Raw genomic sequence first — 57405 nt, 5'->3', positions numbered from 1 at the left:
ACCCTCGAACTCACCGCCTACGGCACGGTGCTGGGCTTCGTGCTGGGCACCGCGGTGGCCGCGATGCGGCTGTCCCGCAGCGCGATCCTGCGCTCCATCGCCTGGGCCTACGTGTGGGTGTTCCGCTCGATCCCGCTGATCGTCCAGCTGGTGTTCTGGTTCAACCTCTCCTACCTGTACAAGCGGTTCGGGATCGGCATCCCGTTCGGCCCGACCTTCGGCGAGGTCGAGACGGTCGGGGTGCTCGGCGCGCTCGGCGCGGCGGTGCTCGGCCTGGGGCTGCACCAGGCCGCGTTCGCCGCCGAGATCATCCGCGGCGGCATCATCGCGGTGGACGCCGGCCAGCGGGAGGCCGCCGCCGCGCTCGGCATCCCGCGCTGGCGGCAGGGCCGGCGGATCGTGCTGCCGCAGGCGATGCGCGGCATCCTCCCGGCCGCCGCCAACGAGGTGATCTCCCTGCTCAAGGGCACCTCGGTGGTCTACGTGATGGCGATCGGCGAACTCTTCTACCAGGCCCAGGTGGTCTACGGCCGAACCGGCCGGGTGGTGCCGCTGCTGATGGTCGCCACCGTCTGGTACGTGCTGCTGACCACCGCCCTCTCGATCGGCCAGTACTACGTCGAGCGCCACTTCGCCCGCGGCGCCGAGCGCACCCCGCCGCCCACCCCGTGGCAGCGCGTCCGGGCCTTCGCCCGGAACCTGCCGGACCGCACCCGGCCCGCCGCCGCCCGTACCCCCGGAGGACAGTCGTGACCACGCTGACGAAGCCCGATCCGAACCCTCCCGGCCCGGCCCCGGCCGCCCCGATGGTGCGGGTCCGCGGCCTGCACAAGAGCTTCGGCCGGCTGGAGGTGCTGCGCGGGGTCGACCTGGACGTCCCGGCCGGCTCGGTGACCGTGGTGCTCGGCCCGTCCGGCTCCGGCAAGTCCACCCTGCTGCGGGCGATCAACCACCTGGAGAAGCTGGACCGCGGCCACGTCGCCATCGACGGCGAGCTGATCGGCTACCGCCGCTCCGGCGACCGGCTGTACGAGCTCAAGGAGCGCGAGGTGCTGCGCCAGCGCACCGGCATCGGCTTCGTGTTCCAGAACTTCAACCTGTTCCCGCACCTCACCGTGCTGGAGAACCTGGTCGAGGCGCCGGTCGCCGCGCTGCGCCGCCCGAAGGCCGGGGCCCAGGCGGCGGCGCTGGCGCTGCTGGAGCGGGTCGGGCTGGCCGACAAGGCCGCCGCCTACCCCCGGCAGCTGTCCGGCGGGCAGCAGCAGCGGGTGGCGATCGCCCGGGCGCTGGCGCTGGAGCCCAAGGTGCTGCTGTTCGACGAGCCCACCTCGGCACTCGACCCGGAGCTGGTCGGCGAGGTGCTGGACGTCATCAAGGACCTCGCCCGCAGCGGCACCACGATGATCGTGGTCACCCACGAGATCGGCTTCGCCCGCGAGGTCGCCGACACCGTGGTCTTCATGGACGGCGGCGTGGTGGTCGAGCAGGGCCCGCCCGCCGAGGTCCTGGACCGGCCCCGGCACGAGCGCACCCGGGCCTTCCTGGCCAAGGTCCTCTGACCCTCCCTACCCCCCAACCCCCCTTCACCGAGCAGGAGTTCCGCCATGTCCCTACCCCGTCGCGCCCTCGTGACCGCCGCCGGCGCGCTCGCCGCCGCCCTCGCCCTGGCCGGCTGCGGCGGCTCCGCCACGGGCGCGTCGGCGGAACTCGCCCCGGCCAGGGGCAGCACCGCGCCGGACGGCACGGTGGTGAACCTCTCGCCGGACCAGAACCGGGTCACCACGCCCAAAGTCGACGCGATCGCCGCGCTGGTCCCGGAGGAGATCAGGAAGAAGGGGACGCTGACCGTCGTCGACTCGATCGGCACCACCCCGCCGCTGGACTTCTACGCCAACGACGACAGGACGATCATCGGCGTCGAGCCGGACCTCGCCTCCCTGATCGGCAACGTGCTGGGCCTCAAGGTCGAGTTCAACCCGGTCTCCTGGGAGAACATCTTCGTCGGTCTGGACAGCGGCAAGTACGACGTCGGCGTCTCCAACATCACCGTCACCGAGGCGCGCAAGGAGAAGTACGACTTCGCCACCTACCGGCTGGACGTCCTGGGCTTCGAGGCGAAGAAGGGCGGCGGCCTCAAGGTCACCGGCCCCAAGGACCTCGCGGGCAGGGCGGTCGGCGTCGCCACCGGCACCAACCAGGAGAAGCTGCTGGTCTCCTGGAGCGAGGAGAACGTCAGGAACGGGCTCAAGCCGATCGACATCAAGTACTTCCAGGGCACCGAGTACTACCTGGCGCTCGCCTCCGGCCGGATCGAGGTCTACACCGGCCCCAACCCCAGCCTGGCCTTCCACGCCGTGCAGACCGGTGAGACCGAGGTCGTCGGCACCTACTCGGGCGGCGGCGCGGACGTCCTCGGCAAGATCGCGGCGACCACCCGGAAGGACAACGGGCTGGTCAAGGCGCTGAACGGGGCGATCGACGAACTGATCCGCAACGGCACGTACGGGCAGGTGCTCAAGCGCTGGGGCCTGGACAACGAGGCCGTGCCGAAGTCGGAGATCAACCCGCCCGGGCTGCCCAGGCCCAAGCCGTAGGAGGGCCGGCCGGGGACGTTCACCCGTTCTTTCCCGCCCGCCGCTATGGTGACCCCCTCCCGACGGCGAATGCCGGGCGGGCGCGGTCGAGTTGGGGGAGGGCATGGAGAAGGGCGAGGTGCTCGGCGGTCGCTTCCGGCTGGAGCAGAAGCTGGGCAGGGGCGGGTTCGGCGTGGTCTGGCGGGCCACCGACACGACCATCGACCGGGAGGTCGCGGTCAAGGTGCTGCTCGCCGAGCACGCCACCGACCGGGAGGCGGTCAGCCGGTTCGTCCGCGAGGCCCGGACGGCCGGCGGCCTCAACAACCCACACATCGTGACCGTCTACGACTACGGGTGGACGGAGACCGCCTCCGGGAAGATCCCGTACCTGGTGATGGAGCTGGTCCGCGGCCGGGCGCTGTCCGAGGTGCTCAAGGACGGCCGGCCGGACCACAAGCAGGCGCTGCGCTGGATACGGCACGTGTGCAAGGCGCTGGACGCCGCGCACCGCTCGGGGATCGTCCACCGGGACATCAAGCCCGAGAACGTGATGATCGCGCAGGACGGGGAGCGGGCCAAGGTCCTGGACTTCGGCATCGCCCGACTGGTCACCCAGACCGTCCGGCTCACCTCCACCGGCAACGTGGTCGGCACCGTCCCGTACCTGGCGCCCGAGTGCTGGTCCGGCGGCGTGGTGGACGGCCGGGCCGACCTCTACGCGCTCGGCATCATGCTGTACGAGGTCTGCACCGGCGCGCGCCCGTTCCGCGCCGCCTCGGCCGCCGAGTACATGTACCGGCACCTGGAGGAGGTCCCGTCCCGGGTCCGCAGCAAGGACCCCGCGCTGGGCGCGCTGATCGCCGAACTGCTCGCCAAGCGGCCCGAGCAGCGGCCCGCCGGAGCCGCCGAGGTGCTGGAGCGGCTGCGCGTCGTCCGGCCCGGGATGCTGCGCCCGGACGACCCCAGCCCGGAGCAGCTGCGCCGGCGGGCCGACCGGGCCTGGCGGCACGGCGAGGCCGGCGAGTCGGCGGAGGCGGTCGAGATCCTCACCGCGCTCGTGCCCGACTTCGCCCGGATCTGCGGACCGGACGACCCGCGCACCCTGCGCACCTGCCACGACCTGGCCCTCTGGCTGGCCCGGGACGGCAGCCCGGGCGCCGCCGTCGCGCTGCTGGACGAGCTGGCCCAGGTGCCCGGCGCCACCCCGGAGGCCCGGGCGGACGCGCGGCGCGACCTCGCGCACTGGCAGCGGGAAGCCGCCCGGCTCGGCCCGGGCCGAGCGCGGGCGCTGAGCCTGGGGGTGCTGCTCGGCGATGCGCCGGGCGACTGAGGCGTCCCGCGCGGCCCGGAGCCACCGCCGGCCCGCACCGCCGGCCCGCACCGCCCGCCCGCGCCGCCGGCCCGCACCGCCCGCCCGCGCCGCCGGCCCGTGGGCCGGACGCCCGCCGGATGTCAACCGTGCGGGTCGCCGAGCCCGGGCCGCGGCCCGGGCGGGAACCGGGAGGATTTCGCCCATCGGGACGGTCTGGTCCGCGACCCGTACGCGTTGGTATACCTCGTTGCCGGACACGGGAGCGGCGTCCGCGCCGCCCCGGTGAGCTGCGACGAAAGGCTGGTGACGGATCGATGAAGCTCCTGCGCGTCGGACCCGCGGGCGCCGAGCGCCCGGTCGTCCTGGGCGAGGACGGCACCGCGTACGACCTCTCGGGGCGGGCCCGCGACCTCGACGGGGCCTTCCTGGCCGGGCTGGACCCGGCCGCGCTGGCCCGGGAGGCGGCCTCCGGCCTCCTGCCGGTGGTGGACCTCGACGGCCTGCGGGTGGGCGCCCCGGTGGCCCGGCCGGGCAAGGTGGTCGGCATCGGGCTCAACTACCGCGACCACGCGGCCGAGGCCGGGGCCGCGATCCCGGCCGAGCCGGTGATCTTCCTCAAGCCGAGCTCCACCGTGGTCGGCCCGTACGACGAGGTGCTGGTGCCGCGCGGCGGCGAGAAGACCGACTACGAGGCCGAACTGGCCGTCGTGATCGGCCGCACCGCCCGCTACCTGGACTCGCACGCCGAGGCGGCCGGGGTGATCGCCGGCTACACGATCGCCAACGACGTCACCGAGCGGGCCTTCCAGTTCGAGCGCGGCGGCCAGTGGGACAAGGGCAAGTCGGCGGAGACCTTCACCCCGCTCGGGCCCTGGCTGGTCACCGCCGACGAGGTGGCCGACCCGCAGGCGCTGACCCTGCGGCTCTGGGTCAACGGTGAGCAGCGGCAGCACGGCAGCACCGCGGAGATGGTCTTCCCGGTGCTCGAACTGGTCCGCTACGCGAGCCGGTTCATGGTGCTGGAGCCCGGCGACGTGATCATCACCGGCACCCCGGCCGGGGTCACCCTGGGCCGACCCGGCACGCCGTTCCTCGCCCCGGGCGACGTGGTCGAGATCGAGATCGACGGGCTCGGCCGCCAGCGCCAGGTGCTCGGCAAGGCCTAGGCGTGGCCGCCCGGCCCTTGGCACGGGGGTCGGGAGGGCCACCGCGACCCGCGGCCGCGAAGTCGTGCGGCCCCGAAGCCGTGCGGCCCTGGAGCGGAGAGGGCGCCCGGCCCCGGAACCGCGAGCTACGAAGCGCCGCCCAGGACCGCCCGCAGCCGCTCCGCCGCCCGCTGCGGCCGCGGCCCCTCCAGCGCGAGCACCCCCGCCAGCACCTCGGCCGTCTGCGGGTCGTGCAGCGCCGTCGCCGCGGCCATCGCGGTGAACTGGTCCACCAGCCAGTCGCGCAGCTCCGTCACCGGCAGCGCGCGCCCCTCGTCCAGCCAGCTCAGCGACGCGCCCTCGACCACCGCGATCCACGAGCGCACCAGCAGCGTCAGCCGCGGCCCGGCCTCCCGCACGCCCAGGTGCCGCAGCGTGCGCCGCAGCGCCGCCCGCCGGACGTCGTCCACGATCGCCGAGGTGCGGGCCGTCTCCACCACCGAACCGCCGCGCAGCAGCGCCGAGTAGCCCGCGTCGTGCTCGGCCACGAAGGCGAAGTAGCCGTCCAGCACCGCCGACAGCTGCTCGGACGGCGTCCCGCGGACCGGCACCGCGAAGCGGCTGGTCAGCTCGTCCGCCGCGGTGCGCAGCGCGGCCTCGTACAACTGCTGCTTGCCGCCCGCGAAGTAGCGGTACACCAGCGGGCGGGAGGCCTCGGCGGCCTCGGCGACGTCGTCCAGGCTCACCTCCTCGGGCGGCCGGGAGGCGAACAGCTCCAGGGCGACCGCGATCAGCTGCTCGCGCCGCTGCTGGACCGGCAGCCGTCGGTAGCCGGTGCGGCGCGGACGCGGCTCGGACGCGGCCGGGACGGGCGCCTGACCTGCCGAGGTGGGGCTGGCTTCCATGGCGGCCAAGCGTAATGGGCGCCGGGCCGATCCGGTCCTGTCGCGCCGAACGGATTTTCGCAGGCGAACCCCACTCGCAAAGGGGTTGCAAAGCGGCCGCGCCACGAAATGATGTCGGAATGCGTGAAGAACTGATCACCGCCGACGGCGCCACCCCTCGCCGCATCGCCGACGACCACGTCCGCGAACTGGCCGAGCTCGACCCGCTGACCGCGGTGTACCTCGGCCTCAACCTCGATGACGACCGGCTGCCCGACCTCTCCCCGGCCGGCCCCGAGGCCCTGGCCGACCTCGCCCGCCGCACCCTGGCGAAGCTCGACGAGGCCGAGCGGGCCGGCGCGGCCGAGGACGAGGCCGAGCGCCGCTGCGCCCGGCTGCTGCGCGAGCGGCTGTCCGCCGAACTCGCCGTCCACGAGGCCGGGGAGAGCTTCCGCTCGCTGCGCAACCTGGGCTCCCCGGTGCACGACCTGCGGGAGTCCTTCACCCTGATGGGGACCGACACCGAGGCCGAGTGGCAGGTGGTCGGCCGCCGCATGGCGAGGATCCCGGTGGCGTTCGAGCAGTACCGGCGGACGCTGGCCGAGGGCGTCGAGCGCGGCCTGCTGTCCGGCCCGCGCCAGGTGACCACGGTGCTCGGGCAGTTCACCGAGTGGCTGGGCGAGGACACGCCCGCCGACGAGCGGGTGCCCGGTGCCTGGTTCGGCCAGTTCGTCCAGGGGGCGCCGGAGGCCCTGCACCCCGAGCTGTCGAAGCACGCGGTGGCCGCCGCCGAGGCGCTGGCCGAGCTGCGCGACTGGCTGCGCGACGTGTACGGCCCGGCCGCGGCCGGTGCTCCGGACACCGCGGGCCGGGAGCGCTACGTCCGCTGGGTGCGCTACTGGACCGGTGCCGACCTGGACCTGGACGAGGCCTACGCCTGGGCGTGGAGCGAGTTCCACGACCTGCTGGCGCAGATGGAGGTCGAGGCCGAGAAGGTCCTGCCGGGCGCGGGCCCGCTGGTGGCGATGCAGTGGCTGGAGTCCGACGGCCCGGCCATCGAGGGCGCCGAGGTCGCCCGGGAGTACCTCCAGGGCCTGATGGACCAGGCCGTCCGGGACCTCCAGGGCACCCACTTCGACCTGGCCGAGCCGGTCACCCGGGTCGAGTCGAGGATCGCCCCGGCCGGCAGCGCCGCCGCGCCGTACTACACCGCGCCCTCGCTGGACTTCAGCCGCCCCGGGCGGACCTGGCTGCCGCTGGTCGGCCGGGACCGCTTCCCGGTCTGGGACCTGGTCTCCACCTGGTACCACGAGGGCGTGCCGGGCCACCACCTCCAGCTCGCGCAGTGGAACTACGTCGCCGACCGGCTCTCCACCTACCAGGTGAGCCTCGGCGGGGTCAGCGCCAACCTGGAGGGCTGGGCGCTGTACGCCGAGCGCCTGATGGACGAGCTCGGCTACCTCACCGACCCGGGCCACCGCCTGGGCTACCTCAACGCGCAGATGATGCGCGCGCTGCGGGTCATCGTCGACATCGGCATGCACGTGGGCCTGGACTTCCCGGCGGACTCCCCGTACAAGCCGGGCGAGCCGGTCGCCCCGGAGGACGCCCGGGAGTTCTTCGGCCTGTACTGCGGCCTGTCCGCCGAGTTCCTGGACAGCGAGCTGGTCCGCTACCTGGGCCTGCCCGGCCAGGCGATCGGCTACAAGCTCGGCGAGCGCGCCTGGCTGCGCGGGCGGGCGGCGGCGAAGGCGGCGCACGAGGCGCGCGGCGAGGAGTTCGACCTCAAGGCCTGGCACATGGCGGCGCTCTCGCAGGGCTCGCTGGGCCTGGACGACCTGGTGGAGGAGCTCTCGGCGCTCTGACGGTCGTGCTCCGTCGGGCGCGCGTCGGGTACGGCGCGGCGCCGGCGGTGGCCGCGGGGCCGGGAACCAGGCCCCCGGGACTCGGTCCGGAGTCCCGGGGGCCTGGTCCTTTTGTCCCCCGAGTCCGATTTGGTGAGGTTTTTCCTTGCCATCCGTCCGGAGCGGAGTTTGGCTGGAAGGCGACTGCGTGACCTCTCCGCCCCACTCCGGAAGGCTCGATCAGTGACTGCGCAAACCGTCACCGGTCATGAGGACGCGGACCGCCGCCGCTGGTGGGCGCTGGCCGTCATCGCCACCGCCCAGCTCATGATCGTGCTCGACATCACCATCGTGAACATCGCACTGCCGTCCGCCCAGCGGGACCTGGGCATCTCGGACGCCAACCGGCAGTGGGTGATCACCGCCTACACGCTCGCCTTCGGCGGCCTGCTGCTGCTCGGCGGCCGGCTGGGCGACCTCTTCGGCCGCAAGCGCGTCTTCACCGTCGGCCTGCTGGGCTTCGCCCTCGCCTCCGCGCTTGGCGGCGCGGCGGTCGGTCCGGCCATGCTCTTCGGCGCCCGTGCCCTCCAGGGGGCGTTCGGTGCCCTGCTCGCGCCCTCCGCGCTGGGGCTGCTCTCCACCACCTTCTCCGATCCGCGGGAACGCAGTACGGCCTTCGGCATCTTCGGTGCGATCGCCGCCGGCGGCTCCGCGATCGGCTTCATCGCCGGCGGACTGCTGACCGAGTACCTGAACTGGCGCTGGTGCCTGTTCGTCAACGTGCCGATCGCCGTCGCCACCGCCTTCGCGGCGTTCAACGTGCTGAAGCGCGACCACGTCGGGAAGGGCCGCCGGATGCCGCTGGACCTGCCCGGGGCGCTGCTCGGCTGCGGCGGCCTGCTGGCGATCGTCTACGGCACCTCCGAGGCCGTGAGTCGCGGCTGGGGCGACGGCCTGGTGATCGGCTCGCTGGTCCTGGGCGTGGCACTGCTCGCGGCGTTCGTGCTGGTCGAACGGCGCACCGCGCACCCGCTGCTGCCGCTGCACATCGTCGCGGACCGCAACCGCGGCGGCGGCGCGCTCTCGGTGGGCCTGGCGATGGTCGGCATGTTCGGCCTGTTCCTGTTCCTGACCTACTACCTGCAGGCCATCAAGCACTTCTCGCCGATCATGTCCGGCCTGTCCTTCCTGCCCATGACGGCCGCCATCGTGCTGAGTTCGACGGGCGTCGCGGCCCGGATGATGACCAGGGTGCCGTCCCGGAACCTGATCGGCCCGGGGCTGCTGCTCGCCGCGGCCGGGATGGCCTGGCTGACCCAGATGCGGGTGGACAGCCCGTGGGCCGGCATGGTGCTGCCCGCCGAGCTGCTGCTCGGCTTCGGCATGGGCCTGGTGTTCATGCCGGCGATGAGCCTGGCCACCCTCGGGGTCGCCCCGAACGAGACCGGCGCGGCCTCGGCCACCATCAACTCGGCCCAGCAGGTGGGCGGCTCGGTCGGCACGGCGCTGCTGAACACGATCGCCGCGAGTGCGACCGCGAGCTTCCTGGCCACCCGGATCGCCTCCGACCCGGCGGTGCGGGCCGAGGGCGCGGTGCACGGCTACGTGATCGCGACCTGGGTGGCGATGGGCGTCCTGCTGGCGGCCGCGCTGGTCGCGGTGCTGATGATCAACCACCGGCCGGCGCCCGGTGAGGCCACCGCCGTCGAGGGCGGCGCCTCCGCGGCGCAGGCACAGGCACAGGCTGCGGCCGTACCGGCCGTGGACGGCCGTCCGACGGACCTGCGGGCGGCGGCCGCGGCCGATGTCAGGGCCAACGTCCGCCCCGCGAGCGAGGGGCGGGCGGAGGCCGGGGCGGAGACCGGAGCGGAGCGGCCGTCGAGCGACTGAAATTTGCAGCAAAGTCTTGCAGCCAACCTCCGGCGCCTGCTTGACTCCTGGCCACCGTCCAGGGATCAAGGAGGCGCCGCCGTGCTGTCCGAGAACGTGCCGCCCGAGAACGTGCCGCCCGGGGCCGCGCGGCCCGAGTTCGACCTGCTCGTCGTCGGCGGCGCCGGCGTGGACACCATCGTCCGGGTCGAGCGGCTGGAAGTCCCGCCCGGCGACTCGCAGCTCGTCGAACCGGTGCGGGACTACGTCGGCCACACCGGCAACGGCGTCGCCCTCGGCGCCCACCACCTCGGTCTGCGCACCGCGTTCATCGACTTCCTCGGCGACGACGCCCAGGGCGACCTGATCCGCGCCCACTACGCGCGCCACGGCCTGCACTTCGCGCACCTGGTGAGCCCGCACGGCACCCCGCGCGGGGTCAACCTGGTGGACGTGGCCGGCCGCCGGTTCTCCTTCTTCGACGCCCGCCACCCCGCCGACCTGCGGCTGCCGCGCGACCTCTACCTGCCGTACGCCGAGCGCAGCCGGCACGTCCACCTGTCCATCACCGGCGTCAACCGGGACATGTACGGCGATCTCCACCGCCTCGGCCGCACCACCTCCACCGACCTGCACGACTGGGACGGCGTCGACCCGTACCGCCGTGGGTACGCGCTCGGCTCCGACCTGGTCTTCCTCTCCGCGGCCGGCTGCCCCGGCCGGCACGAGGAGGTGATGCGCGCGATCCTCGCGGAGGGGCGCGCGCGGGTGGTCGTCGCCACCGCCGGCGCCGAGGGCTGCCACCTGCTCACCCGGGACGACCCCGCGCCGCGCCACCTGCCGGCCGTCGACCCGGGCCGCCCGGTGGTGGACAGCAACGGCGCCGGGGACGCCTTCGTGTCGGGCTTCCTGTACGCCTGGTTCCAGGGCCGTTCGCCGCTGGACTGCGCCCGGGCCGGTACGGTGGCCGGGGCCTTCGCCTGCACCGCCGCCGGGACGCACACCGCCTTCGTCGGAGCCGCCGCACTGGATGCGGTGCTCGCCGGCCCGTGACGCCTGGGGGTGCGGCCGGGTGGCGGGTTTCTCATCGAGCTCCAAGGAGCCGGTCACGCCCCTACCAGGCTGAGGCGGCATAGTCGTTGACCGAACGCCGCCCCCGATCGCCCCGGCAGGAGAAACAGGCATGGGCAAGCACAGCCGCCAGAGGTCGCGCCGCCGCAGACTCCTGGCCCCGTCCCTGTTCACCGTGCTGTCCGCGGTGGCGGTCGCCGCCCTGCTGAGCGGGACGCACGGGCTGGACCTGTCGGAGGCGACGGCCGCCGGGAAGGCGGCCCGCAGCACCCGTGCCGCCGCCGTGCCCGCCCCGGCCACCGAACCGGCGGCGGCCACCCAGGTCGCGGCCCCCGCGTCCTCCGCGCCCGCGCCCGCGCCCGCGACCCCGACCGCCGCCCCGCCGCCGGTCGACCCGTCCACCGCGGCCGCCCCCGCCCACGCCGCCGCTCCCGCCGCCTCCGACGTCGCCCTCGGCACCACCGGCCCGTCCCCGGCCGGCGACCGTGAAGCCGGGACCGTCGGCGCGCTGTTCGGCGGCGCGTTGGCGGCCGGCAACCACTTCTGCACCGCCAGCGTGCTGCACAGCGCCACCGCCAACCTGCTGCTGACCGCCGCGCACTGCCTCGGCGGCACCGACGGCGTCACCTTCGCGCCCGGCTACCGCGACGGATCCGCCCCGTACGGCACCTGGCAGGTGACCGCGATCCACACCACCGCCGGCTGGGCCCAGAAGGGCGACGCGGACGAGGACTTCGCGATCCTGGAGACGGCCCCCAGCAACGGCCGCAACGTCGAGGACGTGGTCGGCGGCAACCGGCTGGGCGCCGACGAGCCGTTCGACGCCACCGTCCGGCTCTACGGCTACCCCGCCGACTCCGAGACGCCCCTGCTGTGCACCAACACCACCGGACAGCAGAGCGCCTACCAGCGGGTGGTGCACTGCCCGGCCTACCCGTCCGGCACCAGCGGCGGCCCCTGGATCAACACCGCCACCGGCGACGTGATCGGCGCGATCGGCGGCTACCAGCAGGGCGGCGACACCGACGACGTCTCCTACAGCGCCTACTTCGACCACACCATCGCGGACCTGTACGCCCAGGCGGAGGCGGCGGCCTCCTGAATCCGTCGGGCCCGGTTCCGCGCCGGGCCCGGCCCCGTCCGGTCCCACCGGGCCCGGAACACGACAAAGGCCCAGATCGTGGATCAACTCCACTGATCTGGGCCCTGATTACACTCTCGCAATCACTGCGTGAGTGCCCCCGGTAGGATTCGAACCTACGCACCCGCCTCCGGAGGGCGGTGCTCTATCCCCTGAGCTACGGGGGCCTGTTGGCCTGTCGGTCGCTCGCGCTTCCGACGTGGAGAACACTACCAGGCTTCGGACGCGGCCCGTGCACGGGTTTCCCCGAAGATCGTCGCGGCGGCCCCGGCGGGCGGGGGAGCGGAAGTGCCCAAAGGCCGGACGGGGCGGCGGGGCCGCCGATACCCTCGGTGAGGTGTCGGGAGTGTCCGGGCGGGTCCTCGTGGTGGACGACAGCGAGGTGATCCGCCAGCTGATCAGGATCAACCTGGAGCTCGAAGGCTTCGAGGTGGTGACCGCCGCCGACGGCGCCGAGTGCCTGGAGGTCATCCGCCGGGTGCAGCCGGACGTGGTGACGCTGGACGTGGTGATGCCGCGGCTGGACGGCCTGCGGACGGCGGCCCGGCTGCGCGCGACCCCGGACACCAGCCGGCTGCCGATCGCGATCGTGAGCGCCTGCACCCCGGCGGACCTCGACCTGGGGGAGACGGTCGGGGTGGACGGCTACCTCGGCAAGCCCTTCGACCCGGCCGACCTGGTGGCCCTGGTGCGACGCCTGATGCGGCTCACCGGGCACCCCGGCGGGCCGCCCGGCGAAGAGGGCGGCGGAGAGGCCGGCGAGCAGGCCGGCGGGCAGGCCGGCGAAGGGGCCGCCGCAGTTCGCCCTGAGCGAACAGAGCGCACCGAGCGCGGCTGAGACCCCGTAACGACGGCACTCCGGCGTCTCAACCGGTAAACCGAGTGGCGGGCGGGCACCCCGTCTCGCCTACGCTTGGCGTCGTGACCCCCGCAGACCTTTCCCAGGCAATCCAGGCCGCAGTGAGCTCCGCCGTCGAGGCGGGCGAGCTGGCCGTCGCCGTGCCCGAGCACGTGACGGTCGACCGGCCCAAGAACCGGGACCACGGCGACTACGCGACGAACGTGGCCCTCCAGCTCGCCAAGGCGGCCGGCAAGCCGCCGCGAGCCATTGCCGAGCTGCTGGTCGAGCGACTGCGAGGGATCACCGGCGTCGCCAAGGTCGACATCGCCGGTCCGGGCTTCCTGAACATCACCCTGGACACCGCCACCGCCGGTGCGCTGGCGCGCACCGTCGTCGAGGCGGGCGAGGCCTACGGCCGCAACGACGCCCTCGGCGGCCTGAAGATCAACCTGGAGTTCGTCTCCGCCAACCCGACCGGCCCGATCCACATCGGCGGCGTCCGCTGGGCCGCCGTCGGCGACTCGCTGGCGCGCGTGCTGCGGGCCTCCGGCGCCGACGTCACCACCGAGTACTACCTCAACGACGCCGGTGTGCAGATCGGCAAGTTCGCCGCCTCGCTGCAGGCCGCCGCGAACGGTCGCCCGGCGCCCGAGGACGGCTACGTCGGCGAGTACATCGTCGACATCGCCAAGGCGCTCACCGACGCGATCCCGGGCGTGCTCGACCTCTCCGAGGAGGAGCAGCTCCAGGTCTTCCGCACCGAGGGCCTCAAGCTCATGGTGTCCGAGATCAAGCGCTCGATGGACGAGTTCGGCACCCACTTCGACGTGTGGTTCTCGGAGAAGACGCTGCACGACTCCGGCGCGGTCGAGAAGGCCATCGACCGGCTGCGCGAGCAGGGCCACGTCTTCGAGCAGGACGACGCGGTCTTCCTGCGCACCACCGACTTCGGCGACGACAAGGACCGCGTCCTGGTCAAGGCCGACGGCGACAAGACCTACTTCGCCGCCGACGCCGCGTACTACCTGTCCAAGCGGGACCGCGGCGCCGAGGTCGCGCTCTACATGCTGGGCGCCGACCACCACGGCTACGTCAACCGCCTCAAGGCCATCTCGGCCTGCGCGGGCGACGACATGAACCGCAACATCGAGGTGAAGATCGGCCAGTTCGTGAAGATGCTTCGCGACGGCGAAGAGGTCCGCATGTCCAAGCGGGCCGGCAACATCATCACGATCGACGACGTGGTCGAGTGGATCGGCGTGGACGCCGCCCGCTACACCCTGGCGCGCTCCTCCACGGACTCGACGATCACGCTGGACATCAACCTGCTGACCAGCCAGACCAACGAGAACCCGGTCTTCTACGTCCAGTACGCGCACACCCGGATGTGCGGCGTGGCGCGCAAGGCCGCCGAGCTGGGCGTGGACAAGGGCACGGTCGAGCAGTTCAAGCCCGAGCTGCTCGCCACCGAGTGGGAGTCCGACGTGCTCGGCCACCTCGCGGAGTTCCCGCGGGTGCTGGCCACGGCCGGCGAGCTGCGCGAGCCGCACCGGGTCGCCGTGTACCTGGAGAAGCTCGCGGGCAAATACCACCGCCTGTACGAGAACTGCATGTTCCTGCCCAAGGGCGACGAGGAGCTCAACGACACGCACCGCGCCCGCCTCTGGCTGGTCGAGGCGACGCGCACCGTGCTCGCCAACGGCCTCACGCTCCTGGGCGTGACGGCGCCCGAGCGGATGTAGGCACCACCCCCAAGCGCACAGCGGGGGCGGCTGACGGTCAACGGGGACCGTCGCCGCCCCTCGCCATAGGTCTCGAAGGATCTACGAAGATGAGCCGCTCCGCACACCCGGCAGGCCCCCGCCACGGCGACGTCCTGCCCGAGGGCCACTACCAGGCCCCGCCCGCCGATCTGAACGCGCTCGACCCCAAGGTCTGGTCGCGCACCGTCGCCCGCGACGCCGAGGGCGTGGCCACCGTCGGCGGCGTCGACGTCAAGCGGCTGGCGGCCGAGTTCGGCACCCCCGCCTACGTGCTGGACGAGGAGGACTTCCGCTCCCGGGCGCGCGCCTGGCGGGACGCCTTCGGCACCGAGGCGGACGTCTACTACGCCGGCAAGGCGTTTCTCTCCAAGGCCGTCGTGCGCTGGCTGCACGAGGAGGGCCTCAACCTCGACGTGTGCAGCGCGGGCGAGCTGGCGGTCGCGCTGGCCGCCGGGATGCCGCCGCGGCGGATCGCGCTGCACGGCAACAACAAGTCGGCGGACGAGCTCGAGCACGCGGTGAAGACCGGCGTCGGGCACATCGTGGTCGACTCCTACGACGAGATCGAGCGCCTGGCCGCGATCGCCGCCCGCCAGGGCGTGCGCCAGCAGGTGCTGATCCGGATCACCGTCGGCGTTGAGGCGCACACCCACGAGTTCATCGCCACCGCGCACGAGGACCAGAAGTTCGGCCTGTCCCTCACCGGGGGCGCGGCCGCCGAGGCGGTGCGCCGGGTGCTCGGCCACGACAGCCTGGAGCTGCGCGGCATCCACTCGCACATCGGCTCGCAGATCTTTGACATGGCCGGCTTCGAGGTGGCCGCCCGCCGGGTGGTCGGCCTGCTGGCCGGGATCCGCGACGAGCACGGCGTCGAGCTGCCCGAGATCGACCTCGGCGGCGGCCTCGGCATCGCGTACACCAGCGATGACGACCCGCGCGAGCCGGCCGAGATCGCGGCCGCGCTGGCCGACATCGTCCGGCGCGAGTGTGCCGCCGCGAACCTGGACGCCCCCCGGCTGAGCGTGGAGCCGGGCCGGGCGATCGTGGGCCCGACGGCGTTCACGCTGTACGAGGTCGGCACCGTCAAGCCGCTGGAGGGCCTGCGCACCTACGTCAGCGTGGACGGCGGGATGTCCGACAACATCCGCACCGCGCTGTACGACGCCGAGTACTCGGTGGCCCTGGTGTCGCGCACCAGCGACGCCGAGCCGATGCTGGTGCGGGTGGTCGGCAAGCACTGCGAGTCCGGCGACATCGTCGTCCGGGACGCCTTCCTGCCGGCCGACCTGGCCGCCGGCGACCTGATCGCGGTCCCCGCCACCGGCGCCTACTGCCGTTCGATGGCGAGCAATTACAACCACGCCCTCAAGCCCCCCGTGCTCGCCGTCAAGGACGGTGCGGCGCGGGTGATCGTCCGGCGCGAGACGGAGGAGGATCTCCTGCGTCTGGATATCGGATGACGAAATCCTTGTCTCAGATCATGGAACGACCGTAGATCCGTACGGAAAGTCCCGGAGACTGGTACGGACCGAAGCTTCCGGCGGTCCAGGAAAACCCGCCGGAAATTACCGAAGCTGATGAATGCAGAGCGGAGTCGGATGATGCGTACGCGCCCGCTGAAGGTGGCGTTGCTGGGTTGTGGTGTGGTGGGCTCCGAGGTGGCGCGCATCATGACGACGACGGCCGACGACCTCGCCGCTCGCATCGGTGCTCCGGTCGAGCTGGCCGGGATCGCGGTCCGCCGTGCCGGGCGGACCCGCCCGGGCGTCCCCGAGCACCTGATCACCACCGACGCCGAGGCCCTGGTCAACCGGGGCGACATCGACGTGGTGGTCGAGGTGGTGGGCGGCATCGAGCCGTCCAAATCGCTGATCCTGTCCGCCTTCGGGCAGGGCGCCTCGGTGGTCAGCGCCAACAAGGCGCTGCTCGCCAAGGACGGCACCGAGCTGCACGCCGCGGCCGCCGGGGCCGGGGTGGACCTGTACTACGAGGCCGCGGTGGCGGGCGCGATCCCGCTGCTGCGTCCGCTGCGCGAGTCGCTCGCGGGCGACAAGGTCAACCGGGTGCTCGGCATCGTCAACGGCACCACCAACTTCATCCTCGACAAGATGGACACCACCGGCGCCGGTTACTCGGAGGCGCTGGAGGAGGCCACCGCGCTGGGCTACGCCGAGGCCGACCCGACGGCCGACGTCGAGGGCTTCGACGCCGCCGCCAAGGCCGCGATCCTGGCCGGCATCGCCTTCCACACCAAGGTCACCGCGGCGGACGTCTACCGCGAGGGCATCACCGAGGTGACCGCGGCCGACATCGCCTCCGCCAAGGAGATGGGCTGCGTGGTCAAGCTGCTCGCGATCTGCGAGCGGGCCGCGGACGGCGAGTCCGTCACCGCGCGGGTCCACCCGGCGATGATCCCGCTGTCGCACCCGCTGGCCTCCGTCCGCGAGGCGTACAACGCGGTGTTCGTCGAGGCCGAGGCGGCCGGCCGGCTGATGTTCTACGGCCCGGGCGCGGGCGGTTCGCCGACCGCCTCCGCGGTGCTCGGCGACCTGGTCGCGGTCTGTCGCAACAAGCTGGCCGGCGCCACCGGTCCCGGTGACTCGGTGTACACCCGGCTGCCGGCCAAGCCGATGGACGAGGTGGTCACCCGCTACCACGTCAGCCTGGACGTGGACGACCGCGCGGGCGTGCTCGCGCAGGTCGCGTCCGTCTTCGCCGAGCACGGCGTGTCCATCGACACCGTGCGCCAGCAGGGCCGCGACGGCGACGCCTCGCTCGTCGTGGTCACCCACCGTGCCACCGACGCCGCGCTGTCGGCGACGGTCGACAAGCTCCGCGCGCTGGACAGCGTGCGGGACGTGGCCAGCATCATGAGGGTCGAAGGGGAATAAGGAACCAGCCATGAACGCCGTTGCCGAGAACGTCGTCCGAGGCGCGCACACCCACCAGTGGCGCGGCCTGATCGAGGAGTACCGGGACCGCCTGCCGGTCACCGCGGCCACCCCGGTGGTCACCCTGCTGGAGGGCGGCACGCCCCTGGTCCCCGCCCAGGTGCTCTCCGAGCGCACGGGCTGCGAGGTCTACCTCAAGGTCGAGGGCGCCAACCCGACCGGTTCCTTCAAGGACCGCGGGATGACGATGGCCATCTCCAAGGCCAAGGAGGAGGGCGCGCAGGCGGTCATCTGCGCGTCCACCGGCAACACCTCGGCCTCCGCCGCCGCGTACGCGGTGCGGGCCGGGATGGTCTCCGCGGTGCTCGTCCCGCAGGGCAAGATCGCCCTCGGCAAGATGGGCCAGGCGCTGGTGCACGGCGCCAGGATCCTGCAGGTCGACGGGAACTTCGACGACTGCCTCACCCTCGCGCGCGAACTGTCCGAGAAGTACCCGGTGGCGCTGGTCAACTCGGTCAACCCGGTGCGGATCGAGGGCCAGAAGACCGCGGCCTTCGAGATCGTCGACATGCTCGGCGAGGCCCCGGACATCCACGTCCTGCCGGTCGGCAACGCGGGCAACATCACCGCGTACTGGAAGGGCTACCGCGAGTACGCCGCGGACGGCCTCGCCACCCGCACCCCGCGGATGTGGGGTTTCCAGGCCTCCGGCTCGGCCCCGATCGTGGACGGCGCGCCGGTGCTCAAGCCGCAGACCATCGCCACCGCGATCCGGATCGGCAACCCGGCCTCCTGGGACTTCGCGCTCGCCGCGCGGGACGAGTCCGGCGGCCTCATCGACAAGGTGACGGACCGTCAGATCCTGTCCGCCTACCGGCTGTTGGCCTCCCAGGAGGGCGTCTTCGTGGAGCCGGCCTCGGCCGCCTCGGTGGCCGGTCTGCTGGCCAAGGCGGAGGCCGGCCTGGTCGACCCGGGCCAGCGGATCGTCTGCACCGTGACCGGAAACGGCCTGAAGGACCCGGACTGGGCGGTGGCCGGCGCGCCGCAGCCGCAGATCGTCCCGATCGACCCGGAGGCGGCCGCCCGCAGCCTCGGACTGCTCGACCGGTAACGGGCACCGGCACGTCGACGGGCCGACCCTTTCGGGGGTCGGCCCGTCGGAGTTCCCGACTGACACTTTTGTGTCAATTGGGCTGCGCATTGCGATCCGTTTCCACCCCTCCCTTTGACGGAGGGGGGTGTGCATTCCGGCCAGAACCGGCAACACACCAGATCGAAGGCCCACGGGGTGTACCGCTGGGGAACCTCTCTTCGATACTCTGGCCTCGGCCGTGTGGCACATGCCCCGGGCCCGGCGGGTCCGGGCCGCGCCGACCGTCGCGACCGCCCGCCCCCCGAGGGGCCGCGGTCCGTTCCCCACCCTCGCACCGACGACGCGCTCCGCGCCGCCCGATTTCCCCAGGAGAGTCCACCGCATGGCCGGTCCTGCGTTCCGTGCCGCCGCCGTCCGGGTCAGGGTTCCCGCGACCAGCGCCAACCTCGGCCCGGGCTTCGACGCCTTCGGGCTCGCGCTGGGTCTGTACGACGACGTCGTCGTCCGGGTCGCCGACTCCGGCCTCTCCGTCGACATCGCCGGCGAGGGCTCCGACACGCTGCCGCGCGACGAGCGCCACCTGCTGGTCCGTTCGATGCGCGCCGCCTTCGACCGGCTCGGCGGCCAGCCGCGGGGCCTCGAAGTGGTCTGCGCCAACCGGATACCGCACGGCCGCGGCCTCGGTTCCTCCTCGGCCGCCATCTGCGCCGGCATCGTGGCCGCCCGCGCGGTGACCATCGGCGGCCCGTCCGCGCTGGACGACGACGCGCTGCTGGCCCTCGCCTCCGAGCTGGAGGGCCACCCGGACAACGTCGCGGCCTGCCTGCGCGGCAACTTCACCATCGCCTGGACCGACGAGGAGTCGGCCAAGGCGGTCGCGCTGGAGCCGTCCGAGCAGGTCGTCCCGGTGGTGTTCGTACCGGCCGGCGAAGTGCTCACCGAGACCGCGCGCGGGCTGCTGCCGAGGACCGTCCCGCTGGCCGACGCGGCCGTCAACGCCGGCCGCTCCGCGCTGCTGGTGGAGGCGCTGACCAGGCGCCCCGAGCTGCTCCTCGCCGCCACCGAGGACCGGCTGCACCAGGACTACCGCGCCTCCGCGATGCCGGACAGCGCCGCCCTGGTCGGCGCGCTGCGCGCCGAGGGCGTCCCCGCGGTCATCTCCGGGGCCGGCCCGACCGTCCTCGCGCTGACCGACGAGGCGGGCGCCGACAAGGTGCTCTCCTTCGCCGGGCACCACGGCCACGGCGGCGACCCGGCGTTCGCCGCGCACCGGCTGGACGTCGACCGCACCGGGGCCGTCGTGCTCCCGCTGGACGTCTGAGCAGCCCGAACGGGCCGCTCGGGACCCGGCGCCGGCACCCTGCCGAGCCGGGTCCGGCGGACACGATTGGCAAGCGCAAGGCTGGGGAATGTCTGAGGGGGTCGGTAGTGTTAACCTCATTGCTGCACCAGGTGCCCTCCGGGGCTAGGTGCGCCGCGTCCCGATCCCAGCACTCCACGGCAGTGGAGTCCCGGCGATGCACGGGGCGACGATTCTCCGGGAGCCCACCGCAGCGCGTACGCAGCCTGCCTGCGCGACACGCGGCCGCATCCCGAAGCCGTGACGGCACCTGATTCCCACCCGCGGCCTCCCACCTTGAGGCCAGGACGGGCGGAGCGCGGGCCACCGTCACGCGACGGGGGCCCGGGATTCGCAGGGAGCGTGGGGGTTACGCCCTCAGGGGAGGTCGACACACGACCGGCCCACGCGCCACTCAGCACCACCGTGCTTCAAGCACCGCACCTCGTACGTAGCTCTCCCTCGACGGGCTCCCGCCATTCGAGGGATCACCGCCTCGGACCGACGCAGTCGAGCGTTGGTCAGGACAGCACAACCGGTCGCCGAGCCAGACAGGCCGACGTCCGCTCCAGGGAAGGACCCTTAGTGAGCGACTCCACCGATCTGATGGGCGCGCGCCCGGACGCCGAGGCGTCGGACGCAGCCGCCGCCCCCGCTGCCCCGGCCCGGCGCCGCCGCAGCGCCGCCGCGGGCCTGGACGGCATGGTCCTGGCCGAGCTGCAGAAGCTCGCCGCGGACCTTGGCATCACCGGTACCGGACGCATGCGCAAGAGCCAGCTGATCGAGACCATCAAGGAGAAGAGCGGCGGGGACCCGCTGCTCGCCGCCGGTGGCACCGCCCCGGCCGCCAAGCGCACCGCCGCCAAGGCGGACGCCGAGGCCCCGGCCGAGAAGCCGGCCCGCCGCACCAAGGCCGCCGCCAAGGCGGCCGAGGCTCCGGCCGCCGCCGAGCCGCAGGCCCAGATCGAGATCCCGGTCCAGGCCGCCGCCGAGACCGCCGCGCCCGCCCGTACCGAGCGCACCCGCCGCCGGGCCACCTCGGCCGCCGGCGCGCCCACCGCCCCGGTCGCGGAGGCCCCGGCCGAGGCCGCCACCGTCGCGGTCGCCGAGCCGAAGCAGGCCGAGGCCCGCCCGGCCGAGACCCGCGGCTTCGAGGGCCGCGAGGACAGCCGCGAGAGCCGTCGCGACCGCCGTGAGCGGCGTGAGCGCCGCGAGGGCGGCGACCGTCCCGAGCGTACGGAGCGCACCGAGCGCCAGGAGGCCGGCGAGGCCCAGGACGCCGACGGCCGCGAGTCGCGCCGCGACCGCCGCAACCGCCGCGAGCGCACCGACCGCACCGACCGCACCGACCGCCAGTCCCAGCAGGGCGGCGGCCAGCAGCAGGGCGGCCAGGCCGAGCAGCAGGGCCGCCAGACCCAGCAGGCCCAGCAGCCGCAGGTCCAGCAGGGCGGCTACGACGACGACGAGTTCGGCGACGGCCGCCGTGGCCGGCGCGGGCGCTACCGCGACCGCCGTGGCCGCCGCGGCCGCGAGGGCTTCGAGGCCGGCCCCGCCGAGCCGCAGATCGGCGAGGACGACGTCCTGATCCCGGTCGCGGGCATCCTCGACATCCTCGACAACTACGCGTTCGTGCGCACCTCCGGCTACCTGCCGGGCCAGAACGACGTCTACGTCTCGCTCGCCCAGGTCCGCAAGAACGGCCTGCGCAAGGGCGACGCCATCACCGGCGCGGTGCGCCAGCCCAAGGACGGCGAGCGCCGCGAGAAGTTCAACGCCATGGTGCGGCTGGACTCCGTCAACGGCATGGACCCGGAGAGCGGTCGCGGCCGCCCCGAGTTCAACAAGCTCACCCCGCTCTACCCGCAGGAGCGGCTGCGCCTGGAGACCGACCCGGGCGTGCTGACCACCCGGATCATCGACCTGGTGTCGCCGATCGGCAAGGGCCAGCGCGGTCTGATCGTCGCGCCGCCGAAGACCGGCAAGACCATGGTGCTGCAGGCGGTCGCCAACGCGATCACCCACAACAACCCCGAGTGCCACCTGATGGTCGTCCTGGTCGACGAGCGTCCGGAAGAGGTCACCGACATGCAGCGGTCGGTGAAGGGCGAGGTCATCTCCTCGACCTTCGACCGCCCGGCCGAGGACCACACCACCGTCGCCGAGCTGGCCATCGAGCGCGCCAAGCGCCTGGTCGAGCTGGGCCACGACGTGGTCATCCTGCTGGACTCGATCACCCGTCTCGGCCGCGCCTACAACCTGGCCGCGCCGGCCTCCGGCCGCATCCTGTCCGGTGGTGTCGACTCGACCGCGCTGTACCCGCCGAAGAAGTTCTTCGGTGCCGCGCGCAACATCGAGAACGGCGGCTCGCTGACCATCCTGGCCACCGCGCTGGTCGAGACCGGCTCGCGCATGGACGAGGTGATCTTCGAGGAGTTCAAGGGCACCGGCAACATGGAGCTCAAGCTCGACCGGAAGCTCTCGGACAAGCGCATCTTCCCGGCCGTCGACGTGGACGCCTCCAGCACCCGCAAGGAGGAGATCCTGCTCGGCAGCGAGGAGTTGGCCATCGTCTGGAAGCTGCGCCGGGTGCTGCACGCGCTCGACTCGCAGCAGGCGATCGAGCTGCTCCTGGACAAGATGAAGCAGACCAAGAGCAACGCCGAGTTCCTGATGCAGATCGCCAAGACCACCCCCGGCTCCAACGACTGACCGTAGCCGGACGGTTGTCCGAGCACGGAACCCCGGATCGCGCGAGCGGTCCGGGGTTCCGTGCGTCCGGCCCGGTTTGTTCCAGAGTCGGGACAACTTGAGGGCGTTTGGATCATGTTGTCCGATTTACTCTGGACCGTATGGCCGAACACAAGAGGGTTCCAGGGCGCCGCCGCAGAGTCCTGCGGACGGCCGCCTGCGCGTTCGTCGCGCTCGTCGTCCTCGGCGCCGGCGCGGCCCTCTTCGCCTGGTTCAGGCTCAACGGCAACATCAAGAGCGTCGACATCGACGCCCGGCTCGGCGACGCCCGGCCGCCGGCCGCCACCGACGGCTCCTTCAACATCCTGGTGCTCGGCTCCGACTCGCGCGGCGGCGACAACGGCTCGATCGCGGGCGGGGACACCGGCGACACCGCCCGCTCGGACACCGCGATGGTGGTGCACATCAACCAGGACCACTCCCGCGCCCAGGTCGTCTCGATCCCGCGCGACACCCTGGTCACCCGCCCCGACTGCACCGACCCGAGCGGCCGGACCGTGCCCGGCGCCAAGCGCGCGATGTACAACAGCGCCTTCGAGAGCGGCGGCGCGGTCTGCGCCGTCAAGACCACCGAGCAGCTCACCGGGCTGCGGATGGACCACTACCTGCAGATCGACTTCGCCGGCTTCGCCCGGGTCGTGGACGCGATGGGCGGGGCCACCGTGACCACCGCGGTGGCCATCCACGACAAGGACAGCGGGCTCGACCTGCCGCCCGGCGAGCACCACCTGGACGGCCGGCAGGCACTGGCCTTCGTGCGCACCCGGCACGGCGTCGGCGACGGCAGCGACCTCGGCCGGATCGAGCTCCAGAAGCAGATGGTGAAGTCGCTGCTGCAGCAGGTCGGGGGGAACGGGATGCTCACCAACCCGGTCAAGCTGTGGTCGATCGGCGACACCGTGACCAGGAGCATCACCACCGACTCCGCGCTCGGCTCGGTGAACTCGCTGGTCGGGCTCACCCAGGAGCTCAAGGGGATAGGCCCGGACCAGCTGAGCATGGTCACCCTGCCGGTGGAGACGGCCCCCAGCGACCCGAACCGGGTGGTCGAGCAGCAGCCGCAGGCCGGGCAGGTCTGGGGGGCGCTCAAGGCCGACCAGGCGTTCCCTTCGGCGGTCGTCTCCGCGCAGCCGGAGAACCCCGCCCAGGCGGCTCCCACGGCGGCTCCCACGGCGGCCCCCTCGACGGCCGCACGGGACACGGGGAAGGCCACCCCGAAGGTCACCCCGAAGGCCGGGACGGCGCACTGAGGGGCGCCCGGAATATCCCGGAACGCGACCCGGTTTGGGAAGATGCGGCCGGTCCTGGCAGACTGGTCCGTCGGTCCCGGTTCACGTGCGGCGCTCCAGCCGCCGACCCGGTGCCCTCCCGAAACCTAGGAGAACCCCTTGAAGTCCAACGTTCACCCCGAGTACGTGGTCACGCGCGTGACCTGCACCTGCGGTGCTGAGTTCACCACCCGCTCGACCGAGACCAGTGGCGAGATCCGCGCCGAGGTCTGCTCGCAGTGCCACCCGTTCTACACCGGCAAGCAGAAGATCCTCGACACCGGTGGCCGCGTGGCCCGCTTCGAGGCCCGCTTCGGCAAGCAGCACAGCGCGAAGGCCTAGCGCTCCCTCGGCGCCGGTTCCCGGTGCCCCCGTACTCGTTGTCGGGGGCGCTGGGGGCCGGCGCCGTTCGCGTCCCCCCGCGAGTTCCCCACCCCCCACATGTTTCCGAGTCCCCGGGAAGAAGGCCACCCCATGTTCGAGGCAGTCGAAGAGCTCCTCGTCGAGCACGCCGACCTCGAAACGAGGCTGGCCGACCCGTCCGTCCACGCCGACCAGAACAACGCCCGCAAGCTGGCCAAGCGGTACGCCGAGCTGACCCCGATCACCCGGGTCTACCGGCAGTGGCGGCAGGCCGGCGAGGACATCGAGGCCGCGCGTGAACTCGCCGCCGAGGAGCCGGAGTTCCTCGCCGAGGTGAAGGACTCCGAGGCGCGCCGGGACGAGCTCACCGAGGAGCTGCGGCTGCTGCTGGTGCCGCGCGACCCGAGCGACGACAAGGACGTCATCCTGGAGATCAAGGCGGGCGAGGGCGGCGAGGAGTCCGCGCTGTTCGCCGGCGACCTGCTCCGGATGTACCTGCGCTTCGCGGAGCGGGTCGGCTGGAAGACCGAGCTCATCGACTCCAACGAGTCCGACCTCGGCGGCTACAAGGACGTCTCGGTGGCCGTGAAGACCAAGGGCAGCACCGAGCCCGGCCAGGGCGTCTGGGCCCGGCTGAAGTACGAGGGCGGCGTGCACCGCGTGCAGCGCGTCCCCGCCACCGAGTCGCAGGGCCGCATCCACACCTCCGCGGCGGGCGTGCTGGTCACCCCCGAGGCGGAGGAGGTCGAGGTCGAGATCGTCGCCAACGACCTGCGGATCGACGTCTACCGCTCCTCCGGCCCCGGCGGCCAGTCGGTCAACACCACCGACTCCGCGGTCCGGATCACCCACCTGCCGACCGGTATCGTGGCGTCCTGCCAGAACGAGAAGAGCCAGCTCCAGAACAAGGAGCAGGCGATGCGCATCCTGCGTTCGCGGCTGCTGGCCGCCGCGCAGGAGGAGGCCGAGCGGGAGGCCTCGGACGCGCGCCGCAGCCAGGTCCGCACCGTGGACCGCTCCGAGCGGATCCGCACGTACAACTACCCCGAGAACCGCATCTCGGACCACCGCACCGGATTCAAGGCGTACAACCTGGACCAGGTCCTGGACGGCGACCTGAACGCGGTGATCCAGTCCTGCGTCGACAAGGACGCGGCGGCCAAGCTCGCCGCGGCCCAAGAGAACTGAGACCGGCGCGCCCCAGCCCGCGTTTCGCCCGGAGCCGGAGAAACAAGAGGTCGTACGGATGAACCTGCTGCTCGCCGAGGTGGCCCAGGCCACCCAGCGGTTGGCCGCGGCCGGCGTGCCGTCGCCGCGCTTCGACGCGGAGGAGCTCGCCGCCTACGTCCACAACGTCAAGCGCAGCCAGCTGCACACGGTGAAGGACGCCGACTTCGACGCCCGCTACTGGGAGGCCGTCTCCCGCCGCGAGGCGCGCGAGCCGCTCCAGCACATCACCGGGCGGGCGTTCTTCCGCTACCTCGAACTGGAGGTCGGCCCCGGGGTGTTCGTGCCCCGGCCGGAGACCGAGACGGTCGTCGAGTGGGCGATAGACGCGGTGCGCGACATGGACGTGGCCGAGCCGCTGGTGGTGGACCTGTGCTCCGGCTCCGGCGCGATCGCCCTCGCCCTGGCCCAGGAGCTGCCGCGCTCGACCGTGCACGCCTTCGAACTGGACGAGGGCGCGCTGGAGTACACCCGGCGCAACATCGAGGCCAGCCCGGACCGCGCCCGGGTCACCCTGCACGCCGGTGACGCCACCAGGGCCTTCGAGGACGACCGCTCCTGGGACGGCCGCTTCGACCTGGTCATCTCCAACCCGCCGTACATCCCGCTCACCGAGTGGGAGTACGTCGCGCCGGAGGCCCGCGACCACGACCCGCAGATGTCGCTGTTCTCCGGCGAGGACGGCCTGGACACCATCCGCGGCATCGAGCGGGTCGCGGCCCGACTGCTGCGCCCGGGCGGCGCGGTGGTCATCGAGCACGCCGACCAGCAGGGCGGCCAGGTGCCGTGGATCTTCAACGAGGAACACGGCTGGACGGACACCGCCGACCACCGCGACCTGAACAACCGGCCGCGCTTCACGACCGCCCGGAGGGTCGGGTCGTGAAGAATCGGGCGCAGTACGACCGCCCGGAGGGTCGGGTCGTGAAGAATCGGGCGCAGTACGACCGCCCGGAGGGTCGGGTCGTGAACAGTCGGGCGCAGTACGACCGCCCGGAGGGTCGGGTCGTGAACACCAAGCGCTGTACGACAGCGTGCAAGGCCGCGCTGTGACCACAGTGGCGGCCGTAGTGACTGCCATGAGCCACTCCGGAAGGGGACCGCACCGATGAGCCGCCGCTACGACTGTGCCGATGCCGGGGACCGTGCCACCGGTCTGCGTGAGGCCGCCTCGGCCGTCCGCCGCGGCGAACTCGTCGTGCTGCCCACCGACACCCTGTACGGGGTCGGTGCGGACGCCTTCTCCCCGGAGGCCGTCGCCGAGCTGATGGCCGCCCGGGGCCGCGGCCGCAACACGCCCTCGCCGGTGCTGGTCGGCTCGCCGACCACCCTGCACGGCCTGGTCACCGACTTCTCCGAGCAGGCGTGGGAGCTGGTCGACGCCTTCTGGCCCGGCGGGCTCACCCTGGTCGCCCGGCATCAGCCCTCGCTGCGCTGGGACCTCGGCGACACCCGCGGCACCGTCGCGGTCCGGATGCCGCTGCACCCGGTCGCCATCGAGCTGCTGAACGCCACCGGCCCGCTGGCCGTCTCCAGCGCCAACCGGATCGGCGGGACGCCCCCGCTGACCTGCGACGAGGCCCAGGCCCAGCTCGGCGACGCGATCTCGGTCTACCTGGACGGCGGGGCGGCCGAGGACTCCGCCACCTCGTCGATCGTCGACGTCACGGGCAAGGTCCCGGTCCTGCTGCGGGCCGGCGCGATCAGCGTCGAGCAGCTGAGGGAGGTCGTCCCCGACCTGGAGGCCGGCAGTTGACGCCCACCGCCTCGCTCCACGCCGGGCCGGGCATAGCGCCGTACCTGAGCGTGGGCCCCAGGCCGCTGGACCACTTCCGGATCCTGTTCGTCTGCACCGGGAACATCTGCCGCTCGCCGATCGCCGAGCGGCTGACCCGGCGTGAGCTGGACACCCGGCTGAGCCCCCGGGTGGCCGGGCGGATCCTGGTCGAGAGCGCCGGCACCTGGGGCCACGAGGGCGCGCCGATGGAGGACCACGCCGCGACCGTGCTCGACGAGTACGGCGCCGACAGCGGGGGCTTCACCGGCCGCGAGCTGCTGGACGAGCACGTGGTCGAGGCCGACCTGGTGCTCACCGCGACGCTGGACCACCGCGCCCAGGTGATCTCGATGGGTCACGAGGCGGGGCTGCGCACCTTCACGCTGAAGGAGTTCACCCGCCTGGTGCGGACGATAGACCCGGGCACCCTGCCGGATCCCCGGCGCGGCGCCGACGTCACCGAGCGGGCCCGCGCGCTGGTCCGGGCGGCCGCCGCGCTGCGCGGTTGGCTGCTGGCCGCCACCCCGGAGTCGGACGAGCTGGACGACCCGTACGGGGCGCCGATCGGCATGTTCCGCAACTGCGGCGAGGAGATATTCCACGCGGTCGACCCGGTGGTCACCGCGCTCACCGGCGTCCCCGCGCCGCGCTGACGTCCTCGCGCCGCGCCGACGGCCCGCGGGCGGGCGCCGAGGCGCTGAATGGGGCCGTCCGGCCGTGGCTCGGCGGGCCGGGGGCGGTCGGCGGTCCTACGCTGGGTGACACAGTCCCCGCAGCGCCCGGGAGCCCCGCCATGACCGTCACCGATGCCGCGACCGACCCCACCACGACGACCGGGCGCCCCTGGGTGTCCGAGGCGCTGCACCGGGCCGATCCGCAGCTGGCCGACCTGCTGGCCGCGGAGGCCGAGCGGCGCGCCGAAACGATCCAGCTGCTGGCGGGGGAGAACCTGACCACCCCCGCCGTCCTGGCGGCGCTCACCGGCCCGCTGATCGACAAGTACGCCGAGGGCTACCCGGGCCGCCGGCACCACACCGGCTGCGCGCTGGCGGACGCCGCCGAGCTGCTGGCGATCGACCGGGCCCGTGAGCTGTTCGCCGCCCCGCACGCCAACGTCCAGCCGCGGTCGGTGACTTCGGCGATGCTGGCGGCGTACGCGGCGCTGCTGCGGCCCGGCGACGGCGTGCTGGCGATGTCGCTGGAGCACGGCGGCCACCTCAGCTGCGGCTCGCGCGCCAACTTCTCCGGGCGCTGGTTCGCCTTCACCGGCTACGGCGTGCGCGAGAGCGACGGGCTGATCGACCTCGACCAGGTCCGCGACCTGGCCCGGGAGCACCGCCCCAAGGCCATCGTGGCGGGCTCGATCTCGCACCCCCGGCACCCGGACTGGGCGGCGTTCCGGGAGATCGCCGACGAGGTGGACGCCTATCTGATCGCCTCCGCCGCGCAGACCACCGGGCTGATCGCGGCGGGGGTGGCGCCCTCCCCGGTGCCGTACGCGGACGTCACCGTGGCGGCCACCCACAAGCTCCTGCGCGGTCCGCGCGGCGGGCTGCTGCTGTGCACCGCGGAGCTGGCCGAGCGGATCGACCGGGCGGTGTTCCCGTTCAGCCAGGGCGGCGCGGCGATGAACGAGGTGGCCGGCAAGGCGGTGGCCCTCGCGGAGGCCTCCGGGCCCGCGTACCGGGCGTACGCGCAGCGGGCGGTGTCCGGGGCCCGGGCGCTCGCCGGCGGGCTCGCGGAGGCCGGGATGCGCCCGCTGACGGGCGGCACCGACACCCATCTGGTGACCGCCGACGTGAGCCCGCTCGGGGTGACCGGAGCGGAGGCCGAGCGGCGCTGCGCGGCGGCCGGGCTGCTGCTCGGCAAGTGCGCGCTGCCGTACGACCCGGCGCCGGCCGCCGAGGCCTCCGGCATCCGGCTGGGCACGGGCACGGTGACCAGCCAGGGGATGGGGGAGACCGAGCTGACGGAGATCGCCGGGCTGATCGCCCGGGTGCTCGCCGGGGGCGCGGTCGCCCCCGCCGCGGCGCGGGTCCGGGAGCTGGCGCTGGCCTTCGCCGACCGTGGCTGACGGAGGTTCTCCGCGGGTATCCGGATCTCCTACCCGGGAGGGCGAACCGCGATGCACGGTCCCGGCGTCCGACTCAATAAGGTGTGTGCCGTGGCGACGCACCTCGAACCCCGGGAAGGCAGGGGAGTACCTTCGGTACTTCCCCGTTCGACAGTGATGCAGGAGGCCAGTGGTGCGTGAGTATCTGCTGGTGCTGTTCTGCACCGCCGCCGTCACCTACCTGCTGACCGGCCCGGTCCGGAAGTTCGCCATAGCGGCCGGCGCCATGCCGCCGGTGCGCGCCCGCGACGTGCACCGCGAGCCCACGCCGCGGCTCGGCGGCATCGCGATGTTCGGCGGACTGTGCGCGGGCATCCTGGTCGCCTCCCAGCTCGACAACCTGAGCAAGGTGTTCTCCCAGGGCACGGACATCCGCGCGCTGCTGTCCGGCGCCGGGATCATGTTCCTGCTCGGGGTCCTCGACGACAAGTGGGGCGTGGACGCGCTGGTGAAGCTCGGCGGCCAGATGATCGCCGCCGGCGTGATGGTCTGGCAGGGCGTCACGGTGATCACCCTCCCGGTGCCCGGTGTCGGCCCGGTCGCGGTCAGTCCGACCCAGGGCATGGTCATCTCGGTCACCCTGGTCGTCGTCATGGTGAACGCGGTGAACTTCATCGACGGCCTGGACGGCCTGGCCGGCGGCATGGTCTGCATCGCCGCGATGGCCTTCTTCCTGTACAGCTACCGGCTCTGGTACGGCTACACGATCACCGACGCGGCCCCCGCCGTGCTGTTCAGCGTGCTGCTGATCGGCATGTGCCTGGGCTTCCTGGCGCACAACATGCACCCCGCGCGGATCTTCATGGGCGACTCCGGCTCGATGATGCTGGGCCTGATGCTGGCCGTCGCCGCGATCTCGATCACCGGCCGGGTCGACCCGGACCTGATCAGCAACGAGACCGGTTCGCAGACCGCCGCCGTGCACGCCCTGGTGCCGATCTACATCCCGCTGCTGCTGCCGCTGACGGTCATCGCGCTGCCGCTGGCCGACCTGCTGCTCGCCGTGGTGCGCCGCACCTGGGCCGGTCAGTCCCCGTTCGCCGCGGACAAGCGCCACCTCCACCACCGGCTGCTCCAGGTGGGTCACTCGCACAGCCGCGCCGTACTGATCATGTACTTCTGGGCCGCGCTGATCGCCTTCGGTTCGGTGGCCTTCTCGGTGACCAACACCGGCCGCACCGTCGTCCTGACGCTCGCCGGGCTCTGCCTGGTCGGCCTGGTGGTGCTGCTCACCCCGCGGTTCCGGCCGCGCGCCCCGCGGGCGGTGCAGTCCTTCGTCCCCCCGCGCTACCGGCGGCAGCAGAGCGGTCCGATGGCCGAACTGTCGGCGAAGGACAAGCAACTCCTGGGTGAAGCCGGCCGGGACTCCGGCGTGGGCTCCACCGCGGTCGGCCCCCACCACAAGGCCACCGGCCGCCACTGACAAGGGAGTTGAGGGTCCATCCGATGGCGTTCACTCGAATGGCGGATCCGTTGCGCCGTTGGTGTGACAGGTGCCACATATTCATGGTAAAGCTCTCATCAAATAGTTTGTGATACCGTTCACGAGTACCGAGAACACGCCGAAAGACCTGACAGGTGGATGACTTCCGTCCCTGTCGGTCTCCCTCACCGGGCCCGCCGTTCCGATGGGCGGCCCGCGGCGATGCCTCGGTCCGGTGTCACCCGCCACCGCTGTGCCCGTCCCCCGCCACATCGACATGCCGCCGGAGCTGCCGACATGCCGTCCACCGACGCCCGGATCCTCCGAGGCGCCGCGATTCCCACTGCGGCCGCCGGGATCATCGCCATGGCGATCTCCTTCGCCGTCGCCGGGGGGAAGGGCCTGCTCGGTGCCCTCTTCGGCGCGCTGCTCGTGATGGCCTTCTTCGCCTCCGGCCAGTTCGCGCTCGACCGGCTGACCAGGTCGAACCCGCAGATCATGATGGCCGCGGCGCTGCTGGTGTACACCACGCAGATCCTGCTGGTCGGCATCGTGCTCGCGGTCTTCAAGAACACCGATCTCTTCAACCGGCAGGCCTTCGCCTTCACCCTGCTCGGCTGCGCCCTGATCTGGACGGGCTTCCAGGTGCGTGGTGCGCTCAAGGCCAAGACCTTCTACGTCGACCCCGACGCCTCCGAAAAGAAGGGCGACAAGCCCTCCGACAAGGGGCGTCAACAGTGACGAGGCCCAGCTGTCCCCCCAATGAGGGGGGCGGTGTTTATGCCGCGCTGACGGGCTGCTATCGTCCGTCGCAACAACGGAGTACGGGAAGAGGCCAGGTCTGTCCGGACAGCGGACGGATCGCCCCCCGGATCCGCGCATTCTTCGATGATCCCGCTGTGGTGCAGTGCGCCGGCGCGCGGGGTCGGCGAGAAACCCATCAAGTTCCAGTGCCGTTCCGTGGCCGCAGGCCACGCCGACACACCGAGGTTGCCGTATCCATGCGTCACGACGAAGGAGTCCGCGGTGAGTGCTGAACTCACGTCCCTCGCCTCAGGCAGTTGCCACTTCGGGGACGCTGGCTGTGGCTTCCCGGCCCCGGGTCTGAACGAGTTCCAGTTCGAGCCGATCTTCTCGATCGGCAGCTTCGACTTCAACAAGCCGATGCTGCTGTCGATCATCGTCGCGCTCCTGGTCGTCGTGTTCTTCTGGGCCTCCTTCGCCAAGCCGCGCCTGGTCCCCGGCAAGCTGCAGCTGGTCGGTGAGATCGGCTACGACTTCGTCAAGCGCTCCATCGTCCTGGAGACGATCGGCAAAAAGGGCGAGAAGTACGTCCCGATGCTGGTCTCGATGTTCTTCTTCATCTGGTTGATGAACATCATGTCGATCATCCCGTTCGCACAGTTCCCCGTGACGGCGGCGATCGCGTTCCCGGCCGGCCTCGCGGCGGTCGTGTGGGTCACCTACATGACGCTGACCTTCAAGAAGCACGGCTTCGTCGGCGGTCTGAAGAACCTCTGCTGGCCCTCGGGCATCCCCGGCTGGGTCATGTTCATCCTGGTGCCGATCGAGTTCTTCTCGAACATCTTCGTGCGCCCGTTCACGCTCGCGGTCCGAGCCTTCGCGAACATGTTCGCCGGCCACCTGCTGGTCGTGATGTTCTCCGTCGCCTCCTGGTACCTGCTCAGCCCCTCCCTGGGCGCGCTGTACGGCTCGGCCTCGTTCATCGTCGCCGTCGGCCTGACCGCCTTCGAGCTGCTGGTCCAGTTCCTGCAGGCCTACATCTTCGTGATGCTGGCCAGCAGCTACATCGCCGGTGCCCTGGAAGAGGCGCACTGAGCCTGGGCCCTCGGCCCTCCTGAACCACCCCCGGAACGCCCGGTGGCCAATCACCACCGGTACACCATCCCCGCAAAGGACACATTGCAATGAGCATGCTCGCTGAGGTCGGCGTCTACGGTTCCGTCGCTTCGATCGGCTACGGCCTCGCCGCGATCGGCCCCGGCATCGGCGTCGGTCTGATCTTCGGCAACGGCGTCCAGGCGATGGCCCGTCAGCCCGAGGCCGCCGGCCTGATCCGTTCCAACATGTTCATCGGCTTCGCGCTGACCGAGGCGCTCGCCCTCATCGGCATCGTCATGCCGTTCGTCTTCGGCCAGGGCCCCAAGTAATCCCCGCCGTAGACCCTTCGAGGAAGGTCCAGATATGAGCATCGCGGCTCACCTCGCGGAGGAGGGGGAGATCATGAACCCCCTTCTGCCCGCATGGCCCGAGATCATCATCGGCCTGCTCTGCTTCTTCATCGTCTTCGGCATCCTTGGCAAGAAGCTCCTCCCCAGCATCGAGAAGGTGCTGTCGGAGCGCCGGGACGCCATCGAGGGCGGGATGGAGCGGGCCGAGGCCGCTCAGGTCGAGGCCCAGGCCCTGCTTGAGCAGTACCGTGGCGAGCTCGCCGAGGCGCGCCACGAGGCTGCCCGCATCGTCGAGCAGGCTCGCGAGCAGGGTGCCGCCCAGCTCGCCGAGATGCGCGAGGAGGGCCAGCGCCAGCGCGAGGCCATCGTCGCCGCCGGTCACGCCCAGATCGAGGCGGACAAGAAGCAGGCCACTTCCGCCCTGCGTCAGGACGTGGGCTCGCTGGCGACCCAGCTGGCGTCCCGCATCGTGGGCGAGTCCCTGGAGGACCACGCCCGGCAGAGCGGCGTCATCGACCGCTTCCTGGACGAGCTGGAGGCCAAGGCCGCCGTTGCTCAGGGTGCGGCCAAGTGATCGGCGCCAGCCGTGAGGCCCTCGCTGCCGGCCGGCAGAACCTGGAGAGCCTGACCGACTCCACCTCGGTGGACGCGGCCAAGCTCGCCGAGGAGCTCACCGCCGTCACGGCCGTGCTGGACCGTGAGGTGTCGCTGCGCCGAGTCCTGACGGACCCGTCCCGGTCCGGCCAGGACAAGGCCCAGCTGGTCACCTCGCTGCTGACCGGCCAGGTCTCCGGCGAGGCCGTCGACCTGGTCTCCGGCCTGGTCCGCTCCCGCTGGTCGGGCTCGCGCGACCTGGTGGACGCGACCGAGCAGCTCTCCGCGTACGCGGAGATCATCGCCGCGGACAAGGCCGGCGCCCTGGACGACGTCGAGGACGAGCTCTTCCGCTTCGGCCGGGTGGTGAGCGGCGCGCACGAGCTGCGCGCCGCGCTGACCGAGCCGAAGGCCGGAGCCGTCGCGAAGGCCGAGCTGATCAAGAAGCTGCTCGGCGGCCGCGCCAACGCCGGCACCGTCCGGCTGGTCACCGCCCTCGTCAACGCGCCGCGTGGCCGTAGCCTGGAGCAGGGCCTCGAGTCCTACTCGAAGCTCGCCGCCGCACGCCGTGGCCGCGTGGTGGCCCTGGTCACCACCGCGGTGCCGCTGTCGGACACCCAGAAGGAGCGCCTGTCCGGTGCTCTGGGCCGGATGTACGGCCGCCAGGTCCACCTGAACATCGACGTCGACCCCGAGGTCGTCGGCGGCGTCCAGGTGCAGATCGGCGACGAGATCATCAACGGCACCGTGTCGAGCCGCCTCGAAGGCGCTCGCCAGTCGCTCGAAGGCTGAGCACCGAAGCAGCACATCCGACCCTCGGTCGGGAAACCGGCTCCTCAAGGAGCCGGCACATCGTACGGCCGGTTCGGAAGACCCGGCCGAGAGTCGAATACTTGCGGCCCTCAATGGCGGGCCGAGGATCGCAAACTAGGAGAGCAGGGAAGCCTGATGGCGGAGCTTACGATCCGTCCGGAGGAGATCCGGGACGCGCTGGCCGACTTTGTCCAGTCGTACCAGCCGGACGCCGCTTCTGTGGAAGAGGTCGGCACGGTCACTGACGCGGCGGACGGCATCGCGCATGTCGAGGGCCTGCCCTCGGTCATGGCGAACGAGCTGCTGAAGTTCGAGGACGGCACGCTCGGCCTCGCGCTGAACCTCGACACCCGCGAGATCGGTGTCGTCGTCCTCGGTGAGTTCGGCGGCATCGAAGAGGGCCAGACCGTGCGCCGCACCGGCGAGGTCCTCTCGGTTCCGGTCGGCGACGGCTACCTCGGCCGCGTCGTGGACCCGCTGGGCAACCCGATCGACGGCCTGGGCGACATCGCCGCCACCGGTCGCCGCGCCCTTGAGCTGCAGGCCCCCGGTGTCATGGCCCGCAAGTCGGTCAAGCAGCCGCTGCAGACCGGCATCAAGGCCATCGACGCGATGACCCCGATCGGCCGCGGCCAGCGCCAGCTGATCATCGGCGACCGCCAGACCGGCAAGACCGCGGTGGCCGTCGACACGATCATCAACCAGCGCGACAACTGGCGCTCGGGCGACCCGGAGAAGCAGGTCCGCTGCATCTACGTCGCCGTGGGCCAGAAGGGCTCCACCATCGCGTCCGTCCGCGGCGCCCTGGAGGAGGCCGGCGCGCTGGAGTACACCACCATCGTGGCCGCTCCCGCCTCCGACCCGGCCGGCTTCAAGTACCTCGCCCCGTACACCGGTTCGGCCATCGGCCAGGAGTGGATGTACGACGGCAAGCACGTCCTGATCATCTTCGACGACCTGTCGAAGCAGGCCGAGGCCTACCGTTCCGTCTCCCTGCTGCTGCGCCGCCCGCCGGGCCGCGAGGCCTACCCGGGCGACGTCTTCTACCTGCACTCCCGCCTGCTGGAGCGCTGCGCGAAGCTGAACGACGCCCTGGGCGGCGGCTCGATGACCGGTCTGCCGATCATCGAGACCAAGGCCAACGACGTCTCGGCGTACATCCCGACCAACGTCATCTCCATCACCGACGGCCAGTGCTTCCTGGAGTCCGACCTGTTCAACGCCGGCATCCGCCCGGCCGTGAACGTCGGTATCTCGGTCTCCCGCGTCGGTGGCTCCGCCCAGATCAAGGCCATGCGTTCGGTCGCCGGCCGCCTGCGTCTGGACCTCGCCCAGTACCGTGAGCTGGAGGCCTTCGCCGCCTTCGGTTCCGACCTGGACGCGGCCTCCAAGGCCCAGCTGGAGCGCGGTGCGCGCATGGTCGAGCTGCTGAAGCAGGGCCAGTACCAGCCGTTCCCGGTCGAGGAGCAGGTCGTCTCCATCTGGGCCGGCACCAACGGCAAGCTGGACGACGTCCCGGTCGCCGAGATCCGCCGCTTCGAGCGCGAGTTCCTGGACCACGTGCGCCTGCAGCACAAGGACCTGCTCGCCGGCATCGTCGAGACCGGTCTGCTGGCCGACGGCACCGTCGACGCGCTGACCAGCGCGATCGAGGCCTTCAAGCAGGGGTACCAGACCGCTGACGGCAAGCTGCTCTCCGAGCAGGCCTGAGTCCGGTAGCGAGGGAAAGGACGTAACGACCCATGGGAGCACAGCTTCGGGTCTACAAGCGCCGGATCCGCTCTGTCACCGCGACGAAGAAGATCACCAAGGCGATGGAGATGATCTCCGCGTCGCGCATCGTCAAGGCGCAGCGCGCGGTGGCCGCCTCCACTCCGTACGCCGATGAGCTCACCCGGGCGGTGACGGCGGTGGCCACCCGGTCCAACGCCAAGCACCCGCTCACCACCGAGAACCCGAACGCCAAGCGCGCGGCGGTCCTGCTGATCACGGCGGACCGCGGCCTGGCCGGCGGCTACTCGACCAACGCCATCAAGGCTTCGCTGGTGCTCGCCGAGCGCCTGAAGTCCGAGGGCAAGGACGTGGTGGCGTACATCATCGGCCGCAAGGGCGTCTCGTACTACACGTTCCGCGGTCTGGCGATCGAGGGCTCGTGGACGGGATTCTCGGACAAGCCGACGTACGGTGACGCGAAGACCGTGGCGGCCGACCTGATCGAGGCCTTCACGGCCGAGACCGGCGGTGTGGACGAACTCCACCTGGTTTCCACCGAGTTCGTGTCGATGCTGACGCAGAACGCGGTCGAGGCGCGGCTGCTGCCGCTGAAGCTGGACGAGGTCCAGCTCAGCGACCAGACGCCGGCCAAGTCGGAGATCTTCCCGCTGTACGACTTCGAGCCGTCGGCGGAGGGCGTCCTGGACGCCCTGCTGCCGCGGTACGTCGAGAGCCGGATCTACAACGCGCTGCTGCAGTCGGCCGCTTCCGAGCACGCCGCCCGCCGCCGCGCGATGAAGAGCGCGACGGACAACGCCGGCGAGCTCATCAAGTCGCTCACGCGGCTTGCCAACTCGGCCCGTCAGGCCGAGATCACCCAGGAAATCAGCGAGATCGTCGGCGGTGCCAACGCCCTCGCCGACGCTAGCCGCGGGAGCGAATGAGTATGACCACCACTGTTGAGCCGACCACGGCGACGGGCCGCGTCGCGCGGGTCATCGGCCCGGTCGTCGACGTGGAGTTCCCCGTCGACGCGATTCCGGACATGTACAACGCCCTGCACGTCGAGGTGGACAACCCCGACGGCACGGGCAAGAAGACCCTGACCCTCGAGGTCGCCCAGCACCTCGGCGACGGCATGGTCCGCGGCATCTCGATGCAGCCGACCGACGGCCTGGTCCGTGGTTCGCAGGTCTCCGACACCGGTGCGGCGATCTCCGTCCCGGTCGGCCAGATCACCAAGGGCAAGGTGTTCAACGCCCTCGGTGACGTGCTGAACGTCGACAAGGACGAGTTCGAGTCGCAGGTCCAGGTCCGGTGGCCGATCCACCGCAAGGCCCCGGAGTTCAAGGACCTCGAGTCCAAGACCGAGATGTTCGAGACCGGCATCAAGGTCATCGACCTGCTCACCCCGTACGTCACGGGTGGCAAGATCGGTCTGTTCGGTGGTGCCGGTGTCGGCAAGACCGTTCTGATCCAGGAGATGATCTACCGCGTCGCCGAGAACTTCGGTGGTGTGTCGGTGTTCGCCGGTGTCGGCGAGCGCACCCGTGAGGGCAACGACCTCATCGACGAGATGGTCGACTCGGGCGTTCTGGACAAGACCGCGCTGGTCTTCGGCCAGATGGACGAGCCGCCGGGCACCCGTCTGCGCGTCGCGCTGTCCGCGCTGACCATGGCGGAGTACTTCCGTGACGTCGAGAAGCAGGACGTGCTCCTCTTCATCGACAACATCTTCCGGTTCACCCAGGCCGGTTCCGAGGTGTCGACCCTGCTCGGCCGCATGCCCTCCGCGGTGGGCTACCAGCCGAACCTGGCCGACGAGATGGGCCTCCTGCAGGAGCGCATCACCTCGACCCGCGGTCACTCGATCACCTCGATGCAGGCGATCTACGTCCCCGCGGACGACCTGACCGACCCGGCGCCGGCCACCACCTTCGCCCACCTGGACGCGACGACCGTTCTGTCGCGCCCGATCTCGGAGAAGGGCATCTACCCGGCCGTCGACCCGCTGGACTCCACGTCCCGCATCCTCGACCCGCGGTACATCGCGCAGACCCACTACGACACGGCCATCCGTATCAAGGGGATCCTGCAGAAGTACAAGGACCTCCAGGACATCATCGCGATCCTCGGTATCGACGAGCTGTCCGAGGAGGACAAGGTCACGGTGCACCGTGCCCGCCGCATCGAGCGCTTCCTCTCGCAGAACACCTACGTGGCGAAGCAGTTCACCGGTGTCGAGGGTTCGACCGTGCCGCTGTCCGAGACCATCGAGGCCTTCAACTCGATCGCGGACGGCAAGTACGACTCCGTCCCGGAGCAGGCCTTCTTCATGTGCGGTGGCATCGAGGACCTCGAGAAGAACGCCGCCGAGCTGGCGAAGAAGTAATCGCGGCCGGTAGCAGCTGTGCGTGACCGTGAGGGGTGGCCCCCGAGCCTGGGGACCACCCCTCGCGGCACATCGGCTGTGATTCCGGTCAAATCCGTGCCGCCGGTTTCATGCCGGAGGCGCGGGGCCGTTATTCTTACCGAAACTCCCGAGTAATCGGGCGTTGCATGAGCCTAGGAGCCCACGTTGGCTGAGCTGCACGTCGAGCTGGTCGCAGCCGACCGCAAGGTGTGGTCCGGTGCGGCCACCATCGTCGTCGCCCGTACGGCCTCCGGTGACACCGGCATCATGCCGGGCCACACCCCGGTGCTGAGCGTGCTGGAGACCGGTCCGGTTACCATCCGCACGGTGGACGGCGGCACCGTGATCGCCGCGGTGCACGGCGGCTTCATCTCCTTCGCCGACAACAAGCTGTCTCTGCTCGCGGAGATCGCCGAGCTGGCGGACGAGATCGATGTCGCGCGTGCCGAGCGCGCACTGGAGAAGGCCAAGTCGGGCCTGGACGAGCACGCCGAGCGGCGCGCCGAGGTCCGTCTGTTCGCGGCGCGCGGCCTCAAGGCCCACGCCTGAGTGCGCCGGACCCCGGCTTGGCGGGGTCGACCGACGGTCCCGGGGACGCGTGAGCGTGACCCCGGGACTGTCGTCGTAGTTGGTAGGTCAGCGCGGTCGCTTGATACGACCGCTACGGGGAACGCGGGTAGCGAGGAGGTGGGTGAGCATGGTCCTCGCGCTTGTGGTGTGTGCGGCGGTCGTGGCCCTGGGTGTGATCGGGCTGATGGCCTTCGCCGTCCGGCGCCGCCTGATCCAGCGGGTCGGCGGCACCTTCGACTGCAGTTACCGGCTCAAAATGCCGGCCGACGCCTCGACGCAGCCCGACCTCGACGAGAACGGCAAACCCACCTCAGCCCCGGTCCCCCCGACCGACGGCAAGGGGTGGGTTTTTGGTATCGGCCGGTACAGCGGTGACTCGATCGAGTGGTTCCGGGTCTTCTCGTACGCCCCGCGGCCGCGCAAGGTGCTGCCGCGCCGGGAGATCGAGGTGCTCGGCCGGCGCTACCCGGAGGGCCAGGAGGAGCTGGCGCTGCTGTCCGGCTCGGTGGTGCTGCGGTGCCTGCACAACGGGGCGCCGCTGGAGCTGGCGATGAGCGAGGACGCGCTGACCGGCTTCCTGGCCTGGCTGGAGGCCGCCCCGCCCGGCCAGAGGGTCAATGTCGCGTAGCGACGGGACCCTCGGATGGGGGTGCCCCCGGCCGGAGGCTGGGGGAGGGTCAACGTCGCGCAGCGGCCTGCCGACACGCCCGGGGACCTTCCGAGGCGGGGTTAACGGCGCCTAACCCGGCGGCTACTCTGGCCGCATGGTCAATCTGACGCGCATCTACACCCGTACCGGCGATGACGGCACCACCGCGCTCGGCGACATGAGCCGGACCAGCAAGACCGATCCGAGACTGGTCGCGTATGCGGACGCCAACGAGGCCAACGCCGCGATCGGCGTGGCCCTGGCCGTCGGCGAGCTGCCGCAGGACATGACGGCGGTGCTCGTCCGGGTCCAGAACGACCTGTTCGACGTCGGCGCCGACCTGTCCACCCCGGTGGTGGAGGACCCGAAGTACCCGCCGCTGCGGGTGCTGCAGTCCTACATCGACCGGCTGGAGACGGACTGCGACGAGTACCTGGCCCGGGTGGAGAAGCTGCGCAGCTTCATCCTGCCCGGCGGTACGCCCGGGGCGGCCCACCTGCACCTGGCCTGCACGGTGGTGCGGCGGGCCGAGCGCTCGACCTGGTCGGCGATCGCGGAGCACGGCGACAGCGTCAACCCGCTGACCGCGAAGTACCTCAACCGGCTGTCCGACCTGCTGTTCATCCTGGCCCGGGTGGCCAACAAGGAGCGCGGGGACGTGCTCTGGGTCCCGGGCGAGAACCGCTAGGAACATGCCGAAGTCCCGTCCTCGGACTGCTCCCCCGCGGGAGTCCGAGGACGGGCCCTCGACGGCTCAGGGCCGGTCGGCCGGGGTGCGGTCGGGGGCGCTGCCGGCGAGGGTCTTCCCGGTGACCACCCGGCCGTCCTCGACCACCACGCCGGCCGGCGGCTGCTTGGGCCAGAGCGAGTAGCAGCCGGCCACGATCACGTTGACCACGGCGGCGATGCCCAGCTTGAGGTACCACTGGAGGAAGGTGCCGAAGTGGGCGGAGCCCGCGGAGAGCGGGACGAGCAGGGTGATCAGGCTCAGCGTGACCGCGGCGGACACGACGGTCCGGCCGGCGATCTGCCACTCGTACCTGGTCCGCTCCGGCCCGTACTTGGGTGAGGGCAGCGGCTTGGGGCCGCCGGCGAAGCGGTGCAGGAAGTGCCGGTCGGCCCAGCGGACCAGCGAGGGGCCGTAGCCGATCGAGAAGCCCGCGTAGCTCGCGGCCAGGGCGTGCGTCCAGCTCGCGGTGGCGCCGCCGCGCAGGTCGAGGACGGTGAGGGCGTACAGGGTGAGGTCCACCACCGGCAGGCCGACCAGCAGCGCGGTGCTGGTGCGGCGCCACCGGAGCAGGTAGCGGGCGGTCAGTCCGAGGCCGAGCAGGATCCAGAAGGAGATCTCGGCCGCGATGATGAGGGTGACGATCACGTTCTGCTCCCGGACGTTTCGGTGGTGCTTCCAGCCTCGTGCGGGGGCGTGCGGCTGTCGTCGTCGCGCGGTGCCGTACCGGCCTGCACCTTTCGATGTAGCGGGCTCCTTCGTGGACCGGAGCCGGGCCGGCCGCCGGGGATGATGAGATGGGGACGTGCCGCTCCCGTTCCCCGCGCTCCCCCCACGCCGACAGGACCAGCTGATCGCCCTCGCCGGGCTGCTCGGCGGTGCGGTGCTGATCGCCTTCGGGGTGTACGACCGGGCCGACCGGGTGCCGCCGTGGGCGGTGGTGCCGACGCTGCTGGTGATGGCCGGGCTGGAGCTGGTCCGGCGGACCAGGCCGGTGCTCGCGGTGTCGCTCGGCGGGCTGGCCTTCGCGGCGAGCGTGTTCGCCGGCAACCTGGTGGCCACGCTGATCATGTACACCGACCTGCTGTACGCGGCGGTGATCTACGGCACCCCGCGGATGTCCCGGGTGCTGCACCTGTCCGGCGGGGCCACGGTGCTGGCGCTGTCCACCCTGGCGGCGGTCTACGGCGGCACCTCGTTGGCGCTGCTGATCGTGGTGGTCAGCACACTGGTCTTCCTGGGGCCGGTGTGGAGCGGCGACGTGGTGCGCAAGCACCGGCAGGAGGCGGAGGCCGAGCGGCTGCGGGCGGAACAGACCGCGCTGCTCTCGGAGATGGACCGGCGGGAGGCGATCGGCGCCGAACGGGCCAGGATGGCAAGGGAGTTGCACGACGTGGTGGCCAACCACCTGTCGGCGATCGCGATCCACGCCACCGGTGCGCAGTCGGTGGCCCGGCGCCGGAACCTGCCCCAGGACGATCCCCTGGTGGAGGTGCTGGCGGTGATCCGGGAGAACAGCGTCCAGGGATTGGCCGAAATGCGTCGCATGATCGGACTGCTCCGGGACAGCGGCGGGGGAGAGGTGGACGAGTCGTACACGGCCCCCGACCTGGCCGCGGTGGACGCCCTGCTGGCCAAGGCCCGGGCGGCCGGCCGGGACGTCGGGCTGGACTTCGCGCTGGACGAGCGCGGCGAGCGCGGGGACGTGCCGGTGCCGGTCGGGCTGGCCGCGTACCGGATCGTCCAGGAGTCCCTGACCAACGCCCTCAAGCACGCCGGGCCCGGACTGGTCAGCCTGCGGCTGGAGTTCGCGCCGGAGGAACTGCGGATCTCGGTCGACAGCCCGTACCGGGGCGGTCCGGGCCGTGAACTGCCCGGCGCCCGGGCCGGGTTGGTGGGCATGGCGGAACGGGCCGGGCTGCTCGGCGGCAGCTTCGAGGCCGGGCCGAAGGGCGGGTACTGGAGCGTGCGCGCGGTGCTGCCGCGCGCCCGGGGGAACGAGGGGCGGGCATGACGATCCGGGTGCTGGTGGCGGAGGACCAGGCGGCGGTACGGGCGGCGCTGGTGATGATCCTGCGCGCCGAGCCGGAGTTCGAGGTGGTCGGGCAGGCCGCGGACGGCGAGGAGGCCGTCCGGCTGGCCCTGGAGCTGCGGCCGGACGTGGTGCTGATGGACGTGCAGATGCCCCGGCTGGACGGCGTCTCGGCGACCCGCGAGGTGGTCGCCGCCGGGGCCGGCCAGGTGCTCGTGCTGACCACCTTCGACCTGGACGAGTACGTCTACGGCGCGCTGCGGGCCGGCGCGTCCGGGTTTCTGCTCAAGGACCTGGAGGCGGACACCCTGATCGAGGGCATCCGCACGGTGGCGCGCGGGGACGGGATGCTGGCGCCCTCGGTGACCAGACGGCTGATCGGGGCCTTCGCCCGCCCCGAGCGGCCGGTCGGACCGGAGGCCCGGGCCGCGGTGGGGACGCTGACCGGCCGCGAGCGGGAGGTGCTGGCCTGCATCGGGGCCGGGATGTCCAACGGGGAGATCGCGGCCCGGCTGGAGATGGCGGAGGCGACCACCAAGACGCACGTCAGCCGGATCCTGGCGAAGCTGCGGCTGCGCAGCCGGGTGCAGGCGGCGATCCTGGCGCAGGACCTCGGACTGACCGTCTGATCACCTGTTTTAGGTCGGTTGCAGATCACACTCCCGATTGCTATTGCACGGCGGATTTGGGCATTAGAGTCCCGGAAAAACGAGCGATGCGGCTCTCTGGCGGCGACCCCTGCCCTGAGCCGCCTTCAGGGCCCGCCCGCGGGGCGGCGACGGCATCGGGAGACCCAGCCATGAGCAATGCGTCCAGCAAGCAGATCGCCGTGATCGGTGCCGGCCTGATGGGCGCCGGCATCGCCCAGGTGTCCGCGCAGGCCGGTCACCCGGTGGTGCTGCGGGACGTCACCGAGGAGGCGCTCCAGCGGGGCCTGGCCGGCATCCGCGCCTCCTACGAGAAGTTCGTCGCCAAGGGCAGGCTGAGCGCCGAGGACGCCGAGGCCGCGCTGGGCCGGATCACCACCACCACCGACCTGGGCGCCGTCGCCGAGGCCGACATCGTGGTCGAGGCCGTGTTCGAGAAGCTGGAGGTCAAGGAGGGCGTCTTCCGCGAGCTCGACAAGCTCGCCAAGGACGGCGCCGTACTGGCCTCCAACACCTCCGCCATCCCGATCACCCGGATCGCCGCCGCCACCGGGCGCCCGGAGTCGGTCGTCGGCGTCCACTTCTTCTCGCCCGTCCCGATGATGAAGCTGGTCGAGCTGGTCCGCGGCTACAAGACCAGCGACGAGACGCTGGCCACCGCCCGCGCCTACGCCGAGGGCGTCGGCAAGGAGGTCGTGGTGGTCAACCGCGACGTGGCCGGCTTCGTGACCACCCGCCTGATCACCGCGCTGGTCGTCGAGGCCGCCAGTCTCTACGAGTCGGGCGTGGCCACCGCCGAGGACATCGACACCGCCTGCCGGCTCGGTTTCGGCCACGCGATGGGCCCGCTCCAGACCGCCGACCTGACCGGCGTGGACATCCTGCTGCACGCCGCCCGCAACATCTACACCGAGACCCAGGACGAGAAGTTCGCCGCGCCGGAGATCATGGCCCGCATGGTCACCGCCGGTGACCTGGGCCGCAAGAGCGGCCGCGGCTTCTACCCGTACGAGGGCAAGTGAGCCGGCAGGGCTGAACGACCGGCCGGGCCGTGCGATCGGAGCATCGTACGGCCCGCCCCGCAGGGCCGGGTGAGTTTCCTCACGCCGGGTGCCGCAGACGGGTGATTTGGGCGGTAATCGAGCGTAGGTGTGGGGCCGACCTGCGTATATTCCCTCGGACGGGTGAAGTTGCTTCAGATCTGGCCAAAACCAGCAACCTGCGGAGCCGGTTCACCGTCAGATGAGGGAACCCGGCATTCCGCCCGGGTCCGGGTGTGGGGCTTCGGCCCGCCCGTATGCACCCCCCACTCCCGCTCCCGGCACGGCCGGGGCGGACCCGCCCCGCACCAGGCCGTCCAGGCGAAGGAGGAGAGCATGCGCATCACCGGCGACCACACGGCGCTGGCCATCGAAGGCCGCCTCGACGTGCGCACCGCCGCCGACGCGCGGTCCCGGCTGCACCAGGCCGTGGACGGCGGCCTCGGCGACCTCGTACTCGACCTCGGCCGGCTGGAGTTCTGGGACGCCACCGGGCTCGGCGTGATCATGGGCACCCACCGGCGGGCCGGCCGGATCGGCCGCCGGCTGGTGCTGCGCTCCGTCCCGGCCCAGCTGCAGCGGCTGCTGGTGGCCACCAAGCTGCACCGCATCCTGGCCGTCGACGGCGCCGCCGAGGCGCACGGGGTCGCTCTCTAACTCCCGCGGCCCCACGGCCCCCACCGCGCCGCGCGCCGGGACCGTGCGCCTGCGCACCCCCGGTCCGTCCGCGCAACGCCCCTGGTCAGCGCCGCCGACCGGCCGACGGCCACGGACCGCTCTGCACGGCCGGGGCCGGATGTGCAAGAGTCTGCCCGTCAGAAGACGGCCGCCGGGGCTGCCTCCAGCCCGGCCGCGGCCGCCACCGGGACGTCAGCCGGGCGGCGCGGGGCGCCGACGGCCGAGCACGATGCGGAGCAGAACGTGGCACAGCCATCCGGGGAGTTCCGGCAGGAGGCCGTTCGCACCCGCGGCGGCGAACTGGTCTCCGGCGCCCTGCTGGTGGGCGTCGGCGCCCCGGACGGCTCCGAGGCCAGGACCTGTCCCGAGGAGTGGCGGCCCCGTCCGCGTCGGACCGGACGCAGCGAGCCCGCCCGCGGTCCGGTCGGCGGCGTCGGCCGCGCGGTCGGCCCGCTCGCGCTCGGCGCCGGGCCCGCCGATCTGCCGATGCTCGACCGCGAGACCGACACCGCCGAACTGCTCGCCCTGCTCGCCGAGGGCCGCTCGATACGCCTGGTCGGCCAGGCCGGCTCGGGCCGCAGCGCGCTGCTGTCGGCCGTCGCCGAGGCCGCCGCCGACCTCGCCCCCGGCGGCGTGGTGCAGCTCTGCGGCCACCGCCGCACCGGCGCCGACCTGCTCCAGGACCTCTTCGCGGCCACCCACCACGCCCCCGGATACCGCCCCGACCCCGGGCAGTTGGCCGTCCACCTCGCCGAGGTCGGCGCGATCGTGGTGATCGACGCCGCCGAGCCCTCCGGCGCCGAGCTGGAGGAGCTGCTCGCCGCCGCCCCCGGCTGCGCCTTCCTGATCTCCGCCGCCCCGGACGGCCCGCCGCTGCCCCCCGGCTCCCGGCTCCAGGACCACCTGGTGGCCGGGCTCTCCCGCTCCGCCTGCCTGGCCCTCACCGCCCGGCTGGCCGGGCGGCCGCTGGACGTCACCGAGAAGGCCTGGGCGGTGGACCTCTGGTTCGAGTCCGAGGGCCTGCCGCTGCGCTTCGTCCAGGCCGCCGCGCTGCTGCGCCAGCGGGACGTCTCGGTGGACGCGCTGGTGGCCGCCGAGGACGACCGGATGGACGTCTTCGGGGCCGTCGACGAGCCCGTCCACGACGAGGACCCGGCGATCCGGGAGAACGCGCTGCGGCTCACCGTCCCGCTGCCCTCGGTGGCGGAGACCGCCTCGCCCGCGGTCCGGCTCGCCGAGGGGCTGAGCGAGCCCGCGCAGGCCGTGCTGCGGCTCGCCGTCGCGCTCGGCGGCGAGTGCCCCACCGCGCCGCACCTGCCGGCGCTGATCGACGTCGGGCAGGGCGAGGCCGCCCTCGCCGAACTCGCCGACGCCGGACTGGCGGTGTCCATCGGCGGGCACCACCGGCTGACCGCCGGCGCGCTCGACCTGCTCGTCCCGCACTGGCCCGCCCGGGGCTCCGTCGACGGGGCCGCCCAGCACTTCGCCTGGTGGGTGGGGCACAGCTCGGTGACGCTGGAACAGGTCGCCGCCGAGGCCGAGGTGATGGTCGGCGTGCTGCTCGCCGACCGCACCGCCGGACGGCACGACGCGGTGGTCCGGCTCGCCCGGGCGGCGGCGCCCGCGCTGGCGCTGTCGCTGCGCTGGGGCGCCTGGGAGCGGGTGCTCCAGCTCGGTCTGGAGGCGGCCCGCCGCACCGGTTCGGCGGTCGACCAGGCCTGGTTCCACCACGAGGCGGGCGTGCACGCGATCTGCGTCCGGCAGCCCTCCCGGGCTGTCGCCGAACTGGAGACCGCGCTCACCCTGCGGGCCACCGCGGGCGAGCAGCGCGGGGTGGCCGCGGCGGGCCGGATGCTCGACCTGCTGCGCGCCGAGGGCCGGCAGCTGCCGGCCGCCGCGCCCGCCGCGGCGCCCGGCCGCGCCCCGGTGATCCGCAAGATCGCGGCCCGGGTGCCGGCCCGCCTGAAGTCCAGCAGGCGCCGGCGGGCGGCCGTGGTCTCCACCGCGGTGCTGACCCTGGGGGTCCTCGGCGCGGCGGTGGCGATGAGCTTCAGCGGGCCGGAGGAGGTCAGGGGGAAGGACCCGCACAACAACGGTCGGCTGGACGGCGGCGGCACCCAGGACCCGCCGTTCCCGCAGCAGTCCGGCAGTGCCGGGCCGACGACGGCCGGTGCCGGACCGGGCGGTGCGCCGACGCAGGGGAGCAGCCCGGCGCCGTCCGCGAGCGCCAGTGCCTCGCACTCGCCGAGCGCCTCGCCGACGAGGAGGCCGAGCTCCTCGCCGGGGGCGGGCGGGTCGCAGGCCCCGCAGCAGCCGCCCGTACCGGGCCAGCAGCCGCCGGGGCCGAACCCCGGGGGTCCGGGCGCGGGCGGCACCGGCGGAGGCGGCACTCAGCCCGGCGGCGGCGGCACCGGCACCTCGCCGTCGCCGGAGCCGACCACCACGACCGCCAAACCGAGCCCGTCGCCGACGGGCTCGACCGGTCCGACCGGCACGTCCAGCCCGTCGCCCAGTCCGTCCTGAGCGGTCAGAACAGCTTGAGCTTGTCGTCGTCGATGCCGCGCAGCTCGTCGTAGTCCAGCACCACGCAGCCGATCCCGCGGTCGGTGGCCAGGACGCGGGCCTGCGGCTTGATCTCCTGCGCGGCGAAGATGCCCTTGACCGGGGCCAGCAGCGGGTCCCGGTTGAGGAGTTCGAGGTAGCGGGTGAGCTGTTCGACGCCGTCGATCTCACCGCGGCGCTTGATCTCGACGGCCACCGTGGCGCCGTCGGCGTCGCGGCAGAGGATGTCGACCGGGCCGATCGCGGTGGGGTACTCGCGGCGGATCAGCGACCAGCCGGCACCGAGCACCTCCATCCGGTCCGCGAGCAGCTCCTGGAGGTGTGCCTCCACGCCGTCCTTGATCAGGCCGGGGTCGACCCCGAGCTCGTGGGACGAGTCGTGCAGCACCTCCTCCAGCGTGATGATGAGCTTCTCGCCGGCCTTGTTCTCCACCGTCCAGACCCCGTCGGCCTCCTTGAGGGCGCACGGCGGGGACATCCAGTTGAGCGGCTTGTAGGCGCGGTCGTCGGCGTGGATGCTGACGCTGCCGTCGGCCTTGACCAGGATCAGCCTGGTGGCGGAGGGCAGATGGGCGGAGAGCCGACCGGCATAGTCGACTGAGCAGCGGGCAATTACGAGACGCACGGTCGACCACGCTAGCCCACCGGGGCCAGTTGATGCGATTCCGCGACGGCTGGGTGAAGAAAGCGCGAACCCGGCCAACATGGAGGTCCGGCGGTCCCGCCACCGCCCCGTCGAGGTCTGGCGCCCCCACCGTCAAGTCGCTACGGTGTGTGACGGCACGCTCGCGGGATCGCTGTCAACGGGGATGGAGACTTCAGATGAACGATCCGACGGGATCCGGCCAATCCGGTGCACCGCAACATATTTCCGAAGCAATCCGCAGGAATGACCGGCCTGCCGCGCCGTTGACTGCCACGCTGTTCTGAGCGCGTTCGGTGTCCAGGACGTCACGTCCCGTGGTGCCGCCGCTGTCGCGAAGGTGCCGGAAACCCCTGTCCCTCGGTGTTCCGGACACCCCATGCGAATCCGCCACCCTCACTGTGAGCTTGACCTACGCACGACCACCCGGGCGCCGCGCGGGTGGACCGCGAGAGGAGAATCCATGTCGCTCGACGTCTCACCGGCCCTGCTGGAGAAGGCCGAGCGGGGCGAGGTCGACGAGCGGGAATTCGTCGACTGCGTCCGCGTCTCTTTGCCCTACGCCTGGGACCTGATCAGCTCGCTGGTCGCCCAGGCGAAGGTCGACGGCACCGACTTCGCCGACAACCAGGTGCCGCCGCCCAGCGAGCAGGCCCGCGGCCAGCTGCTGCGCGCGCTCGCCAGCGACGCCATCCGGGGCGCTCTCCAGCGCCACTTCGGGGTTCGGCTGGCCTTCCAGAACTGTCACCGGGTCGCGGTGTTCCTGCCGTCGGACGCCAACGAGGCGCGGTACGACCGCTTCACCTCGGTCCGGGAGCAGCTGCTCAACCAGTCCGAGGAACTGCGGGACTGCTGACCCCGCCGCAGCCCGCTGCGGCGCCGGCCGCCCCCGTCCCCCGGTGCGGGGGGAGGGGCGGCGGCCCGGGCCCGTCCGCCCGCCCGGTACGTCCTCCCGTCCGGTACGCCCCCCGACGGGCCTGTCCCCCGCCGGGCCCGGCTAGCCCAGCTGCGGCAGCACCTCCGAGCCGAGCCGGGCGATGTTGTGCAGGGTCGCCTCCTGGTCGCCGCTGCCCTCGGCGAGCAGGGCGAAGCGCCGGATGCCGGTGCGTTCGGCGGTGGCCAGCAGCCGGTCGGCGCACTGCCGCGGGGTGCCCACCGCGTGCAGGTCGCAGAGCAGCTCGGTGTACTGGCGCGGATCGCGCATCTTGCGCTCGCGGCCGTCCACGGTGCGGTGGGCGCCGAGCCCGTACTCGAACCAGCCGGGCATCGCGTTCAGCAGCGTGGACCGGGCCGCCGCGGCGCGGTCGTCGACCTGGGCCACGCCGGCCGCGACGTGCTGTCGGCCGATCCGGCGCAGCTGCTCCTCGCCGCGCCCGGCGGCCAGCCAGGCGGTCCGGTACAGCTCCAGCATCCGCAGCTTGTCGTCGTCCCCGGAGTGCATGCCGAGCAGCATCGGCAGGCCGCGCTCGGCGGCCAGCCGCACCCCGCCCGGCGAGGTGCAGGCGACCACCACGGGCGGCCCGGCCACCGGCCGTCCGGAGGCGGTGAGCTCCTCGCCGAGGCCCTCGTCGTCCCGGCGCTGGCGCGGGAAGCGCACCGGGCCGGTCCGCCCGCCGAGGCCCAGCCAGCTGCTCAGGCCCGGCCGCCGCACCGGTTCGGTGGCCCGCGGCACCACGGCGACCTCGGGGAAGGCGAACTGCGGGCCGTCCGCGCCCACCCGGGAGCCGCGCAGCCAGCGCAGCAGCAGGTCCAGCCGCTCCGGGAAGCCCTTCTCGAAGGCGTCCACGCCGCCGCCGAACACGTCCAGGTCGATCCACGGCCCGCCGCGGCCCACCCCGAGCGTGAACCGTCCGCCGGAGGTGAGGTGCAGCAGCGCGGCCTGCTCGCCGAGCCCCACCGGGTGGCGGGTGGAGAGCACGCTGACCGCCGTGCCGACGCCGATCCGCCGGGTGCGGCCGAGCAGCATCGCGGCGAGCGTGGCGGCGTCCGGGCAGACCCCGTACGGCACGAAGTGGTGCTCGGCCAGCCAGACGCTGTCCAGCCCGGCGCGTTCGGCCCCGACGGCGGATTCGACGGTGCGTTCCAGCGCCTCGCCGTGGCTCTGCCCGGGGAACTGCGCGGACAGCAGGAACAGGCCGACCCGCACCGGACCGGTGGACGGCGGCAGCGCGCCCGCCCGCTGGGGCGCCGGCAGCGGCCGGCCCACGACGGCCGTGACCGGGGGGACGGACGTCAGCGTCGGACCGGGGGCGACCGGCCGGACCCCGACGGGCCGGCCGCTCTCGGCGCGGGCGCTGGTCTTGCTCATCGTTGGGCCTCCTCGGGTGCGCGCAGGGTCTGCGGGCCCCGCCTTCTCCCCTTGTGGGTATCCGATGTCATGTGCCAATGGCACGCGGAACTCCCGATTTCCCCGATGATCGGGTGGATCTCGGCAAAAACGCCGAAGTGCCGGACGGAGCCGTGGTAGTGGCCGTGCGGGGGGCCCGCCCGGCCGTAGGCTGGAACGATCCAGAGCCCAGGAGGAGAGGGAGTCCGCCGTGTCGCCGCGCCGCAACCGGATCAAGAGCGCCGCCCCGCACGAGAGCGCAGAGCCGACCGCCCCGGTCGGCGGTTCGCTGCGCCGCACCGAGAGCTACCAGGGCGAGGACTGGGTGGTTCAGACGGTCGCCGGGACGGCGGGGCGGTTCTACCGCTGCCCGGGCTGCGACCAGGAGATCCCGCCGGGGGTGGGCCACGTGGTGGCCTGGCCGCAGTACGGCGCGGGAGTGGACGACCGGCGGCACTGGCACCGCGCCTGCTGGGGAGCGCGGGAGCGCCGGGCCTCCAACGTCCTGCGAGGCCGCGGCGCTCCGCGGTACTGAGGGGTCCGGCCGGGGCCCGCCGGGCGTCCTGCTAGGCGTCGCGCTTCTTGAGCACCAGCGCACCGCCGACCAGCGCCGCGGCCGTCCAGGCGAGGCAGATCAGGAAGCCGGTCCACGGCCCGTACGGCTGGCCGTGCTGCTCGTACACCAGCAGCATCCGCGAGCCCGCGTAGTCGGGGAAGTAGTGGGCCAGGGTCTTGACCTTCGGCACCGCCGAGAGGATCGGCGAGAGCAGGAAGAAGAACGGCACCAGCACACCGAGCGCGAGCGTCTGGTTGTGCAGCATCGTGGTGACGCCGGCCGAGAACAGGCAGAGCATCGTCAGGTACAGCGCGGCCCCGAACACCGCCCGCAGCACGTTGGGCTCGCCGATCGTGGTGGAGTGCGTGCCGAGCAGCGACTGGCCGACGAAGAAGGTGACGAAGGCCGTCACCAGCGAGACCGCGAGGGCGAGGGCGCCGAGCACCGCCGCCTTGCCGGTGAGCAGGGTGGCGCGCTGCGGGACGGCGGCCAGGGTGACCCGGATCATGCCGCTGCTGTACTCGTTGCCGATCGCCAGCACCCCGAAGACGATGATCGCCAGCTCGCCGAGCATGATGCCGGAGAAGGACGTCCCGGTGGCGTCGAACGGGGACTGGTCGTCGCGCCGGAACTCGGTGAAGTTGTTGTTGGTGAGCAGGGACAGCAGCGCGCCGATGCCCACCGTGACGACGAAGGTCAGCGCGAGGGTCCAGACCGTCGAGCGGACGCTGCGGATCTTCGTCCACTCGGAGCGGAGGATCGCCGGGAAGGACGCCATCTCAGTTCTCCTCCTGCCGTGCGGTGGTGGTCTGCCGGGCGCCGTCCGCCTTCCAGCCGGCGCCCCACTCGGTGGGCGCGCCGGCCGCGTCCCGGCCCGGTCCGTCGCCCGCGTGGTACTCCACCGAGTCGGCCGTCATCTGCATGAAGGCCTCCTCCAGCGAGGCCTGCTGCGGGCTGAGCTCGTGCAGCACCACGCCGTGCCCGGCGAACAGCTCGCCGAGCCGCGCGATGTCCCCGTTGACCACCTCGTAGGAGCCGTCCGGGCCCGGCTCGGGCCGCAGGCCGGCTTCGGTCAGCACGTCGAGCAGCCGCTCGGGCTCCGGGGTGCGCAGCCGTACGGCGGAGCGGGAGTTGCGCCGGATGAACTCCGGCATCGGCAGGTCGGCGAGCAGCCGGCCGCGGCCGATGACCACCAGGTGGTCGGCGGTGACGGCCATCTCGCTCATCAGGTGGGAGGAGACGAAGACTGTCCGGCCCTCGGCGGCGAGGCGTTTCATCAGGTTGCGGATCCAGAGGATGCCCTCCGGGTCCAGGCCGTTGACCGGCTCGTCGAACATGACGATCTCCGGGTCGCCGAGCAGGGCGGAGGCGATGCCCAGGCGCTGGCCCATGCCGAGGGAGAAGCCGCGGGCCCGCTTGCGGGCGACCGGGGTGAGGCCGACCAGGGCGAGCACCTCGTCCACCCGGCGCACGGGGATGCGGTTGCTCTGGGCGAGCCAGAGCAGGTGGTCGCGAGCGGTGCGGCCGGGGTGGACGGCCTTGGCCTCCAGGAGCGCGCCGATGTACTTGAGCGGCTCGCTGAGCTGGCCGTACCGTCTGCCGTCGATGGTCACCCGGCCGGTGGTCGGGCGGTCGAGGTCGAGGATCATGCGCATGGTGGTGGACTTGCCGGCGCCGTTCGGGCCGAGGAAGCCGGTCACCACACCCCGAGGGACCTGGAAGCTGAGCCGGTCCACCGCGAGCGTCTTGCCGTAACGTTTTGTCAGGTCGTGCAACTCGATCATTCGCGCTCCCTCAGTTCCTTGCCAGGCTAGGACATGTCCGACAATTGGCGGCGGATCAGCGCGCGGCGTTGGGGTGCGTGCATCGCAAGGCGGAGGAGGGAGCCACTGCGGAGCATTGGCGACCGACGACAACGCGGCGAGGTGCGTGCCCCAACGCCGCGCACCCGGCGGGAATTGTCGGACAGGTCCTTGGGACAAAGGGGGTATCGCGGCCCGCTGAGTGGGCCCGCCGGGCGTGCCGGAATAGGTTGGACGCATGACCCAGCTCCCCTCCGCAGTGTCGGTCCGCGAGAGCGGTACCGGAACACCACTCGTGCTGCTGCACGCCTTTCCGTTGAACGCCTCGATGTGGTCGTCCCAACTGGACACGCTGCCCGGCCTGACCGGGGACGAAGCGCGCGTGCTCGCCCCCGACCAGCGGGGGTTCGGCGGCACTGTGCTGGGCGCCGACGAGCCCTCGCTGGACCCGGTCGCGGACGACCTCGCGCTGCTGCTGGACGCGGCCGGGATCGAGCGCGCGGTGGTCGGCGGGCTCTCCATGGGCGGCTACGTGGCGCTGTCCTTCGCCCGCCGCCACCCCGACCGGCTGGCCGGCCTGCTGCTGGCCAACACCCGGGCCACCGCCGACACCGACGCGGTACGGGCCAACCGGGAGCGGATCGCCGCCGCCGTCACCGCGCGGGACAGCGTGCGGCTGCTGCTCGACGAGCAGGTCGCGGCCGGGCAGCTCGGGCCCGACTCGCAGCACCTGGTGGAGCGGGTGCAGGCGATGGTCGCCGCCGCGCCGCCGGCCGCCGTCGCCTGGGCCCAGCGGGCCATGGCGGCCCGACCGGACGCCCTGGACGTCCTGGCCGCCCTGCGGGTGCCGGTCTCCGTCGTGGCGGGCGCCCAGGACGCCCTGGTGGCGCCCGAGGAGGCCGAGCCGATGCTGCGGGCCCGGCCGGACGCCGAGCTGACCGTCCTGCCCGGGGTGGGCCACCTGAGCGCCCTGGAGGCGCCCGAGGCCTTCGACGCCGTCGTGCGCACCCTGCTCGCCCGGGTGGCCGCCGGATGAGCCAGGAGAGCCAGGACGCGGCGGCCTGGGACTTCTCCGCCCTGGAGGTCACCGGCCGGATGCCCGTGACCAACCGGGGCGAGGGTCTGGTCGAGCTCACCCTGGAACCGCTCGGCGAGGACTACTGGATGCGCCCGGGGGAGACCTTCATCGTCACCTCGTACGGTGACTACGGGCCCGGACACCCCTTCGAGGTGCAGTACTGGCCGGACTCGGTGTCGGTCTGGTGCACCTCCTGGTTCGGCACCGTCTCCGACGACGAGGGCAACCAGCTCAGCAGCGGCTACCAGCGGCCGGACGGCGCCTATCCGAGGTGAGGGCCCGCGCCCCACCGGCCCCGAAGCGCCCGGGATGATGACGGCGCGAAAGCCGACAGGCCCTCACCCGGGCGGGTGAGGGCCTGCGGTGCTGCCGGGGCCTGCGTGCGTCAGCGCGACTGCTGGGCGGGCACGCCCAGGGTGTCGTCGGTCGGCAGCGAGGCGGCGGCCACGGCCGCGCCGGTCAGCGTCGCCAGCATCTCGCGGACGTTGGTCAGCTGGGCGTTGATGCTGTCGCGGCGGTTGGTGAGGGCCGCCAGCTCGCGCTCGGATTCGCTGCGGATGCGGTCCGCCTTGGCGTTGGCGTCGGCCACGATGTCCTCGGACTGGCGCTGGGCCGTCTCGACGGTCTGGCGGGCGCGGCGCTCGGCGTCGGTGCGCAGCTTCTCGGCCTCCAGGCGCAGCTGCTCCGCCCGGTGCTCGATCTCGGCCAGGCGCTTCTCGGCCTTGGCCTGACGGGCGGCCAGGTCCCGCTCGGACTGCTCGCGGCGCTTGGCCAGGTTGGTCTCGAACTCCAGCGCGGCCTGGGCGGCCTTGGTGCGGGTGTCCTCGAAGAGGGCGTCCGCCTCCTCGCGCTTGTTCTGGGCGTCCTTGTTGGCCTCGGCGCGGAGCTGGGCGGCGTCGCTCTTGGACTTGTCGACGATCCGCATCCCCTCGTCCTCCGCCTTGGCCTTGCGGTCCTTGGCGTAGTTCTCGGCTTCGGAGCGGACCTGCTGGGCGGCGGCCTCGGCCAGCTCGCGGTGCTGCTCGGCGGCGCGGTGCGCCTCGTCGCGCAGGTCCTTGGCCTCCTCCTCGGCGAGTCGCAGGATCTTCTCGACCCGGGCGCCGAGACCGGCGTAGGAGGGCTCCTGCTCCACGACCGCCGCCTGGGCGGACTGGGTCTCCAGGTGGAGCTCCTCGATGCGCTTCTCCAGCGCACTGATCCGGGTCAAGGCACTGTCACGGTCGGCCACCAGCTTGGTGATCCGCTCGTCGACCTGGGCGCGCTCGTACCCACGGCGCACCAGGTCGAAGCCGTGAGGGGAGTGACTGTCGCTCATGGGGTTCTGGGCTTCCTGTCGTCAAACCGCTGAGGTGGTTGAGGGAATCCTGACACGGTACCGGAGTGTCGACGGCGATATGCCGTTCTCTCACGGACAATGACCGCCAATGTCCGCTCAATCGGGTGGTGCGCTCTTGGAGCGATTGCCACCCGACCGGGGGGAGCCAACTCCGGCACCGGCCTTGGCGCCCCCGTCCTTCTTGGTGCTGCTTCCCCCGTTGGCCTGGGCGACCGGCGCCGGCGCCTCGAACGCCTCCAGGGCGGACAGCACGTCCTGGACCCTGGAGATCTCGGTGTTGATGTCCTTGCGGCGGCGCACCAGTTCGTCCAGCTCGCGCCGGCCCTCGTCGGTGACCCGCTTGGCCTCGGCCGTCGCCTCGGCGAGCAGCCGCTCGGCCTCCGCCTTCGCCAGCTCGATCTGCTCGTCCGCGGCCTCGTCGGCGTCCCGCAGCCGCTTCTCCGCCTCGGTGGAGGCCCGGTCCAGCCGCTCCTCGGCCTCGCTCTCGGACGACCGCAGCTTCGCCTCGGCCTTCTCGATGAGCGACTCGGCGCGGTCCGTGGAGGTGGCGAGCTTGGTCTCCGCCTCCTTCAGCAGGCCCTCCGCCTTGCGGACGGCCGACAGCCGGACCTTGCTGGCCTCCGCGGACGCCTCCGAGGTCAGCTCGCTCGCGCGGTCCTCGGCCGCCGCGACCAGCGCCGCCGCGCGGTCCTCGGCCTCGGCGACGGTGGCCACCGCCTGCTCCTCGGCCTCGGTCAGCTGCTCCTGGGCGGCCGTCACCAGCGCGTCCACCCGCTCGCCGGCCGACTTCATGGCCGCCGCGTTCTCCTTGCGGGCGCGCTCGTGCAGGGCCTCGACCTCGGCGTCGGTGCGCTCGCGCAGCTCCTCGGCGCGCTCGCGGATCGCCGTCGCGTCCCGGCGGGCCTCGGCGAGCAGGGCGTCCGCGTCGGAACGGCCCTTCTCGACCTCGGCCTGACCGGCCGCCTCGCCGGCGGCGACCAGCCGGCCGGCCTCCTTGCGGGCGGCGGCGACCATCGCGTCCGCCTGCTCCTCCGCGGCGGCGGTGGTCGCCAGCGCGGTGGTCTGAGCGTCCTCGCCGAGCGCCTCGGCGTCCGCGAAGGCCTTCTCCAGGACGGACTGGGCGTGCTCGCGGGTGGCCCTGTCGAACTGCTCGGCGGCCTCCCGGGTCTTGGCGTCGTAGTCGTCGGCGCGGGAGCGGGTGGCGGAGTCGTACTCGTCGGCCAGGGTGCGGGTGGCGAGGGCGTACTCCTCGGCCTCGGCCCGCAGACCGGCGGACAGCTCCTCGGCGTCGGCGATGCCGCGGGCACCCTGGGCCTCGGCCTCGGCCACCGTCCGGGCGGCCTGCGCCCCGGCGTCGGCGCGCAGCTGCTCGGCGGCCTCCTGGGCGGCGCGCAGCTCGGCCTCGGCGTCCGCGCGCAGCTGGTCGTCGTAGGCCAGGGCCTCGGCGCGCTGCCGGCCGAGCTCGTTCTCGGTGGCCTCCCGCTCGGCGGCCAGCTCCAGCTCGGTCTGCTCGCGCAGGGCGGTGGTCTCGGCCTCGGTACGGGCCCGCAGGTCGGCGGTCTCGCGGTCGACGAGCTCGCGCTGCTCGGCGCTCTCGCGCTCCACCAGGCTGCGCAGCTCGGCGGCGTACGCGTCGGCGGACTCCCGCTGCTCGGTGGTCTCCCGCTCGGCCAGCTCCCGCTGCTCGGTGGTCTCCCGCTCGGCGAGGACGCGCAGCTCGGTGGCGTCCTGCTCGGCGGCCTCGCGGACCTCGGCGGCCTCCTGCCCGGCGGCGGCCCTGAGCGCGGCGATCTGCTCGGCGGCGGCCTCGTGCATGCCCGCCACCGCCTGGCGGACCTCGGCGGCCTCCTCCTCGGCGACGGCCACCAGCTCGGCGCCCTCGGCCTTGGCGGCGGAGATCAGCTCGGCGCGGTCGGCCTTGGCCTGCTCCAGCTCGGCGGTGGCCTCGGCCCGGATGCCGTCGGCGGTGGCGCGGGCCTCGGACAGCTCGCGGCCGGCCTCGGCCCGGACGGTCGAGGCCTGCTCGTTGGCCAGGGCCAGCTCGGCGGCGGCCTTCTCGCGGGTGGCCTTGGCGTCCTTGGCGGCCTCGGCGCGGCGCTGCTCGGCGGTGGCCTCGGCGCGCTCCAGCGACTCCTCGGCGGCGGTGCGCTGCTCGGCGGCGAAGACGTCGGCCTGCTCGCGGACGTCGGCGGCGTAGGTGTCGGCGGCGGTGTGCTGCTCGGCGGCGTAGGTGTCGGCCTGCTCGCGGACCTCGGTGGAGTGCTGCTCGGCGGCTTCGCGGACCTGGGTCGCGTGCTGGTCGGCCGCCTCGCGGACCTCGGCGGTCTCGGTGGCGGTGCGCTTGGT

Annotated in this window: 51 protein-coding genes, 1 tRNA gene and 1 pseudogene (1 of these 53 only partly in view); 44 read left to right on the top strand and 9 right to left on the bottom strand. The window is 72.6% G+C overall.

What is annotated here, in order from left to right; genetic code table 11:
- The 5 genes from ACFVVA_RS19170 to ACFVVA_RS19150 all read left to right on the top strand — a co-directional run.
- On the top strand, window positions 1-753 hold the 3' portion of the coding sequence (locus ACFVVA_RS19170) for an amino acid ABC transporter permease (protein WP_387690923.1). Its footprint begins 279 nt before the window's first position; only the last 753 of its 1032 coding nucleotides appear in the window; the start codon falls outside the window, past its left edge; its stop codon occupies window positions 751-753.
- 53 nt (window positions 754-806) lie between these two features.
- Window positions 807-1559 carry an amino acid ABC transporter ATP-binding protein gene (locus ACFVVA_RS19165; protein WP_387690944.1) on the top strand — a complete coding sequence of 251 codons (753 nt, stop codon included), beginning with the start codon at window positions 807-809 and terminating at the stop codon, window positions 1557-1559.
- 45 nt (window positions 1560-1604) lie between these two features.
- On the top strand, window positions 1605-2594 hold the full coding sequence (locus ACFVVA_RS19160) for an ABC transporter substrate-binding protein (RefSeq protein WP_387690921.1): 990 nt from the start codon (window positions 1605-1607) through the stop codon (window positions 2592-2594).
- A 103-nt stretch (window positions 2595-2697) separates the two neighbouring features.
- The gene (locus ACFVVA_RS19155) at window positions 2698-3906 is read left to right on the top strand and encodes a protein kinase (protein WP_387690919.1); all 1209 of its coding nucleotides are present in this window, start codon (window positions 2698-2700) and stop codon (window positions 3904-3906) included.
- Between the two features lie 296 nt (window positions 3907-4202).
- Window positions 4203-5054, top strand: a complete 852-nt coding sequence (locus ACFVVA_RS19150; RefSeq protein WP_359899997.1) for a fumarylacetoacetate hydrolase family protein — start codon at window positions 4203-4205, stop codon at window positions 5052-5054.
- A gap of 125 nt (window positions 5055-5179) precedes the next feature.
- Here the strand turns inward: ACFVVA_RS19150 and ACFVVA_RS19145 are convergent, their stop codons facing one another.
- Entirely contained in the window at window positions 5180-5938 is a 759-nt protein-coding gene (locus ACFVVA_RS19145) for a TetR/AcrR family transcriptional regulator (RefSeq protein ID WP_387690917.1), read from the bottom strand.
- Between the two features lie 119 nt (window positions 5939-6057).
- On the opposite strand from ACFVVA_RS19145, the gene ACFVVA_RS19140 reads away from it, so the two are divergent.
- The 4 genes from ACFVVA_RS19140 (at window position 6058) to ACFVVA_RS19125 (ending at window position 11803) form a co-directional block, all read left to right on the top strand.
- The gene (locus ACFVVA_RS19140; protein ID WP_387690915.1) at window positions 6058-7782 is read left to right on the top strand and encodes a DUF885 domain-containing protein; all 1725 of its coding nucleotides are present in this window, start codon (window positions 6058-6060) and stop codon (window positions 7780-7782) included.
- 222 nt (window positions 7783-8004) lie between these two features.
- On the top strand, window positions 8005-9651 hold the full coding sequence (locus ACFVVA_RS19135) for an MFS transporter (RefSeq protein ID WP_387690914.1): 1647 nt from the start codon (window positions 8005-8007) through the stop codon (window positions 9649-9651).
- Between the two features lie 81 nt (window positions 9652-9732).
- Complete coding sequence (locus ACFVVA_RS19130) at window positions 9733-10683, top strand: carbohydrate kinase family protein (protein ID WP_387690912.1); 951 nt, start codon at window positions 9733-9735, stop codon at window positions 10681-10683.
- A 130-nt stretch (window positions 10684-10813) separates the two neighbouring features.
- Window positions 10814-11803, top strand: coding sequence for a trypsin-like serine peptidase (locus ACFVVA_RS19125; protein ID WP_387690910.1), 990 nt, complete (start codon window positions 10814-10816; stop codon window positions 11801-11803).
- A gap of 134 nt (window positions 11804-11937) precedes the next feature.
- On the opposite strand, the gene ACFVVA_RS19120 is transcribed toward ACFVVA_RS19125, so the two are convergent.
- Window positions 11938-12009 (bottom strand) — tRNA-Arg (locus tag ACFVVA_RS19120).
- Window positions 12010-12188: 179 nt separating this feature from the next.
- Between ACFVVA_RS19120 and ACFVVA_RS19115 the strand changes: the two genes are divergently transcribed.
- From ACFVVA_RS19115 to ACFVVA_RS18990, 26 genes are all read left to right on the top strand, one after another.
- Window positions 12189-12680 (top strand): response regulator, encoded by a 492-nt coding sequence (locus ACFVVA_RS19115; RefSeq protein WP_387690942.1) that lies wholly within the window; start codon window positions 12189-12191, stop codon window positions 12678-12680.
- A gap of 83 nt (window positions 12681-12763) precedes the next feature.
- Window positions 12764-14425 carry an arginine--tRNA ligase gene (gene argS / locus ACFVVA_RS19110; protein WP_387690908.1) on the top strand — a complete coding sequence of 554 codons (1662 nt, stop codon included), beginning with the start codon at window positions 12764-12766 and terminating at the stop codon, window positions 14423-14425.
- An 89-nt stretch (window positions 14426-14514) separates the two neighbouring features.
- Window positions 14515-15906: a diaminopimelate decarboxylase gene (gene lysA, locus ACFVVA_RS19105; RefSeq protein ID WP_387690906.1), complete on the top strand. Its 1392-nt coding sequence runs from the start codon at window positions 14515-14517 to the stop codon at window positions 15904-15906.
- Between the two features lie 138 nt (window positions 15907-16044).
- Window positions 16045-17337 carry a homoserine dehydrogenase gene (locus ACFVVA_RS19100; RefSeq protein ID WP_359899981.1) on the top strand — a complete coding sequence of 431 codons (1293 nt, stop codon included), beginning with the start codon at window positions 16045-16047 and terminating at the stop codon, window positions 17335-17337.
- Between the two features lie 10 nt (window positions 17338-17347).
- Window positions 17348-18448: a threonine synthase gene (gene thrC, locus ACFVVA_RS19095; RefSeq protein WP_387690904.1), complete on the top strand. Its 1101-nt coding sequence runs from the start codon at window positions 17348-17350 to the stop codon at window positions 18446-18448.
- A 364-nt stretch (window positions 18449-18812) separates the two neighbouring features.
- Window positions 18813-19751 carry a homoserine kinase gene (thrB, locus tag ACFVVA_RS19090; RefSeq protein WP_359899979.1) on the top strand — a complete coding sequence of 313 codons (939 nt, stop codon included), beginning with the start codon at window positions 18813-18815 and terminating at the stop codon, window positions 19749-19751.
- Window positions 19752-20354: 603 nt separating this feature from the next.
- Window positions 20355-22478: a transcription termination factor Rho gene (gene rho / locus ACFVVA_RS19085; protein ID WP_387690902.1), complete on the top strand. Its 2124-nt coding sequence runs from the start codon at window positions 20355-20357 to the stop codon at window positions 22476-22478.
- A 140-nt stretch (window positions 22479-22618) separates the two neighbouring features.
- Window positions 22619-23767 (top strand): LCP family protein, encoded by a 1149-nt coding sequence (locus ACFVVA_RS19080; RefSeq protein WP_387690900.1) that lies wholly within the window; start codon window positions 22619-22621, stop codon window positions 23765-23767.
- A 138-nt stretch (window positions 23768-23905) separates the two neighbouring features.
- Window positions 23906-24127: a 50S ribosomal protein L31 gene (gene rpmE / locus ACFVVA_RS19075; RefSeq protein ID WP_030235761.1), complete on the top strand. Its 222-nt coding sequence runs from the start codon at window positions 23906-23908 to the stop codon at window positions 24125-24127.
- 132 nt (window positions 24128-24259) lie between these two features.
- Complete coding sequence (prfA, locus tag ACFVVA_RS19070; protein WP_387690898.1) at window positions 24260-25336, top strand: peptide chain release factor 1; 1077 nt, start codon at window positions 24260-24262, stop codon at window positions 25334-25336.
- A 58-nt stretch (window positions 25337-25394) separates the two neighbouring features.
- Window positions 25395-26261: a peptide chain release factor N(5)-glutamine methyltransferase gene (prmC, locus tag ACFVVA_RS19065; protein ID WP_359899971.1), complete on the top strand. Its 867-nt coding sequence runs from the start codon at window positions 25395-25397 to the stop codon at window positions 26259-26261.
- A gap of 222 nt (window positions 26262-26483) precedes the next feature.
- Complete coding sequence (locus ACFVVA_RS19060; RefSeq protein ID WP_359899969.1) at window positions 26484-27131, top strand: L-threonylcarbamoyladenylate synthase; 648 nt, start codon at window positions 26484-26486, stop codon at window positions 27129-27131.
- Between the two features lie 32 nt (window positions 27132-27163).
- Window positions 27164-27805, top strand: coding sequence for a protein-tyrosine-phosphatase (locus ACFVVA_RS19055; protein WP_355252781.1), 642 nt, complete (start codon window positions 27164-27166; stop codon window positions 27803-27805).
- A gap of 140 nt (window positions 27806-27945) precedes the next feature.
- Window positions 27946-29226 carry a serine hydroxymethyltransferase gene (gene glyA / locus ACFVVA_RS19050; protein ID WP_387690896.1) on the top strand — a complete coding sequence of 427 codons (1281 nt, stop codon included), beginning with the start codon at window positions 27946-27948 and terminating at the stop codon, window positions 29224-29226.
- A gap of 172 nt (window positions 29227-29398) precedes the next feature.
- On the top strand, window positions 29399-30688 hold the full coding sequence (locus ACFVVA_RS19045; RefSeq protein ID WP_359899966.1) for an MraY family glycosyltransferase: 1290 nt from the start codon (window positions 29399-29401) through the stop codon (window positions 30686-30688).
- Window positions 30689-30985: 297 nt separating this feature from the next.
- Complete coding sequence (locus ACFVVA_RS19040; RefSeq protein WP_359899964.1) at window positions 30986-31429, top strand: hypothetical protein; 444 nt, start codon at window positions 30986-30988, stop codon at window positions 31427-31429.
- 285 nt (window positions 31430-31714) lie between these two features.
- The gene (gene atpB, locus ACFVVA_RS19035) at window positions 31715-32527 is read left to right on the top strand and encodes a F0F1 ATP synthase subunit A (RefSeq protein ID WP_387690893.1); all 813 of its coding nucleotides are present in this window, start codon (window positions 31715-31717) and stop codon (window positions 32525-32527) included.
- Window positions 32528-32616: 89 nt separating this feature from the next.
- Window positions 32617-32859: an ATP synthase F0 subunit C gene (gene atpE, locus ACFVVA_RS19030; RefSeq protein WP_030302757.1), complete on the top strand. Its 243-nt coding sequence runs from the start codon at window positions 32617-32619 to the stop codon at window positions 32857-32859.
- A 34-nt stretch (window positions 32860-32893) separates the two neighbouring features.
- Window positions 32894-33454: a F0F1 ATP synthase subunit B gene (locus ACFVVA_RS19025; protein ID WP_387690891.1), complete on the top strand. Its 561-nt coding sequence runs from the start codon at window positions 32894-32896 to the stop codon at window positions 33452-33454.
- Window positions 33451-34266, top strand: coding sequence for a F0F1 ATP synthase subunit delta (locus ACFVVA_RS19020; protein ID WP_380538225.1), 816 nt, complete (start codon window positions 33451-33453; stop codon window positions 34264-34266). The genes ACFVVA_RS19025 and ACFVVA_RS19020 overlap by 4 nt, the downstream gene beginning before the upstream one ends.
- 156 nt (window positions 34267-34422) lie before the next feature.
- Window positions 34423-35997: a F0F1 ATP synthase subunit alpha gene (gene atpA, locus ACFVVA_RS19015; protein ID WP_359899956.1), complete on the top strand. Its 1575-nt coding sequence runs from the start codon at window positions 34423-34425 to the stop codon at window positions 35995-35997.
- 32 nt (window positions 35998-36029) lie between these two features.
- On the top strand, window positions 36030-36944 hold the full coding sequence (locus ACFVVA_RS19010) for a F0F1 ATP synthase subunit gamma (RefSeq protein WP_387690889.1): 915 nt from the start codon (window positions 36030-36032) through the stop codon (window positions 36942-36944).
- A gap of 2 nt (window positions 36945-36946) precedes the next feature.
- Window positions 36947-38392, top strand: coding sequence for a F0F1 ATP synthase subunit beta (gene atpD / locus ACFVVA_RS19005; RefSeq protein ID WP_359899952.1), 1446 nt, complete (start codon window positions 36947-36949; stop codon window positions 38390-38392).
- Window positions 38393-38578: 186 nt separating this feature from the next.
- Window positions 38579-38962: a F0F1 ATP synthase subunit epsilon gene (locus ACFVVA_RS19000; RefSeq protein WP_030235805.1), complete on the top strand. Its 384-nt coding sequence runs from the start codon at window positions 38579-38581 to the stop codon at window positions 38960-38962.
- Window positions 38963-39110: 148 nt separating this feature from the next.
- The gene (locus tag ACFVVA_RS18995; protein ID WP_030057523.1) at window positions 39111-39611 is read left to right on the top strand and encodes a DUF2550 domain-containing protein; all 501 of its coding nucleotides are present in this window, start codon (window positions 39111-39113) and stop codon (window positions 39609-39611) included.
- Window positions 39612-39747: 136 nt separating this feature from the next.
- Complete coding sequence (locus ACFVVA_RS18990) at window positions 39748-40320, top strand: cob(I)yrinic acid a,c-diamide adenosyltransferase (protein ID WP_359899948.1); 573 nt, start codon at window positions 39748-39750, stop codon at window positions 40318-40320.
- A gap of 66 nt (window positions 40321-40386) precedes the next feature.
- On the opposite strand, the gene ACFVVA_RS18985 is transcribed toward ACFVVA_RS18990, so the two are convergent.
- Entirely contained in the window at window positions 40387-41007 is a 621-nt protein-coding gene (locus ACFVVA_RS18985; RefSeq protein WP_387690886.1) for a hypothetical protein, read from the bottom strand.
- A 157-nt stretch (window positions 41008-41164) separates the two neighbouring features.
- Here ACFVVA_RS18985 and ACFVVA_RS18980 point away from each other — a divergent pair, with 157 nt between their 5' ends.
- The 5 genes from ACFVVA_RS18980 (at window position 41165) to ACFVVA_RS18960 (ending at window position 47279) form a co-directional block, all read left to right on the top strand.
- Window positions 41165-42373 carry a sensor histidine kinase gene (locus ACFVVA_RS18980; RefSeq protein ID WP_387690884.1) on the top strand — a complete coding sequence of 403 codons (1209 nt, stop codon included), beginning with the start codon at window positions 41165-41167 and terminating at the stop codon, window positions 42371-42373.
- Window positions 42370-43020, top strand: a complete 651-nt coding sequence (locus ACFVVA_RS18975) for a response regulator (RefSeq protein ID WP_380538219.1) — start codon at window positions 42370-42372, stop codon at window positions 43018-43020. Before ACFVVA_RS18980 ends, ACFVVA_RS18975 begins: the two co-directional genes overlap by 4 nt.
- Window positions 43021-43190: 170 nt before the next feature.
- Window positions 43191-44060 carry a 3-hydroxyacyl-CoA dehydrogenase family protein gene (locus tag ACFVVA_RS18970; protein ID WP_387690882.1) on the top strand — a complete coding sequence of 290 codons (870 nt, stop codon included), beginning with the start codon at window positions 43191-43193 and terminating at the stop codon, window positions 44058-44060.
- 354 nt (window positions 44061-44414) lie between these two features.
- Window positions 44415-44735, top strand: a complete 321-nt coding sequence (locus ACFVVA_RS18965; RefSeq protein ID WP_387690880.1) for an STAS domain-containing protein — start codon at window positions 44415-44417, stop codon at window positions 44733-44735.
- Between the two features lie 264 nt (window positions 44736-44999).
- Entirely contained in the window at window positions 45000-47279 is a 2280-nt protein-coding gene (locus ACFVVA_RS18960; protein WP_387690879.1) for an ATP-binding protein, read from the top strand.
- Between the two features lie 4 nt (window positions 47280-47283).
- On the opposite strand, the gene nucS is transcribed toward ACFVVA_RS18960, so the two are convergent.
- Window positions 47284-47943, bottom strand: coding sequence for an endonuclease NucS (gene nucS / locus ACFVVA_RS18955; protein ID WP_359899935.1), 660 nt, complete (start codon window positions 47941-47943; stop codon window positions 47284-47286).
- 481 nt (window positions 47944-48424) lie between these two features.
- Here nucS and ACFVVA_RS18950 point away from each other — a divergent pair, with 481 nt between their 5' ends.
- Entirely contained in the window at window positions 48425-48817 is a 393-nt protein-coding gene (locus tag ACFVVA_RS18950; RefSeq protein WP_359828614.1) for an SCO5389 family protein, read from the top strand.
- Window positions 48818-48958: 141 nt separating this feature from the next.
- Here the strand turns inward: ACFVVA_RS18950 and ACFVVA_RS18945 are convergent, their stop codons facing one another.
- Window positions 48959-50107 carry an LLM class flavin-dependent oxidoreductase gene (locus ACFVVA_RS18945; RefSeq protein ID WP_387690940.1) on the bottom strand — a complete coding sequence of 383 codons (1149 nt, stop codon included), beginning with the start codon at window positions 50105-50107 and terminating at the stop codon, window positions 48959-48961.
- Window positions 50108-50498: 391 nt separating this feature from the next.
- On the opposite strand from ACFVVA_RS18945, the gene ACFVVA_RS18940 reads away from it, so the two are divergent.
- Complete coding sequence (locus ACFVVA_RS18940; protein ID WP_359899933.1) at window positions 50499-50822, top strand: ATP/GTP-binding protein; 324 nt, start codon at window positions 50499-50501, stop codon at window positions 50820-50822.
- Window positions 50823-50853: 31 nt separating this feature from the next.
- Here ACFVVA_RS18940 and ACFVVA_RS18935 read toward each other — a convergent pair whose 3' ends face one another.
- Window positions 50854-51621, bottom strand: a complete 768-nt coding sequence (locus tag ACFVVA_RS18935) for an ABC transporter permease subunit (protein WP_387690876.1) — start codon at window positions 51619-51621, stop codon at window positions 50854-50856.
- Window position 51622: 1 nt separating this feature from the next.
- Entirely contained in the window at window positions 51623-52627 is a 1005-nt protein-coding gene (locus ACFVVA_RS18930) for an ABC transporter ATP-binding protein (RefSeq protein ID WP_387690874.1), read from the bottom strand.
- A 256-nt stretch (window positions 52628-52883) separates the two neighbouring features.
- Between ACFVVA_RS18930 and ACFVVA_RS18925 the strand changes: the two genes are divergently transcribed.
- Window positions 52884-53681, top strand: coding sequence for an alpha/beta fold hydrolase (locus tag ACFVVA_RS18925; RefSeq protein WP_387690872.1), 798 nt, complete (start codon window positions 52884-52886; stop codon window positions 53679-53681).
- Window positions 53678-53998, top strand: coding sequence for a hypothetical protein (locus tag ACFVVA_RS18920; protein WP_224283203.1), 321 nt, complete (start codon window positions 53678-53680; stop codon window positions 53996-53998). The genes ACFVVA_RS18925 and ACFVVA_RS18920 overlap by 4 nt, the downstream gene beginning before the upstream one ends.
- 110 nt (window positions 53999-54108) lie before the next feature.
- Here ACFVVA_RS18920 and ACFVVA_RS18915 read toward each other — a convergent pair whose 3' ends face one another.
- Window positions 54109-55038 carry a cellulose-binding protein gene (locus tag ACFVVA_RS18915; RefSeq protein WP_359899925.1) on the bottom strand — a complete coding sequence of 310 codons (930 nt, stop codon included), beginning with the start codon at window positions 55036-55038 and terminating at the stop codon, window positions 54109-54111.
- Between the two features lie 117 nt (window positions 55039-55155).
- A pseudogene (locus ACFVVA_RS18910) lies at window positions 55156-57405 on the bottom strand (hypothetical protein); the annotation flags it as partial.

The sequence above is a fragment of the Kitasatospora sp. NPDC058048 genome, assembly GCF_042885555.1.
Taxonomy (GTDB): domain Bacteria; phylum Actinomycetota; class Actinomycetes; order Streptomycetales; family Streptomycetaceae; genus Kitasatospora; species Kitasatospora lactacystinica.
This window is presented reverse-complemented; position numbering and strand designations above follow the sequence as displayed.

What these genes read in the sequence shown, in the direction of transcription:
- ACFVVA_RS19165 (WP_387690944.1), top strand. Translation starts at nt 807, where the DNA reads ATGGTGCGGGTCCGCGGCCTGCACAAGAGCTTCGGCCGGCTGGAGGTG.
- ACFVVA_RS19160 (WP_387690921.1), top strand. Translation starts at nt 1,605, where the DNA reads ATGTCCCTACCCCGTCGCGCCCTCGTGACCGCCGCCGGCGCGCTCGCC.
- ACFVVA_RS19155 (WP_387690919.1), top strand. Translation starts at nt 2,698, where the DNA reads ATGGAGAAGGGCGAGGTGCTCGGCGGTCGCTTCCGGCTGGAGCAGAAG.
- ACFVVA_RS19150 (WP_359899997.1), top strand. Translation starts at nt 4,203, where the DNA reads ATGAAGCTCCTGCGCGTCGGACCCGCGGGCGCCGAGCGCCCGGTCGTC.
- ACFVVA_RS19145 (WP_387690917.1), bottom strand. Translation starts at nt 5,938, where the DNA reads ATGGAAGCCAGCCCCACCTCGGCAGGTCAGGCGCCCGTCCCGGCCGCG.
- ACFVVA_RS19140 (WP_387690915.1), top strand. Translation starts at nt 6,058, where the DNA reads ATGCGTGAAGAACTGATCACCGCCGACGGCGCCACCCCTCGCCGCATC.
- ACFVVA_RS19125 (WP_387690910.1), top strand. Translation starts at nt 10,814, where the DNA reads ATGGGCAAGCACAGCCGCCAGAGGTCGCGCCGCCGCAGACTCCTGGCC.
- lysA (WP_387690906.1), top strand. Translation starts at nt 14,515, where the DNA reads ATGAGCCGCTCCGCACACCCGGCAGGCCCCCGCCACGGCGACGTCCTG.
- ACFVVA_RS19100 (WP_359899981.1), top strand. Translation starts at nt 16,045, where the DNA reads ATGATGCGTACGCGCCCGCTGAAGGTGGCGTTGCTGGGTTGTGGTGTG.
- thrC (WP_387690904.1), top strand. Translation starts at nt 17,348, where the DNA reads ATGAACGCCGTTGCCGAGAACGTCGTCCGAGGCGCGCACACCCACCAG.
- thrB (WP_359899979.1), top strand. Translation starts at nt 18,813, where the DNA reads ATGGCCGGTCCTGCGTTCCGTGCCGCCGCCGTCCGGGTCAGGGTTCCC.
- ACFVVA_RS19080 (WP_387690900.1), top strand. Translation starts at nt 22,619, where the DNA reads ATGGCCGAACACAAGAGGGTTCCAGGGCGCCGCCGCAGAGTCCTGCGG.
- prfA (WP_387690898.1), top strand. Translation starts at nt 24,260, where the DNA reads ATGTTCGAGGCAGTCGAAGAGCTCCTCGTCGAGCACGCCGACCTCGAA.
- prmC (WP_359899971.1), top strand. Translation starts at nt 25,395, where the DNA reads ATGAACCTGCTGCTCGCCGAGGTGGCCCAGGCCACCCAGCGGTTGGCC.
- ACFVVA_RS19060 (WP_359899969.1), top strand. Translation starts at nt 26,484, where the DNA reads ATGAGCCGCCGCTACGACTGTGCCGATGCCGGGGACCGTGCCACCGGT.
- glyA (WP_387690896.1), top strand. Translation starts at nt 27,946, where the DNA reads ATGACCGTCACCGATGCCGCGACCGACCCCACCACGACGACCGGGCGC.
- ACFVVA_RS19040 (WP_359899964.1), top strand. Translation starts at nt 30,986, where the DNA reads ATGCCGTCCACCGACGCCCGGATCCTCCGAGGCGCCGCGATTCCCACT.
- atpE (WP_030302757.1), top strand. Translation starts at nt 32,617, where the DNA reads ATGAGCATGCTCGCTGAGGTCGGCGTCTACGGTTCCGTCGCTTCGATC.
- ACFVVA_RS19025 (WP_387690891.1), top strand. Translation starts at nt 32,894, where the DNA reads ATGAGCATCGCGGCTCACCTCGCGGAGGAGGGGGAGATCATGAACCCC.
- atpA (WP_359899956.1), top strand. Translation starts at nt 34,423, where the DNA reads ATGGCGGAGCTTACGATCCGTCCGGAGGAGATCCGGGACGCGCTGGCC.
- ACFVVA_RS19010 (WP_387690889.1), top strand. Translation starts at nt 36,030, where the DNA reads ATGGGAGCACAGCTTCGGGTCTACAAGCGCCGGATCCGCTCTGTCACC.
- atpD (WP_359899952.1), top strand. Translation starts at nt 36,947, where the DNA reads ATGACCACCACTGTTGAGCCGACCACGGCGACGGGCCGCGTCGCGCGG.
- ACFVVA_RS18995 (WP_030057523.1), top strand. Translation starts at nt 39,111, where the DNA reads ATGGTCCTCGCGCTTGTGGTGTGTGCGGCGGTCGTGGCCCTGGGTGTG.
- ACFVVA_RS18990 (WP_359899948.1), top strand. Translation starts at nt 39,748, where the DNA reads ATGGTCAATCTGACGCGCATCTACACCCGTACCGGCGATGACGGCACC.
- ACFVVA_RS18975 (WP_380538219.1), top strand. Translation starts at nt 42,370, where the DNA reads ATGACGATCCGGGTGCTGGTGGCGGAGGACCAGGCGGCGGTACGGGCG.
- ACFVVA_RS18970 (WP_387690882.1), top strand. Translation starts at nt 43,191, where the DNA reads ATGAGCAATGCGTCCAGCAAGCAGATCGCCGTGATCGGTGCCGGCCTG.
- ACFVVA_RS18965 (WP_387690880.1), top strand. Translation starts at nt 44,415, where the DNA reads ATGCGCATCACCGGCGACCACACGGCGCTGGCCATCGAAGGCCGCCTC.
- ACFVVA_RS18950 (WP_359828614.1), top strand. Translation starts at nt 48,425, where the DNA reads ATGTCGCTCGACGTCTCACCGGCCCTGCTGGAGAAGGCCGAGCGGGGC.
- ACFVVA_RS18935 (WP_387690876.1), bottom strand. Translation starts at nt 51,621, where the DNA reads ATGGCGTCCTTCCCGGCGATCCTCCGCTCCGAGTGGACGAAGATCCGC.
- ACFVVA_RS18930 (WP_387690874.1), bottom strand. Translation starts at nt 52,627, where the DNA reads ATGATCGAGTTGCACGACCTGACAAAACGTTACGGCAAGACGCTCGCG.
- ACFVVA_RS18925 (WP_387690872.1), top strand. Translation starts at nt 52,884, where the DNA reads ATGACCCAGCTCCCCTCCGCAGTGTCGGTCCGCGAGAGCGGTACCGGA.
- ACFVVA_RS18920 (WP_224283203.1), top strand. Translation starts at nt 53,678, where the DNA reads ATGAGCCAGGAGAGCCAGGACGCGGCGGCCTGGGACTTCTCCGCCCTG.
- ACFVVA_RS18915 (WP_359899925.1), bottom strand. Translation starts at nt 55,038, where the DNA reads ATGAGCGACAGTCACTCCCCTCACGGCTTCGACCTGGTGCGCCGTGGG.